This window comes from Streptomyces sp. NPDC007872, from assembly GCF_042868165.1.
GTDB lineage: Bacteria > Actinomycetota > Actinomycetes > Streptomycetales > Streptomycetaceae > Streptomyces.
Genome location: NZ_JBIAEA010000006.1, coordinates 1 through 56,679, shown reverse-complemented (window position 1 = coordinate 56,679; position 56,679 = coordinate 1). Strand labels below are relative to the sequence as shown.

At 75.2% G+C, this 56,679-nt stretch carries 47 protein-coding genes and 1 pseudogene (1 of these 48 only partly in view); 27 read left to right on the top strand and 21 right to left on the bottom strand.

Annotated features, from left to right (window positions below; all coding sequences use genetic code 11):
• On the top strand, positions 1-1,231 hold the 3' portion of the coding sequence (locus ACFYNX_RS22095; RefSeq protein ID WP_388663511.1) for a hemolysin family protein. 263 nt of this gene lie to the left of the window's left edge; 1,231 of the gene's 1,494 nt are visible here — the last part of the coding sequence; its start codon lies beyond the left edge, outside the window; the stop codon is at positions 1,229-1,231.
• Positions 1,228-2,376, top strand: a complete 1,149-nt coding sequence (locus ACFYNX_RS22090; protein WP_388663509.1) for a hemolysin family protein — start codon at positions 1,228-1,230, stop codon at positions 2,374-2,376. The genes ACFYNX_RS22095 and ACFYNX_RS22090 overlap by 4 nt, the downstream gene beginning before the upstream one ends.
• Positions 2,377-2,385: 9 nt before the next feature.
• Here ACFYNX_RS22090 and ACFYNX_RS22085 read toward each other — a convergent pair whose 3' ends face one another.
• Positions 2,386-4,296, bottom strand: a complete 1,911-nt coding sequence (locus ACFYNX_RS22085; RefSeq protein ID WP_388663921.1) for an AAA family ATPase — start codon at positions 4,294-4,296, stop codon at positions 2,386-2,388.
• Between the two features lie 320 nt (positions 4,297-4,616).
• The gene (locus ACFYNX_RS22080) at positions 4,617-5,246 is read right to left on the bottom strand and encodes a uridine kinase (protein ID WP_388663507.1); all 630 of its coding nucleotides are present in this window, start codon (positions 5,244-5,246) and stop codon (positions 4,617-4,619) included.
• A 322-nt stretch (positions 5,247-5,568) separates the two neighbouring features.
• Between ACFYNX_RS22080 and ACFYNX_RS22075 the strand changes: the two genes are divergently transcribed.
• From ACFYNX_RS22075 to ACFYNX_RS22065, 3 genes are all read left to right on the top strand, one after another.
• Positions 5,569-6,921: a peptidase C39 family protein gene (locus ACFYNX_RS22075; RefSeq protein ID WP_388663505.1), complete on the top strand. Its 1,353-nt coding sequence runs from the start codon at positions 5,569-5,571 to the stop codon at positions 6,919-6,921.
• A 471-nt stretch (positions 6,922-7,392) separates the two neighbouring features.
• Complete coding sequence (locus ACFYNX_RS22070; protein WP_260606733.1) at positions 7,393-7,542, top strand: SCO1431 family membrane protein; 150 nt, start codon at positions 7,393-7,395, stop codon at positions 7,540-7,542.
• A gap of 118 nt (positions 7,543-7,660) precedes the next feature.
• Positions 7,661-8,833 (top strand): acyl-CoA dehydrogenase family protein, encoded by a 1,173-nt coding sequence (locus ACFYNX_RS22065; protein ID WP_388663503.1) that lies wholly within the window; start codon positions 7,661-7,663, stop codon positions 8,831-8,833.
• Here the strand turns inward: ACFYNX_RS22065 and ACFYNX_RS22060 are convergent.
• Together ACFYNX_RS22060 and ACFYNX_RS22055 are read right to left on the bottom strand one after the other, a co-directional pair.
• On the bottom strand, positions 8,796-9,221 hold the full coding sequence (locus ACFYNX_RS22060; RefSeq protein WP_388663501.1) for a hypothetical protein: 426 nt from the start codon (positions 9,219-9,221) through the stop codon (positions 8,796-8,798). The two genes, ACFYNX_RS22065 and ACFYNX_RS22060, sit on opposite strands and share 38 nt — an antisense overlap.
• 284 nt (positions 9,222-9,505) lie before the next feature.
• Positions 9,506-9,874, bottom strand: coding sequence for a hypothetical protein (locus ACFYNX_RS22055; protein WP_365539850.1), 369 nt, complete (start codon positions 9,872-9,874; stop codon positions 9,506-9,508).
• 226 nt (positions 9,875-10,100) lie between these two features.
• Here ACFYNX_RS22055 and ACFYNX_RS22050 point away from each other — a divergent pair, with 226 nt between their 5' ends.
• The 4 genes from ACFYNX_RS22050 (at position 10,101) to fxsA (ending at position 14,192) form a co-directional block, all read left to right on the top strand.
• Complete coding sequence (locus ACFYNX_RS22050; RefSeq protein ID WP_015032222.1) at positions 10,101-10,541, top strand: Lrp/AsnC family transcriptional regulator; 441 nt, start codon at positions 10,101-10,103, stop codon at positions 10,539-10,541.
• Between the two features lie 111 nt (positions 10,542-10,652).
• A complete protein-coding gene (locus tag ACFYNX_RS22045) occupies positions 10,653-12,296 on the top strand; it encodes an amidohydrolase (RefSeq protein ID WP_388663498.1) in 1,644 nt (547 codons plus the stop codon).
• A 427-nt stretch (positions 12,297-12,723) separates the two neighbouring features.
• Positions 12,724-13,500 carry a polyprenol monophosphomannose synthase gene (locus ACFYNX_RS22040; RefSeq protein ID WP_365539848.1) on the top strand — a complete coding sequence of 259 codons (777 nt, stop codon included), beginning with the start codon at positions 12,724-12,726 and terminating at the stop codon, positions 13,498-13,500.
• 95 nt (positions 13,501-13,595) lie between these two features.
• Complete coding sequence (gene fxsA, locus ACFYNX_RS22035; RefSeq protein WP_388663496.1) at positions 13,596-14,192, top strand: FxsA family membrane protein; 597 nt, start codon at positions 13,596-13,598, stop codon at positions 14,190-14,192.
• Positions 14,193-14,307: 115 nt separating this feature from the next.
• Here fxsA and ACFYNX_RS22030 read toward each other — a convergent pair whose 3' ends face one another.
• The 4 genes and pseudogenes from ACFYNX_RS22030 to ACFYNX_RS22015 all read right to left on the bottom strand — a co-directional run.
• Positions 14,308-14,682: an RNA polymerase-binding protein RbpA gene (locus tag ACFYNX_RS22030; protein ID WP_026278069.1), complete on the bottom strand. Its 375-nt coding sequence runs from the start codon at positions 14,680-14,682 to the stop codon at positions 14,308-14,310.
• Positions 14,683-14,937: 255 nt separating this feature from the next.
• The gene (locus ACFYNX_RS22025) at positions 14,938-16,308 is read right to left on the bottom strand and encodes an MFS transporter (RefSeq protein WP_388663494.1); all 1,371 of its coding nucleotides are present in this window, start codon (positions 16,306-16,308) and stop codon (positions 14,938-14,940) included.
• A gap of 69 nt (positions 16,309-16,377) precedes the next feature.
• Entirely contained in the window at positions 16,378-17,142 is a 765-nt protein-coding gene (locus ACFYNX_RS22020) for a glycerophosphodiester phosphodiesterase (RefSeq protein WP_388663492.1), read from the bottom strand.
• A 143-nt stretch (positions 17,143-17,285) separates the two neighbouring features.
• Positions 17,286-17,996, bottom strand: a pseudogene (locus ACFYNX_RS22015) (YitT family protein); the annotation flags it as partial.
• Between the two features lie 103 nt (positions 17,997-18,099).
• Between ACFYNX_RS22015 and ACFYNX_RS22010 the strand changes: the two are divergent.
• The gene (locus ACFYNX_RS22010; protein WP_388663490.1) at positions 18,100-19,602 is read left to right on the top strand and encodes a PLP-dependent aminotransferase family protein; all 1,503 of its coding nucleotides are present in this window, start codon (positions 18,100-18,102) and stop codon (positions 19,600-19,602) included.
• Positions 19,603-19,692: 90 nt separating this feature from the next.
• Here ACFYNX_RS22010 and ACFYNX_RS22005 read toward each other — a convergent pair whose 3' ends face one another.
• Positions 19,693-21,321 (bottom strand): hypothetical protein, encoded by a 1,629-nt coding sequence (locus ACFYNX_RS22005; protein WP_388663488.1) that lies wholly within the window; start codon positions 21,319-21,321, stop codon positions 19,693-19,695.
• 37 nt (positions 21,322-21,358) lie between these two features.
• On the bottom strand, positions 21,359-21,553 hold the full coding sequence (locus tag ACFYNX_RS22000; protein ID WP_125667438.1) for a hypothetical protein: 195 nt from the start codon (positions 21,551-21,553) through the stop codon (positions 21,359-21,361).
• Positions 21,554-21,864: 311 nt separating this feature from the next.
• On the opposite strand from ACFYNX_RS22000, the gene ACFYNX_RS21995 reads away from it, so the two are divergent.
• The 4 genes from ACFYNX_RS21995 to ACFYNX_RS21980 all read left to right on the top strand — a co-directional run bounded on the left by ACFYNX_RS21995 (position 21,865) and on the right by ACFYNX_RS21980 (position 26,644).
• Positions 21,865-22,257 carry an ankyrin repeat domain-containing protein gene (locus tag ACFYNX_RS21995; RefSeq protein ID WP_125667437.1) on the top strand — a complete coding sequence of 131 codons (393 nt, stop codon included), beginning with the start codon at positions 21,865-21,867 and terminating at the stop codon, positions 22,255-22,257.
• 263 nt (positions 22,258-22,520) lie between these two features.
• Positions 22,521-23,936 (top strand): HEAT repeat domain-containing protein, encoded by a 1,416-nt coding sequence (locus ACFYNX_RS21990; RefSeq protein WP_388663485.1) that lies wholly within the window; start codon positions 22,521-22,523, stop codon positions 23,934-23,936.
• A gap of 282 nt (positions 23,937-24,218) precedes the next feature.
• On the top strand, positions 24,219-25,340 hold the full coding sequence (locus ACFYNX_RS21985) for a glycosyltransferase family 4 protein (protein WP_388663483.1): 1,122 nt from the start codon (positions 24,219-24,221) through the stop codon (positions 25,338-25,340).
• A 35-nt stretch (positions 25,341-25,375) separates the two neighbouring features.
• Entirely contained in the window at positions 25,376-26,644 is a 1,269-nt protein-coding gene (locus tag ACFYNX_RS21980) for a glycosyltransferase (protein ID WP_388663919.1), read from the top strand.
• Between the two features lie 234 nt (positions 26,645-26,878).
• Here ACFYNX_RS21980 and ACFYNX_RS21975 read toward each other — a convergent pair whose 3' ends face one another.
• The 3 genes from ACFYNX_RS21975 to ACFYNX_RS21965 are packed head-to-tail and all read right to left on the bottom strand — an operon-like array spanning position 26,879 to position 29,183.
• Complete coding sequence (locus tag ACFYNX_RS21975) at positions 26,879-27,742, bottom strand: biotin-dependent carboxyltransferase family protein (RefSeq protein WP_388663481.1); 864 nt, start codon at positions 27,740-27,742, stop codon at positions 26,879-26,881.
• Entirely contained in the window at positions 27,739-28,416 is a 678-nt protein-coding gene (gene pxpB, locus ACFYNX_RS21970) for a 5-oxoprolinase subunit PxpB (protein ID WP_365539838.1), read from the bottom strand. The genes ACFYNX_RS21975 and pxpB overlap by 4 nt, the downstream gene beginning before the upstream one ends.
• Positions 28,413-29,183: a LamB/YcsF family protein gene (locus ACFYNX_RS21965; RefSeq protein WP_388663479.1), complete on the bottom strand. Its 771-nt coding sequence runs from the start codon at positions 29,181-29,183 to the stop codon at positions 28,413-28,415. Before ACFYNX_RS21965 ends, pxpB begins: the two co-directional genes overlap by 4 nt.
• 213 nt (positions 29,184-29,396) lie before the next feature.
• Between ACFYNX_RS21965 and ACFYNX_RS21960 the strand changes: the two genes are divergently transcribed.
• From ACFYNX_RS21960 to ACFYNX_RS21940, 5 genes are all read left to right on the top strand, one after another.
• Positions 29,397-30,116 carry a GntR family transcriptional regulator gene (locus tag ACFYNX_RS21960; RefSeq protein WP_365539836.1) on the top strand — a complete coding sequence of 240 codons (720 nt, stop codon included), beginning with the start codon at positions 29,397-29,399 and terminating at the stop codon, positions 30,114-30,116.
• A 68-nt stretch (positions 30,117-30,184) separates the two neighbouring features.
• A complete protein-coding gene (locus ACFYNX_RS21955) occupies positions 30,185-31,729 on the top strand; it encodes a hypothetical protein (RefSeq protein WP_125668095.1) in 1,545 nt (514 codons plus the stop codon).
• Between the two features lie 422 nt (positions 31,730-32,151).
• Positions 32,152-32,292: a hypothetical protein gene (locus tag ACFYNX_RS21950; protein ID WP_388663476.1), complete on the top strand. Its 141-nt coding sequence runs from the start codon at positions 32,152-32,154 to the stop codon at positions 32,290-32,292.
• Positions 32,289-33,233 carry a hypothetical protein gene (locus tag ACFYNX_RS21945; protein ID WP_388663475.1) on the top strand — a complete coding sequence of 315 codons (945 nt, stop codon included), beginning with the start codon at positions 32,289-32,291 and terminating at the stop codon, positions 33,231-33,233. The genes ACFYNX_RS21950 and ACFYNX_RS21945 overlap by 4 nt, the downstream gene beginning before the upstream one ends.
• Before the next feature lie 63 nt (positions 33,234-33,296).
• Complete coding sequence (locus tag ACFYNX_RS21940) at positions 33,297-37,916, top strand: hypothetical protein (protein WP_388663473.1); 4,620 nt, start codon at positions 33,297-33,299, stop codon at positions 37,914-37,916.
• A 138-nt stretch (positions 37,917-38,054) separates the two neighbouring features.
• Here the strand turns inward: ACFYNX_RS21940 and ACFYNX_RS21935 are convergent, their stop codons facing one another.
• On the bottom strand, positions 38,055-38,441 hold the full coding sequence (locus ACFYNX_RS21935; protein ID WP_388663471.1) for a hypothetical protein: 387 nt from the start codon (positions 38,439-38,441) through the stop codon (positions 38,055-38,057).
• A gap of 437 nt (positions 38,442-38,878) precedes the next feature.
• Here ACFYNX_RS21935 and ACFYNX_RS21930 point away from each other — a divergent pair, with 437 nt between their 5' ends.
• The 4 genes from ACFYNX_RS21930 to ACFYNX_RS21915 are packed head-to-tail and all read left to right on the top strand — an operon-like array spanning position 38,879 to position 43,265.
• Positions 38,879-41,809: a nitrate- and nitrite sensing domain-containing protein gene (locus ACFYNX_RS21930; RefSeq protein ID WP_388663469.1), complete on the top strand. Its 2,931-nt coding sequence runs from the start codon at positions 38,879-38,881 to the stop codon at positions 41,807-41,809.
• Positions 41,806-42,243 (top strand): roadblock/LC7 domain-containing protein, encoded by a 438-nt coding sequence (locus ACFYNX_RS21925; protein ID WP_365539830.1) that lies wholly within the window; start codon positions 41,806-41,808, stop codon positions 42,241-42,243. The genes ACFYNX_RS21930 and ACFYNX_RS21925 overlap by 4 nt, the downstream gene beginning before the upstream one ends.
• Positions 42,244-42,253: 10 nt before the next feature.
• Positions 42,254-42,679: a DUF742 domain-containing protein gene (locus ACFYNX_RS21920; RefSeq protein ID WP_125668439.1), complete on the top strand. Its 426-nt coding sequence runs from the start codon at positions 42,254-42,256 to the stop codon at positions 42,677-42,679.
• The gene (locus tag ACFYNX_RS21915; protein ID WP_388663466.1) at positions 42,660-43,265 is read left to right on the top strand and encodes an ATP/GTP-binding protein; all 606 of its coding nucleotides are present in this window, start codon (positions 42,660-42,662) and stop codon (positions 43,263-43,265) included. Before ACFYNX_RS21920 ends, ACFYNX_RS21915 begins: the two co-directional genes overlap by 20 nt.
• 49 nt (positions 43,266-43,314) lie before the next feature.
• Here the strand turns inward: ACFYNX_RS21915 and ACFYNX_RS21910 are convergent, their stop codons facing one another.
• A complete protein-coding gene (locus ACFYNX_RS21910; RefSeq protein WP_365539828.1) occupies positions 43,315-44,118 on the bottom strand; it encodes a M15 family metallopeptidase in 804 nt (267 codons plus the stop codon).
• Between ACFYNX_RS21910 and ACFYNX_RS21905 the strand changes: the two genes are divergently transcribed.
• Entirely contained in the window at positions 44,117-44,737 is a 621-nt protein-coding gene (locus tag ACFYNX_RS21905; protein ID WP_388663464.1) for an NUDIX domain-containing protein, read from the top strand. The two genes, ACFYNX_RS21910 and ACFYNX_RS21905, sit on opposite strands and share 2 nt — an antisense overlap.
• Before the next feature lie 96 nt (positions 44,738-44,833).
• Here the strand turns inward: ACFYNX_RS21905 and ACFYNX_RS21900 are convergent, their stop codons facing one another.
• Complete coding sequence (locus ACFYNX_RS21900; RefSeq protein WP_388663462.1) at positions 44,834-46,951, bottom strand: glycoside hydrolase family 31 protein; 2,118 nt, start codon at positions 46,949-46,951, stop codon at positions 44,834-44,836.
• Between the two features lie 214 nt (positions 46,952-47,165).
• On the opposite strand from ACFYNX_RS21900, the gene ACFYNX_RS21895 reads away from it, so the two are divergent.
• The gene (locus ACFYNX_RS21895; protein ID WP_388663460.1) at positions 47,166-49,136 is read left to right on the top strand and encodes an acetoacetate--CoA ligase; all 1,971 of its coding nucleotides are present in this window, start codon (positions 47,166-47,168) and stop codon (positions 49,134-49,136) included.
• Between the two features lie 57 nt (positions 49,137-49,193).
• Here the strand turns inward: ACFYNX_RS21895 and ACFYNX_RS21890 are convergent, their stop codons facing one another.
• On the bottom strand, positions 49,194-50,279 hold the full coding sequence (locus tag ACFYNX_RS21890) for a CU044_5270 family protein (protein ID WP_388663458.1): 1,086 nt from the start codon (positions 50,277-50,279) through the stop codon (positions 49,194-49,196).
• On the bottom strand, positions 50,276-51,013 hold the full coding sequence (locus ACFYNX_RS21885) for an RNA polymerase sigma factor (RefSeq protein WP_388663456.1): 738 nt from the start codon (positions 51,011-51,013) through the stop codon (positions 50,276-50,278). The genes ACFYNX_RS21890 and ACFYNX_RS21885 overlap by 4 nt, the downstream gene beginning before the upstream one ends.
• A gap of 146 nt (positions 51,014-51,159) precedes the next feature.
• Here ACFYNX_RS21885 and ACFYNX_RS21880 point away from each other — a divergent pair, with 146 nt between their 5' ends.
• Positions 51,160-52,800, top strand: a complete 1,641-nt coding sequence (locus tag ACFYNX_RS21880) for a serine protease (protein WP_388663454.1) — start codon at positions 51,160-51,162, stop codon at positions 52,798-52,800.
• A 188-nt stretch (positions 52,801-52,988) separates the two neighbouring features.
• Complete coding sequence (locus tag ACFYNX_RS21875; RefSeq protein ID WP_388663452.1) at positions 52,989-53,891, top strand: hypothetical protein; 903 nt, start codon at positions 52,989-52,991, stop codon at positions 53,889-53,891.
• A 73-nt stretch (positions 53,892-53,964) separates the two neighbouring features.
• Here the strand turns inward: ACFYNX_RS21875 and ptsP are convergent, their stop codons facing one another.
• The 3 genes from ptsP to ACFYNX_RS21860 form a co-directional block, all read right to left on the bottom strand.
• A complete protein-coding gene (gene ptsP / locus ACFYNX_RS21870; RefSeq protein WP_365539820.1) occupies positions 53,965-55,635 on the bottom strand; it encodes a phosphoenolpyruvate--protein phosphotransferase in 1,671 nt (556 codons plus the stop codon).
• An 81-nt stretch (positions 55,636-55,716) separates the two neighbouring features.
• Complete coding sequence (locus ACFYNX_RS21865; protein WP_388663450.1) at positions 55,717-56,166, bottom strand: PTS glucose transporter subunit IIA; 450 nt, start codon at positions 56,164-56,166, stop codon at positions 55,717-55,719.
• Positions 56,167-56,418: 252 nt separating this feature from the next.
• Positions 56,419-56,679 (bottom strand): hypothetical protein (locus tag ACFYNX_RS21860; RefSeq protein WP_388663448.1); only part of this gene is annotated, 261 nt, incomplete at its 5' end.

Sequence of the window (56,679 nt, the reverse complement as noted above, 5' to 3'; positions counted from 1 at the left end):
CGGGCCGCTCACCGCGACCGGACTGCCCGAAGGGGCCGTCTCCGGGGTGTCGGTGGTGATCGGGATGCTGCTCGCCTCCGCCGTCCAGATGGTGGTCGGCGAGCTCGTGCCCAAGAACTGGGCGGTCTCCCGGCCGCTCCAGGTGGCCCGTTTCGTCGCCACCCCGCAGCGCCGCTTCTCCGCCCTCTTCCGGCCGGTGATCGCCCTGCTCAACCGGGTCGCCAACCGGCTCGTCCGGCTCCTGGGCGTCGAGCCCACCGAGGAGCTGGACTCGGTCCGCACCCCCGGCGAGCTGGTCTCCCTGGCCCGCCACTCGGCCCTGGCCGGTGCCCTCGAACAGGACACCGCCGACCTCTTCGTACGGACCCTGTCCCTCGGCGGCCTCACCGCCGAGCGGGTCATGACCCCGCGCGTGAAGGTCAGCGCCCTCCAGTGGGACGCCACCGCGGCCGACGTCCTCAACCTCACCCGGGCCACCGGCCTCTCGCGCTTCCCGGTCTACCGCGACCGGATCGACGAGGTCGTCGGCATGGTCCACCTCAAGGACGCGCTCGCCGTCGCCCCGCACGCCCGGCTGCGCACCCCCGTCGGCCGGATCGCGGTCCCGCCGCTCCTCGTCCCCGAGTCGCTGCCCGCCCAGGCCCTCCTGGAGCGGCTGCGCCGGGAGCAGCCGATCGCGGTGGTCGTCGACGAGTACGGCGGCACCGCCGGCGTCGTCACCCTGGAGGACATCGTCGAGGAGCTCGTCGGCGAGGTCCGCGACGAGCACGACACGGCGGCCGACGGACGGCCCGAGCTGGTCGCCGCCCCCGCCGAGGACGGCCGCCCCGCCTGGGACGCCGACGGCTCCTGCCGGGTCCACACCCTGCGCCGGATGGGCCTCGACGTGCCCGACGGACCGTACGAGACCGTCGCCGGGCTCGTCGCCGACCTCCTCGGACGCATCCCCACCGCCGGGGACCGGGTCGAGCTGCCCGGCTGGCACCTCTCGGTCCGCCGGGTCGACCGCTACCGCGCCGAGCACGTCCGGATCGTCCGGACGGATGCGGGTGCGGACGCGGTCCTGGTTCCGGTTCCGGACGCGGCTTCGGGTTCCGCTTCGAACCAGGCTCCGGACCGGGCTCCGGACCCGGCCTCGGTCCCGGCTTCGGGCTCGGGTTCCGGTGCGGACCCGGCTCCGGTCCCGGCGGCCTCCTCCGCCGGGCCGCTGGTCGCGGAGGGCGCCCGATGAGCACGCTCCAACTCCTCTTCGCCGTCCTCCTGGTCCTCGCCAACGGCTTCTTCGTCGGGGCCGAGTTCGCGCTCGTCTCCGTCCGGCGCAGCCAGATCGAGCCGCTCGGCGGCGCCCGGGCCAAGCAGGTCCTGTACGGCCTGGAGAACCTGCCGCGGATGATGGCGGCCGCGCAGTTCGGCATCACCATCTGCTCGCTGACGCTCGGCGCCGTCGCCGAGCCGACCGTGGCCCACCTCCTCGAACCCGTCTTCCACGCGGTCGGGGTCCCCGAGGGCCTGATCCACCCGCTCGGCTACGTCATCGCCCTGGCCGCCGTCGTCTTCCTCCACCTCGTCATCGGCGAGATGGTGCCGAAGAACCTGGCGATGGCCGCGCCCGAACGGACCGCGCTGTGGCTGGCCCCGGCCCTCGTCGGCTTCGCCCGGCTCTGCCGTCCCGTGACGACCGCCCTGGGCGCCTGCGCCCGGCTGGTCCTGCGGGCGTTCGGGGTCGAGCCGAAGGACGAGGTGGAGGCCGTCTTCACCAGCGCCCAACTGGGCCGCCTCGTCGAGGATGCCGGACAGGCCGGCCTGCTCGACCCGGCCGAGCAGGAGCGCCTGGAGGACGCGCTCGAACTGGGCTCCCGCCCGGTGACGGACGTCCTCATCCCCTCCGCCACCCTGGTCACGGTCCCGCCGTCCGCCACCCCGCGCGAGATCGAGGAGCTGACCGTACGGACCGGGTACTCCCGCTTCCCGGTCCGCGCCGAGACGGGCGCGGCCTTCACGGGCTTCGTGCACGTGAAGGACGTCCTGGACCTGGACGAGCGGGAGCGGGCGGTGCCGCAGCGGCTGTGGCGGCCGATGGCGACGCTCCGGGCGGAACTGCCGCTCGACGACGCCCTCACCGTCATGCGCCGCGCCGCGACCCATCTGGCCCAGGTCGCGGACGGCTCGGGACGGGTGCTCGGGCTCGTCGCCCTGGAGGACGTCCTGGAGACGCTGGTGGGCGAGGTCCGCGACCCCGCCCACCGGGTGCGCCCCCGGACCGCCACGGTCACGATCCCGGTCACGGCACCGGGCGCGGCCCCGACTCCGGCACCGGACGCGGCTCCGGCCCCGGTGCCGGGCGCGTCCTCGTCCCCGGCTCCCGCGCGGAGCTAGTACGGCCGGCTAGTACGAGGGCGGTTCCTGCTGCGGGCCGCGGTCGACCGGACCGCGGCCCGACAGGACCTCCCCGTACGCCTGCATGAGGTCCGCGAGCCGGAGGGTCGCGAGGTCCTCCCGGGTCGGGCTGCCCGGGTAGCCGGAGAGCCGCAGGTCCCGGTAGGCGCAGGACTTCTCGTACAGGGTGCGCAGGAAGCGCCCGTTGCCCAGCTCGTCGATCCAGCCCTGCTCGACGACGTGCCCGCTGATCGAGCGCAGCTCGTCGCGGGCCTCGTCGTCCCAGTTGTCCCCGTCGGCCGCCGCGAGGACCTCGCCGATGGCGGTGAGTTCGAGCGGCCGGTACGACGGGAAGTCCACCCGGGTGGTGAACCGGGAGGACAGGCCGGGGTTGGTGGAGAGCAGCCGGTCCATCCCCTCGGGATAGCCGGCCAGGATGACCACCAGGTGGTCGCGGTTGTCCTCGGCCCGCTTCAGGAGCACCTGGAGCGCCTCGTCGCCGTACGCGTCGCCCTTGCTGTAGCCGGTGTTCGAGAGCGCGTAGGCCTCGTCCACGAAGAGCACCCCGCCGACCGCCGAGTCGATCAGCTCGTTGGCCTTGACCGCCGTCTGGCCCAGGAACTCGCCGACCAGATCGGCCCGCTGGGCCTCCACGAGGTGGTCGCCGCCGAGCAGCCCGAGGGCGTAGAAGACCCGGCCCAGGATCCGGGCGACCGTGGTCTTCCCGGTGCCCGAGGGGCCGGAGAAGACGAAGTGCCGCTTCGGCGGCTGGACCGGCAGCCCCCGGTCGGCCCGGAGCCGCGCCATCTCCAGTTGCGCCGAGAGCGCCTTGACCTGGCGCTTCACCGGTTCGAGCCCGACCATGCCCTCCAGCTCGGCGAGCGCCTCCGCGAGCAGGGCCGGATCGGTGGGCCCGGCCGGGAAGCGCGGCGGCTCCGGCTGCCGGGGGACCCGGGCCTTGTGGCGTACGGCCTCCGGCGGTGCGGCCGGCGGCACCGGATCGGGCGCGAGCAGCAGCCCGTCGCCGAGCCCGCCGGCGTCGGGCTCGGCGCCCGGCACGGTGTCCGCCGCGTCCTGGCCGAGACCGCCGCCGACCGTGCCCAGGGCGACCGTCGCGAGCCCGGCCGGGTCCTCCAGGCCGTCGTACCCCTCGAAGCCGTCGTACGCGGTGATCGCCGCGAGCCGCGCCGCCGTGTCCATGAACGCCGGGTCGATCCGGTGCACGGCCCGGTAGAGCGGCAGGGCGGCGGCGCTGCGGCCGGTGCCCTCGTGGGCGCGGGCCAGCCAGTACCGCAGCTCCTTGCGCTGCGGCTGCTCGCTGCGGCACCGCATCAGGGAGGCCGAGAGCAGCGGCTCGGCCTGGCCGTACATCTCCAGGCGCACCCGGGCCATGCCGCCGAAGAGCCCGGCCTCGATGCCGAGCAGCGGATCGTCGACCAGGGGCTCGGTGAGCCGGACGAGCTGGTCCCAGTCCTTGACGAGATAGGCCCGGCAGGCGTGCAGGAAGCGCACCTGGGGGTCGGTGTCGACCGGGGGGAGCCCCGCGAGGGCCCGGTCCAGCTCGGGCACGTGGCGCCCGTCGAGCCAGTGGGAGGCGTGCGCGAGCAGCAGGTCGCGCGGGCTCTCCAGGACCGGCTGCACCCACCAGCCGAGCCAGTACCAGGAGTTCAGGGTGCGCCGGTAGCGGGTCCGCTGCTCGCCGAAGCGCTCGCGGTGGCGGTACATGTGCAGCAGCGCGGTCGTGGTGTCGACCCGGAGCGCGTGCAGCCCGAGCCAGGCGTCCGCCATCCCGGGATCGGTCCGCACCGCCGCCCGGAACTCCTCCTCCGCCTGCGGATAGGCGCCCATCGTGTAGGCGTCGACTCCGCGCAGCCAGGCGAGCTCGGCCGGGGGCTGCGAGCCCTGTGTGCCGATGTCCATCGGGTCCCCCACAACCGTCATCGCATGGACGGGATTTGACCGCACCTGCGGGCATCGTACCTGCGCAGGGGGCGGCCGCTTAAGGAGAAGCGCATGATCCGGAAGCGGTGACCCTGGGTGAGCGTCAGGGGACGCAGGGAACTCCGGAGAGGGTCCGAAAAGGGACTCCGGGGGCAGAACGAAGCCCCCGATCACGGGGGAACAACCGGGGGCTTCGTGTCCGCGGCGGCTCCTGAAAGCCGCACATTCAGAACGTAAGACCTGTACGCCCGCTGGGTCAAGCGGAGTTGGGGCACTTGCGCAAGCGGAGCCGGAGCCCCTCAGTTCACGGACGGAAAGCCGTCACGATGAGTGATGATCTGGTCCGCGCCCGCTGTCACACGGGGCCCGGAAAGCCACTCGTACCCCTCCTGGCACTCCCGTACCAGGGTGTCGGCGAAGGGCCGGGAGGGGTCCTCGGAGAAATGGCGAGTCTCCGCCACGGTCCAGCCGTCCCAGAACGCGGCCTGCTCCGGGCCGTCCCGCCGCCTGCCCCGTTCCCAGGACTCCCGCGCGCCGCGCTCCATCCACAGCAGGCGCGCCAGGAAGGGCCGCACCGCCCGCCGGCCCGCGCCGACGCCCTCGACGAGGACCACCGGCGCCGGGGGCAGCGCGCGCGGCTGCCCGAAGCGCCGCAGTCGCCAGTCGTACGGACGGTACGACGCGGCCGCGCCCCGCGCGAGGGGCTCCAGGACCTGCTCCCGCAGCCGGCCGGTCCACGCGAAGAGCTCCTCGTGGGTGGCGAGGTCGTCGAGGTGGAGGACGGGGGCGTCGCCGAGGGCGGCGGAGAGGCGGGCCGCGAGGGTGGACTTGCCGGAGCCCGCGTGGCCGTCGACCGCGACCAGCCGGACCGGCCCGCAGGAGGGCGGGAGCCGGAGCAGCGCGCGGGCGGTGCGGTCGAGGTCGTCCATGGGGCCCAGGGTAGGGGAGCGGAGACCGCCGCAGGTCAGGGAGGTACCGCCGTCAGTGGACGAGACCAATATTGGTACGGCGACGCGGGGCGAAGTGCTGGCGGAGGCCCGCCGGGAGCCGGGATAGTGGGCCCGCGCGACCCGTCCGCACGCCCGTGGTTCCGGGGCGGGCGCGGACGAGGTCCGGAGTTCCGCACGCCCGCACGTCCACGCCTCCGCACGCCCGCACGTCCACACCTCCTCCGTACGTCCACACCTCCTCCGTACGCCCGCACGTCGACCTCTCCGCACGCCCACCGTTCTCGACTGGGGGTCACCGCCCATGACCAGCTCCACCCCGCGCAGAACCGTCCTCGCCGCGGCGCTCGCGGCCGCCGCCGGGACGGCCGCCTCCGCCGTCCCCGCCGTCGCGGCCCCCGCCGGCCGGACTCCCGCGCCCGTTCTCGTCGACAACCGCTTCTGGTCCTCGTACGCGGACTGGCGGAGCGGCACCGGCGCCGGTACGAAGGCGGTCCCGGGCCACCGTCCGGGCCTGGTCCTCGCCCGGCCCGAGGGCCGTACCGACCACACCGACCCGCACACCGGACGGACCTCCTCCTGGGAGTACGCGAGCTGGACCTCGCCCGTCCACACCTCCACCGTGCCCGCCACCGAGGTCATCGCCTCCTGGAACGCCCGCACGCCCCCGGGCACGTGGATCCAGGTCGAACTCTCCGGCACGTACTCCGACTCCACCGCGACTCCCTGGTACGTCCTGGGCCGCTGGGCCTCGGGCGACGGCGAGGAGGACATCCGGCGCACCTCGGTCGACGACCAGACCGACGGCCGGAGCAGCGTCTGGACCGACACCTTCGCGATCGACGACCCGGCGGGCGGGCTGCGGCTGCGCGCGTACCGGCTGCGCCTGACCCTGTACCGGGCACCGGGCAGCGGCCTCACCCCGACGGTGTGGCGGATCGGCGCCATGGCCTCGGACGTCCCGGACCGCTTCACCGTCCCGGCCTCCGCGCCCGGCCCCGCCCGCGAGCTGGCCGTGCCCCGCTACTCGCAGAACACCCACGTCGGGCAGTATCCCGAGTACGACAACGGTGGCGAGGCCTGGTGCAGCCCGACCTCCTCCCAGATGGTCGTCGAGTACTGGGGACGCCGGCCCTCCGCGGAGGACCTGGCCTGGGTGGACCCGGCCTTCGCCGACCCCCAGGTCTGCCACGCGGCCCGCTTCACCTACGACAACCAGTACGAGGGCTGCGGCAACTGGCCCTTCAACGCCGCCTACGCCGCGACCTACCCCGACATGAACGCCGTGGTCACCCGACTGCGCTCGCTCACCGAACTGGAGGGCCTGGTCCGGGCCGGGATCCCGGTCATCACCTCCCAGTCCTTCCTCAAGGAGGAACTGACCGGCGCCGGGTACGGCACCGCGGGCCACCTGATGACCGTCGTCGGCTTCACCCCGGACGGCGACGTCGTCGCCAACGACCCGGCCTCACCGGACAACGAGGCCGTCCGCCGGGTCTACCGGCGCCGCGAGTGGGAGAACATCTGGCTGCGGACGAAGCGGTACGACGCGAACGGCAAGGTCAGGAGCGGTACGGGCGGCGTCTGCTACGTCTACTGGCCGACCGACCCGACACCGGCCCGGCGCCGCGCGCTGCGGTCGCTCGGCCTGCTGTGAGCGGACACGGCCCTGGGGGCAGGGGGAGCGGTGAGGGGCAAAGTTCCTACGGGCAGAGGGAGTCGCGGGAGCGCTGCGCCACGTCGAAGGCGTGACCGACGTCGCATCGCGCATCGACGGCCCGGAGCCGCCGGAGCCCGGCGTGGTGTCCTGCTCCGCGTGGCGACCGGAGGCGCCCGCCCCGGACGTCGCGGTGTACGCGGGCGTCGGACGCAAGCGAGGCGAGGAGGGCGGGGCGGCCGGAGCCGCGCGCTCCGCACGGACGGCACACCGAGAGGGCCGGTGCGGTGCGGGCGGCGACGTGGCGTCCGGCACAGCGGGGGTCCGCCGCCCCCGCCTCCCGACCGCCTCCCGGCCGCCCGCCGCAAGGGCCCCGGGGTCCTCGGCCCCCTCCCGCGCGGCGGCGCGGCCCCGGGGGACGTGACGGACATCTCTACCCCCGGGCCGCCTCCGTGGCGCATGGTGGTCGCCATGACCTCCACCACCCACGGCCTCGCCCTCTTCCGCGCCCGCACGGGCGGTCCCCGGGACGACGACGGCCCCAAGCTCCTGGAACACGTCCTCGGCTGGACCCTGGTCGTGCTGCTCGCCGTGCTCGTCACCCGGGCGGGCCTCATGTGACGGCGTCGGTGTGATCCCCCGGCGGCCGTGTGAACCGGGGCCGCCGGGCGGGCATACTCCCCGCGACCCCGGCATCCCGCGTGCGACCCGCCCGCGCCCGGCAGGGAGGAGCGCGACCGTGCCCGACACCCCCGCGGACGGCGTGGAGCGCCGGCTGCCCACCGACGAGGCCCGCGAGCTGCTCGCCCTGGTGCGCGACATCGCCCGGCGGGAGATCGCCCCGTCCGCCGCGGCCGAGGAGGCCGCCGGACGCTTCCCCCGCGAACTGTTCGCGCTGCTCTCCCGCTCCGGGCTCCTCGGACTGCCGTACGACCCCGCGTACGGCGGGGGAGGCCAGCCGTACGAGGTGTACCTCCAGGTCCTGGAGGAGCTCGCCGCGGCCCGGCTCACCGTCGGCCTCGGCGTCAGCGTCCACACCCTCTCCTGCCACGCGCTCGCCGGCTTCGGCACCGGGGAGCAGCGGGCCGCGCACCTGCCCGCGATGCTGGGCGGCGGCCTCCTCGGCGCGTACTGCCTCTCCGAACCCTCCGCCGGGTCGGACGCGGCGGCCCTGCGGACCCGGGCCGTCCGCGACGGCGACGCGTGGACGATCGACGGGACCAAGGCGTGGATCACGCACGGCGGGATCGCCGACTTCTGCACGGTCATGGCCCGCACCGGCGGCCCGGGCGCGCGCGGCATCACGGCCTTCCTGGTCCCGGGGGACGCGCCGGGCCTGAGCGCGGACCCGCCCGAGCGGAAGATGGGGACGAGCGGCTCGCCCACCGCGCAACTGCGCTTCGACGGCGTACGGGTCCCCGACGCGCGGCGGCTCGGCGAGGAGGGGCAGGGCTTCGCGATCGCGCTCGACGCCCTGGACTCGGGGCGGCTCGGCATCGCCGCCTGTGCCGTGGGCCTGGCCCGGGCGGCTCTGGACGCGGCCGTCGGACACGCCCGGGAGCGCCGCCAGTTCGGCCGTCCGATCGCCGACTTCCAGGGCCTCCGCTTCCTCCTCGCCGACATGGCGACCCAGGTGGAGGCGGGCCGGGCGCTGTACCTGGAGGCGGCGCGGCTGCGGGACGAGGGGCGGCCCTTCGGCCGGTGCGCGGCGATGGCCAAGCTCTTCTGCACGGACGCCGCCATGCGCGTCACGACGGACGCGGTGCAGGTGCTCGGCGGGTACGGCTACACGACCGACTTCCCGGTGGAACGCTTCCTGCGCGAGGCCAAGATGCTCCAGATCGTCGAGGGGACCAATCAGATCCAGCGGATGGTCATCGCCCGTCACCTGGTCGGACCAGAGTCCCGCTGACCCGGACGGTCCGGTCCGCCCAGACGGGTCCCGCGGCGAGCCGGGTCCACTCCTGGTCGCGGTGGCCGGGCAGGGCGCGGCCCTGACTCGCCCAGAGGGAGAGCACGTCCTGGTAGATGGGCGGATGCGCCGGTACGGGAGCGGGGGCGGGCAGGCCGACGGAGACCGGGACCGGGGCCTGGGCGGAGAGAGGGACCGGGGCGGCGACCGGGACGGGGGTGGTGATCGTGACCGGCGGGTTGACCGGGAGGGGAGGGCCGACCGGGGCCGGGGACCGCTCCGGGGGCCGCACCCGGGTCTGCGGCCGGGCTTCCGCCCCCGTCTCCGCCCGGGGCTGACCCTGCCCCTGAGCCGGGACGGGCAGGGGCAGGGGCAGGGGCGCGGACACGGCTGCGGGTACGGGCGTGGAGACGGGCGCCGACGACGGCGTCGCAGCCGGTTGAGGAACCGATTCTTCAATGCGCGGCTCGGCCTGCCGGTGCCGACCGTAACCGCTGGGAGTCGTGTGCAGCGTGGTCATGCCCGGACCAACGCGCTCCCGTGGCCAAGGGTCACCGCCGGACGGATTCGAGCGGCAGTTCGCCCGGTACCCGGGCGGCTCCGGCGCACCGCCGGGCCCTCCCGTACCGCACCACGGGCGCGGCACGGGGAGACGGCCGGCGGCGTGCGGTCTCAGGCAGCGCGGCGCATCTGCGGCACCCGGATCGGGCGCGAGCCCGGGCCGCCGACGTGCGAGAAGGGCTGCGTGCGCCAGTCGAGGCCCTGGGGGAGCGTCAGGAGCAGCGCGGTGTCCTGCTCCAGGACCTCCAGGGAGTCGTCGGCCGGACGCGCCGCGGAGGCCGCGAGGCCCGTGCCCGGGCACACCGTGAGGACGAAGGGGTTCCACGGCGTGGGGCAGAGCGCGTGCTCCGGCAGCACGTCCTCGTCCGCGAGCAGCGCGATGGGCTGCGCGCACTCCGGGCAGACCACCCGGAACATCTCAAAGGTGTCGTACGCGTCGAGCTCGTCGGACGTGTCGACCGAATCAACAGGCTCCTGCATGGAGAATCTCCCCCTCGGGTGGGTCGGCCGGATCTGTGCGGCCTTCGACCACAGCAACCACTTCCCATGCGGAACTCCGCATAACCGTGAGGCGGTGTCCCGAGCCCGGCGCAAACCTGTGGTGTTCGTCACATGCCCGTCGCAGGTGCCTCGTGACGGCGCATAGCACCCCATAGGGGCCGCCCCGGGCTGTCGCCCGGCCTCTCCGGAGCACTAGGGTCACCGCATGGAGGAGCTGGATCGTCAGATCGTGGAGTTGCTCGTCAAGGACGGGCGCATGAGCTACACCGACCTGGGCAAGGCCACCGGCCTGTCCACGTCGGCCGTGCATCAGCGCGTCCGCCGCCTGGAGCAGCGCGGTGTCATCCGCGGCTACGCCGCCGTCGTCGACCCGGAGGCCGTGGGCCTGCCGCTGACCGCCTTCATCTCGGTCAAACCCTTCGACCCCAGCGCCCCCGACGACACCCCCGACCGGCTCGCCGACATCCCCGAGATCGAGGCCTGCCACAGCGTCGCGGGCGACGAGAACTACATCCTCAAGGTCCGGGTCGCCACCCCGCTGGAGCTGGAGCACCTGCTCAGCCGCATCCGCTCCCAGGCCGGTGTGTCCAGCCGTACGACGGTCGTCCTGTCCACCCCGTACGAGGCCAGACCGCCGCGCGTCTGACCCGTCGAAACCCGCCCGAAGGGCCCGCCGGCATCCGCCCGGCGGGCCCTTCGCCGTCCGTCGGGGGACCTGCCGGACAAACCGGGTCCCCCCAGGTCCTAGCCTGGGGGCATGAGTGAGTCCACGCCTGCCGCGTCTCCCGGCGAACACCGCACCGTGCTGCTGCGCGGCGGAGAAGTCCACAGCCCCGCCGACCCCTTCGCCACCGCCATGGTGGTGGAGCGCGGGCACGTCGCCTGGGTGGGATCGGAGGGCGCGGCCGACGCCTTCGCGTCCGGCGTGGACGAGGTGGTCGACCTGGAGGGCGCGCTCGTCACCCCGGCGTTCGTCGACGCGCACGTGCACACCACCGCCACCGGCTTCGCCCTCACCGGGCTCGACCTCTCCTCCGCCGCCTCGCTCGCCGAGGCTGCGGAGCGGATCCGGGCCCACGCCGCCGCCCGCCCCGAGGACCGCGTGCTCGTCGGCCACGGCTGGGACGCCTCCCGCTGGCCCGAGCGCCGCCCGCCCACCCGCGAGGAGCTCGACGGGCTCACCGGCGGCCGCCCGCTCTACCTGACGCGGATCGACGTCCACTCGGCCGTCGTCACCACCGCCATGCTCGACCTCGTGCCCGGCGTCCGGGACCTGGACGGCTTCCACGACGGCCTGCGGCCGCTCACCGGCGACGCCCACCACGCCGTGCGCGCCGCCGCCTTCGGCGCCGTGTCGGCGCGCCAGCGCACCGAGGCCCAGCGCGCCGCCCGCGCCCGGGCCGCCTCCCTCGGCATCGGCACCCTGCACGAGTGCGGCGGTCCGCGGATCTCCTCCGAGGAGGACTTCACCGGACTGCTCGACCTCGCGCGCGAGGAGGCCGGGCCCCGGGTCGTCGGCTACTGGGCCGACCTCGACGTGGAGCGGGCGCGGGACCTCGGCGCGCTCGGCGCCGCCGGCGACCTGTTCGCCGACGGCTCCCTCGGCTCCCACACGGCCTGCCTCCACGAGCCGTACGCCGACCACACCGACACCGGCCACACCGGCGCCGCCCACCTGGACGCGGCCACCGTCGCCCTCCACGTCGTCGCCTGCACCGAGGCGGGGCTCCAGGCCGGTTTCCACGCCATCGGGGACGCCGCCGTCACCGCGGTCGTGGAAGGCTTCGGGGCCGCCGCCGAGAAGCTCGGCCTCGCCCGGATCCGGGCCGCCCGGCACCGCGTCGAGCACGTCGAGATGCTCACCCCCGAGACCATCGCCGCCTTCGCCGAACTGGGCCTCACCGCCTCCGTCCAGCCCGCCTTCGACGCGCTCTGGGGCGGCGAGGAGGGCATGTACGCCGACCGGCTCGGCGCCGAACGGGCCCGCACCCTCAACCCGTACGCGGCGCTGCTGCGCGCCGGCGTGCCGCTGGCCTTCGGCTCCGACAGCCCCGTCACCCCGCTCGACCCCTGGGGCACCGTCCGGGCCGCCGCCTTCCACCGCACCCCCGGGCACCGGATCTCCGCCCGCGCCGCCTTCACCGCCCACACCCGGGGCGGCTGGCGGGCCGTCGGCCGCGACGACGCCGGGACGCTGGTCCCCGGCGCCCCCGCCGACTACGCGGTCTGGCGCACCGAGGAACTCGTCGTCCAGGCGCCCGACGACCGGGTCGCCCGCTGGTCCACCGACCCGCGCTCCGGCACGCCCGGCCTGCCCGACCTGACACCCGGCGCCGACCTCCCCGCCTGCCTGCGCACGGTGGTGAACGGACGGACCGTGTTCGTGCGGCCGGACGTGTGACGCGGAGGCGTCCGCCCTTCCGGCCGCCGGCCCGCACCGCCGTCCCCGACCTGCGGATCCTCCCCCGGGACCGGCCCCGGGGAGACGGCCACGGGCCGGGCGGGTATTGACAGTCGCCCGCCGGGGGCGGGTAGGTTCTCCGCGTCCACCACAGGACGTCCGACCGGATCGCGCCCCGCGCGTCAGCCGAACGCCGCCCGCGCCTCGGCCGCGGGGGAAGGCCGCCGGCGGAAGGTGCGACCCGGGCGGGGCCCGGACGTTCAGTAGACAACGGCTCCGATCGACCCGCAGCCGGCGGATCCCGGGCCGGACCGAAGGACGGCGGGCCCCGCGCCGCACGTCACCCGTCCCACCCGACCCGCCGCGCCGGAGCACTGCGGAGACCTCGCTATGGTGGGGGCCTGTGTATGCATCCGAAGGGGCAGTAGTGAACGACGGTGGCCAGAGGCGTTACGGCCCGCTCGGCAAGGCCTTGGTGATCATTCCGACCTACAACGAGGCGGAGAACATCAAGCCGATCGTCGCGCGGGTGCGGGAAGCCGTACCCGACGCGCACGTGCTCGTCGCCGACGACAACAGCCCCGACGGCACGGGCAAGCTCGCGGACGAGCTCGCCTCCGACGACGACCACGTGCACGTCCTGCACCGCAAGGGCAAGGAGGGGCTCGGCGCCGCCTACCTCGCCGGCTTCCGGTGGGGCATCGAGCACGGCTACGACGTCCTCGTCGAGATGGACGCCGACGGCTCCCACCAGCCCGAGGAGCTGCCGCGGCTGCTCACCGCCCTCAAGGGCGCGGACCTGGTGCTCGGCTCCCGCTGGGTGCCGGGCGGCCGGATCGTCAACTGGCCGAAGTCCCGCGAGTTCATCTCCCGGGGCGGCAGCCTCTACTCGCGTGTGATGCTCGACGTGCCGATCCGCGACGTCACCGGCGGCTACCGGGCCTTCCGCAAGGAGACCCTGGAGGGCCTGGGCCTGGAGGACGTGGCCTCGGCCGGGTACTGCTTCCAGGTCGACCTGGCCCGCCGCGCGGTCGCCGCGGGCTACCACGTCGTCGAGGTCCCGATCACCTTCGTGGAGCGGGAGGTCGGCGACTCGAAGATGAGCCGCGACATCCTCGTCGAGGCGCTGTGGCGAGTCACCGGCTGGGGCCTGACGGCGCGCGCGGAGAAGGTCGGCAAGCGGCTCGGCCGCAAGCCCTCCTGATCCGGCACCCCCCGTACCGGTCACTCCGTACCGATCCTTCCGCACCGATCCTTCCTTTACGCCGTTCCGGCGGGGCTCCGGGCACACTGGGGACCATGACGACCGGCGCATCGCCCTCCCCCGCCCCCAAGAAGCGCTCCCGCGCGCGTACGTTCCTCCCGCTCGGCCTCGTCTCCTGGCTGGTCCTGGAGATCTGGCTGCTCACGGTGGTGGCGGACGCGGCGGGCGGGCTCACCGTCCTCGCGCTGCTCGTCGGCGGGGCCCTGCTGGGCACCGTCGTCGTCAAGCGGGCCGGCCGGCGTGCCTTCCGGAACCTCACCTCGACCTTCCAGCAGGCCCAGGAGGCCGCGCGGGCCGGCGGGGTGCCCACCGCGCCGGAGCGGACCGGCGCGGAGGACCGCAACGGCTTCCTGATGCTCGGCGGCCTGCTCCTGATGATCCCCGGCCTGATCTCCGACGCGGCCGGTCTGCTCCTGCTGATCCCCCCGGTCCGCTCCTTCCTCGGCCGGTCCGCGGAGAAGGCGGTCGAGCGCCGGATGCGCGCCGCGTCCCCCGGCAGCCTCCAGGACGCCTTCCAGCAGGCCCGCGTCCGCCGCCCGGACGGGAAGGTGGTCCAGGGCGAGGTCGTCCGCGAGGACGCCCCTCGGAGCCCGTACCGGGCCGACGACTCCCGCCCGCCCCTGACGCCCTGACTCCGGCGCCTCCTGAAGGAGCGCGTCCCTCGGGGGGCGCGTACGGAAAACGCCGCGGGGTCCGGTACACGTCTTCGTGTACCGGACCCCGCGGCGTTGATCGTCCGGCGGTCCGCTAGGCGGACTTGCGGCTGTCGCGCGGATGCACGGCGATGTTCATGGCGCCGGAGCGCAGGACGGCCAGCCTCTCGGCGAGGACCTCCTCCAGCTCCTCGCGGGTGCGCCGCTCCATGAGCATGTCCCAGTGCGTACGCGCAGGCTTGCCCTTCTTCTCCTCGGGACCGTCCCCGTCCACCAGGAGTGCCTGGCTTCCGCAGACCTTGCACTCCCACTCCGGCGGAATCTCCGCCTCTACCGAGAAGGGCATCTCAAAGCGATGTCCCTTCTCGCATGCGTACTCCACCGCCTGGCGCGGGGCCAGATCGATGCCGCGGTCGGTCTCGTAGCTCGTCACCACGAGGCGCGTGCCGCGAAGAGCTCGCTCACTCATGAATCGTGCCTCCCGGGCTTGTCGCCCACAGGACAGATGTCGCTGTCGTCGTTATCCGGTCAACGTCCGGTCGGCGGTAAAGATTCCCGTGCCGGGTCATGCGTCGCCCGTCGTGCCGCCCCTTGTTGTACCCACCAGTGCCCGTTTTGTCACATCTGACGGCAGGTGTGACGTGGTGTCTTCACCAAAGCAGCACGCAGTAACGGTCCGCCTGGCAGGCCAAACGCGTACACTACCGCCCTTTCACCGCCACGTCTAAATACGCTCCGGCACCGCGTTTCCCGCGGCCTCGGCCGCGCGTCGTACCGGCACTCTGGCGAGCAGGACGAAGCCTACGCCGAAGAAGATCAACAGGGAGATGATGGCATCCCGGTAGCTTCCGGTGAGCTGATACGCGAGACCGAACACGAGCGGACCCAGCCAACTGAGCCCCCGGTCGCTCATCTCGTACGCCGAGAAGTACTCCGCCTCCTTGCCGCGCGGCACCAGGTGCGAGAACAGCGAGCGCGACAGGGCCTGGCTGCCGCCCAGGACCAGGCCGATCGCGGCCGCCAGGGAGTAGAAGAAGACGGGCGCGTCGGCCGGCAGGACGTAGGCCGCCGCCAGGATCAGGGCCCAGACCGCGAGCGAGGCCAGGATCGTCCGCTTGGCGCCGTACGACCGGGCGAGCCGCCCCATGCCGAGGGCGCCGGCCACCGCGAGCACCTGCACGAGCAGGACCGCCGTGATGAGCGTCGTCTGGTCCAGGCCCAGCTCCTCCGAACCGTACAGGGAGGCCTGTGAGATCACCGTCTGCACGCCGTCGTTGTAGATCAGGTAGGCGAGGAGGAAGGAGAGCGTCAGCGGGTGCCGGCGCATGTCCTTCAGGGTCGCCCGCAACTGGCGCCAGCCGCTGCCGACCGAGCCTTCGCCCGCCCGCTCCCGCGTCCCCGGGGGGATCCGCCGGTCGCGCAGCCGCCGCAGCGGCACGAGGGTGAACGCGCCCCACCACACGCCGGCCGAGGCCAGGCAGATCCGGACCGCCTCCCCCTCGGTGAGCCCGAAGGAGTCGTGGCCCGAGTAGAGGACCAGGTTCAGGACGAGGACCAGCGCGCCGGACGTGTAGCCGAAGGCCCAGCCGCGCGAGGAGACCGCGTCCCGCTCCTCCGGCTCCGAGATCTGCGGCAGATAGGCGTTGTAGAGCGCCATCGAGACCGAGAGCGAGGCGTTCGCCACGATCAGCAGGAAGGCGCCCAGGAGGTAGCGGTCGCCGTCCAGGAAGAACATCCCGGCCGTGGCCGCCGCCCCCAGGTATGCGGACGCCGCGAGCAGCGGCTTCTTCCGGCCCGTGCGGTCGGCCGCCGCGCCCACCAGCGGCATCGCGACCACCGCGACCACGATCGAGGCGGACACGGCGTACGCGAAGAGCGAGCCCGCGCGCACGGGTATGCCCAGCGGGTGGACGAACCCCTCGGGGTTGGCCGCCGCCCGCGCCACCGAGGTCAGGTACGGGCCGAGGAAGACGGTGAGCACGCTCGTCGAGTACACCGAGCACGCGAAGTCGTAGAAGTACCAGCCCCGCTGCTCGCGCCGCCGCTCGGCGGGGCCGGTGGCGTACTCCTCCGGCTCGGTGGTCTCAGCGGTCACGGCCGCCCCCTCGTTCGTCCCCGTGGGCCCGTGCCCCCTGCGGTCGGTCCCCGGGCCGCCCGGGCGCGCTCAGGTCCACGCGCCCCGCTCGGTCAGCACCGAGCGCAGCGTCTCCAGGTGATCGGTCATGATGCCATCCACCCCCAGGTCGAGGAGAGAGTGCATGCGGGCCGGATCGTTCACGGTCCACACGTGGACCTGGATCCCGCGCGCGTGCGCCGCGCGGACGAACCGCCGGTCGACCACCGGGACCCCGCCCTGGCGCTCCGGCACCTGCGCCGCCACCGCGCCGGCCCGCAGCGCCGCCGGGACGCCGAGGGAGCGCAGCCGCAGCCCGAGCACCCCGCGCACCCCGTACGAGGTGGCGAGGCGCGGACCGGCCAGGCGCTGCGCCCGGGCCACCCGGGCCTCGGTGAAGGAGCCCACGCAGACCCGGTCCCAGGCGCCGGTCCTGCGGATCAGGTCGACCAGCGGGCCCAGGGCCGACTCCGTCTTCAGGTCCACGTTCCAGCGGGCCTCCGGGAACTCCTCCAGGAGGTCGGCGAAGAGCGGCAGCGGCTCCCGGCCCGCCACCCTGGCCTCGCGCACCGCCTCCCACGGCAGGTCGCGGATCCGCCCCGAGGCGTCCGTCACCCGGTCCAGGGTCGCGTCGTGGAAGGCCACGAGCACCCCGTCGGACGTCGTGTGGACGTCGGTCTCGAAGTAGCGGTAGCCCGCCGCGGCGGCCCGGCGGAAGGCGGCCGCGGTGTTCTCCAGGCCGTTCGCCGTGCCGCCGCGGTGGGCGAACGGGAGCGGGGAGGGGTGGTCGAGGTAGGGGTGGCGTACGCGAGTCACCGCCGCAGTATGGCCTGTTCCGGTGTCCCGGGGGCGACCGCCGGGGGACGGGGGGCCGTCGCGGGACCGGCGTCCTCCGCCGGGGCGGGGTCTCCGGCCGGATCGGCGCCCTCCGCCGGACCGGGTTCTCCGGCCGGGCCGGGACCCTCCGCCGGGCCGGACCCCTCCGCCGGGCCGGACCCCTCCGCCGGGCCGGACCCCTCCGTCGGGGCGGGGCCCGAGGAGGCCACCGCGATGCCGCCCTCCCGCTCCGGGACCGCGAACCGGCGCAGGAAGAACTGGGCCAGCGGGCCGATCGAGAGCGCGTAGAGGACCGTGCCGATCCCCACCGAGCCGCCGAGCAGGAAGCCGGTCGCCACCACGGCCACTTCGAGGAGCGTCCGCACCAGGCGGATGGAGCGGCCGGTGAGCCGGTGCAGACCGGTCATCAGGCCGTCGCGCGGGCCGGGACCGAACCGGGCCGCGATGTACAGGCCGGTCGCGAGCCCGTTGAGGACGATCCCGAGCGCCATCAGCGGCACCCGCACGGCCAGGGCGCCGGACTCCGGGACCAGGGCCAGGGTGCCGTCCATCGCCAGGCCGATCACGAAGACGTTGGAGACCGTGCCGAGGCCGGGCCGCTGCCGGATCGGGATCCACAGCAGCAGCACCACCGCCCCCACCACGATCGACACCACGCCGATCGTCAGCCCGGTCCTCTCGGCGAGCCCCTGGTGGAGGACGCCCCAGGGTTCCAGGCCGAGCGCGCCGCGCACCAGGAGCGCCGAGCTGACGCCGTACAGCGTCAGTCCCGCGTAGAGCTGGACGAGCCGACGGGTGAGGTGCCGGCCGCGGAGGCCGGAGGCGATGGACAAGGTGCTGCCCCCCAGGGTGGTGGTAGTGGACTGACTCGTGCCACTCTGTGGCAGGGGATCGAAGGCCAACCATGGCCAATTCGAGGAAGGTGGACTGATTTCCATGGCTCAGTGGACTTCGGCGGTGGGACCGGCACAGCTCGCCCGACAGCTCCAGGCGCAGCAGGCCCGGCCCGCCGGGCCCGGTGCCCGCAAGCCGCCCGCCTACCGCGCCCTCGCCGACGGCATCCGGCTCCTCGTCCTCGAGGGCCGCGTCCCCGTCGCCGCCCGCCTGCCCGCCGAGCGGGAGCTCGCCCTCGCGCTCGCCGTCAGCCGCACGACGGTGGCCGCGGCCTACGAGGCGCTGCGCACCGAGGGCTTCCTGGAGTCGCGGCGCGGCGCCGGCAGTTGGACCGCCGTCCCCGCCGGGAACCCGTTGCCCGCGCGCGGCCTCGAACCGCTGCCGCCCGAGGCCCTCGGCTCGATGATCGACCTCGGCTGCGCCGCCCTCCCCGCCCCCGAACCCTGGCTGTCCCGGGGCTTCCAGGGCGCCCTGGAGGAGCTGCCGCCCTACGCCCACACGCACGGGGACTACCCGGCGGGCCTCCCCGCGCTGCGGCAGATGCTCGCCGACCGGTACACCGCCCGCGGCATCCCCACCATGCCCGAGCAGATCATGGTCACGACCGGCGCCATGGGCGCCATGGACGCGATCTGCCACCTCTTCGCCGGGCGCGGCGAGCGCATCGCCGTCGAGTCCCCCTCGTACGCCAACATCCTCCAGCTCATGCGCGAGGCCGGGGCCCGGCTCGTGCCCGTCGCCATGTCCGAGGGCCTCGGCAGTTGGGACCTGGGCCGCTGGCGCCAGGTGCTGCGGGACGCGGCGCCCCGCCTCGCGTACGTCGTCGCCGACTTCCACAACCCGACCGGCGCGCTCGCGGACGAGGACCAGCGGCGGCAGTTGGTGGAGGCGGCCCGCTCGGCCGGCACGGTGCTCGTCGTCGACGAGACCATGGCCGAGCTGCACCTCGACGACGACCTGGAGATGCCCCGGCCGGTCTGCGCCTTCGACCCGGCCGGCTCCACCGTCCTGACCGTCGGCTCGGCCAGCAAGGCCTTCTGGGCGGGCATGCGCATCGGCTGGGTCCGGGCCGCGCCCGACGTCATCCGCTCCCTGGTGGCCGCCCGCGCGTACGCGGACCTCGGCACCCCCGTCCTGGAGCAGCTCGGCGTGAACTGGCTGATGCGGACCGGCGGCTGGGAGGAGGCCGTGGGCCTCCGGCGCGCCCAGGCCAGGGAGAACCGGGACGCGCTGGTGGCCGCGGTCCGCAGGGAGCTCCCGGACTGGGAGTTCGTGGTCCCGCGCGGCGGCCTGACCCTCTGGGTGCGCACCGGCGGCCTCTCCGGCTCCCGGCTCGCCGAGGTGGGCGAGCGGGTCGGCGTCCGGGTGCCGTCCGGCCCGCGCTTCGGCGTCGACGGCGCCTTCGAGGGCTTCGTCCGGCTGCCCTTCACGGTCGGCGGCCCGGTCGCGGACGAGGCGGCCGTGCGGCTGGCCGCCGCGGCCCGCCTGGTCGAGTCCGGGGCGGGCGGCGGCGGGGCGGAGCCGCCGCGCTCGTTCGTGGCGTAGTCCCGCCGGGGCGGATGCCTTCCGGAACGTACGGAGGGGCGGGTGCGGACCGTGGTGTCCGTACCCGCCCCTCCGCGTCGTTCCCGGTGCTCAGCCCTCCGCCGGGACCGGGGCGTGGAGCGGGGCCGGACCGGGCGCCGGAGCCGGCTCGGACGCGGTGACGGGGATCTTCTCGATCACCACCGTCGGCGCGGGAGCCGTCGTGGGCGCGGCCGGGGTCCGCTCCGGCAGGAGGTCCAGGACCGCCCGGCGGTGCGCGTCGCTCGTCGCGTCGTCGTACGGGTCGGGCGTCGCCGGCACCTGGAGCCGCAGGACCGGGCCGGTGCCCAGGCGCGCGTAGCCGCGGCCCGCGGGGACGTCGGGCGTCGGCGTGGTGTGCGGCCGGGCGCCGAGGACGGCCTCGATATGACCGGGCGCGGCCGGGCCCAGGACGATCCGGGCCCTGGTGTGGCTCCGTACCGCCTCGCTCAGCATGTCCACGTTGTCGGACTGCTCGGCCACCACCACCGTGACCTGCGCCGCCCGCCCGTACCGCAGCGGCACCTGGAGCAGCTCCTGCGGGTCGGGGCGGCCGTCGGCGGCGGCCAGGTGGCCGAGGACGCTCGGCCGGTCGAGCAGGATCCACAGCGGCCGCCGGGTGTCCTCCGGGACGGGCAGGCCGGCCTGCCGGGCCCGGTTCGCGGCGATCAGGCGCCGCTCGGTCTCGTGCGACGCCCACTCCAGGCTCGCCAGGGCGCCGGAGAGCCCGCACTCGACGGAGAGGACCCCGGCGCGGCCGGCCAGGCACGCGTACTCGCCGGTGCCACCGCCCTCGACGATCAGGACGTCGCCGTGGGGGAGCGCCTGGAGCGCGATCGAGCGCAGCAGGGAGGTGGTGCCGCTGCCCGGCCGGCCCACGGCCAGCAGGTGCGGCTCGGTGGAGCGGGGGCCGGTGCGCCAGACCACGGCCGGGGCGTCCTCCGTGCCGTCCGCCGCGACCACCGGCACGGTCCGCTGCACGGCGTCGGCGTCGGTGAAGCCGAGGACGGTCTCGCCCGGCACGGTGACGAAGCGCTGGGCGGCGACGGTGGTGGGCAGGGCGGGCAGCACGCTCAGGACGAGCCGGTTGCCCTCCTCGTCCCAGTCGAAGCGGTACTCGCGGCCGCGCCCCGACTTGGCGTGCAGCAACTGCTCGATCCGGGCGCGCGCGGCCGGATCGCCGTCGGTGAAGTACGGGGGGTACGCGATCCTCAGCCGGGTGAGACGCCCGTCCTCGTCGAAGGCGTACTCCCCGAAGGCCCCGCTCCAGTCGCCCCCGTGGGAGAAGAGCGGGGAGGGGTCCTCCGGAACGGAGAAGTAGGGTACGAGCGCCTCGTACAGGCCCTTGAGGCGGGCGGTCTCCGCCTCGTCGGGCCCGGTCTTGACGACCCGACGCTCGCGCCCCTTCCACGCGGCGGCGCCCATGACCGTGACGAGCGCGAGGAGCGGCCCGTACGGCAGGAGGGCGACGACCAGGACGCAGGCCGCGACCAGGAACAGCGTGGGACCACGCCGTTCCTTGGGGGTCGCGGCCCACCTGACGCGCGCGGACGCGGCCAGCTTCCGCAGACCCCGGGAGACCGTGATCAGCGGATGGAGCACGTCGGTGGCGCTGTCGGCGGCCGTGCGCGCGATCTCTCGACTGCGGGCGATCTGCGCGCTGCCGCTGCTCAGAATGCGGGGGAGTGGTCGCCGGGCCACGTCGTACTCCTGAAGTGGTGGAAGGGGCTGAGGGGCGTCAGAACTTGATCCCGCCCAGGAGGCCGGCGAGGCTCTGCCCGCCCGCCGTGATGCTCGGGGCGATGGCGGTGCCCGCGAGGTAGAAGCCGAACAGCGAGCTGACGATGGCGTGGGAGGGCTTCAGGCCGTCCTTCTTGAAGAACAGGAAGCAGATGATGCCGAGCAGGACCACGCCTGAGATGGACAGGATCATTGGGTGTTCTCCTGGTTGAGGGGACAGTCACCACGAGTTCTTCCAGGTTCACGGCAGGTATCTATGTGACTAAAGGTTCATTGGAGTGAAAAACGAGCGATTTCACTTGACCGGCGGACGGCGGACGCACGGTCGGGTGGCGAAACGCCCGGGGTGCGCTATAGGCGGATCGGGAGCGGACGGAACGCCGTGATCTTTGCCTCGGTCGCACACGGTCATGTCCCCGGACGGGCAGTACCCTGTCGATTCACCCGTACGGCCGCGCTCGCCGTGCACGGCCCGACACCGCAGGAGAGAGGCGGTCCCACCCGATGAGCGAGACTCCGGACCCCGAGGTCATCGAGCTGGCGTCCAAGGTCTTCGACCTCGCGCGCACGGGGGACGCCGAAGCCCTCGCCGCCTACGTCGACGCGGGCGTCCCCGCGAACCTCACCAACGACCGGGGCGACACCCTCGTCATGCTCGCCGCCTACCACGGCCACGCCGCCGCGGTCTCCGCCCTCCTGGAGCGGGGCGCCGACGCCGACCGCGCCAACGACCGCGGCCAGACCCCGCTCGCCGGCGCCGTCTTCAAGGGCGAGGGCGACGTGATCCGCGCCCTCCTCGCCGGCGGCGCGCATCCGGAGGCGGGGACTCCGTCCGCCGTCGACACCGCCCGGATGTTCGGCAAGGCCGAACTCCTGGAACTCTTCGGAACCCGGTGAACGGGCGCTGAACCCCAGGTGAGGCGGCGTCGTAAATGTGGTCGCGGTGGCGAAATGGGTGGGTCATCATGACGTCGGACCCGGCGAAACGGGCCACCGACGAGAGGCAGAGGAAGATGATCACTGGCAAGCGCAGGACGACGAGCGGCCCGACATGTCGCCGCACGGCCTAGGCGTACACCGATGTACCGCCTGACCCGGTTCATCCCGGTCATCCCGGCATCCCCCGGTCGTGTCGACAGCTTGATGTGAGGCGTCTCCCCATGTTCGATCCAGTCATAGCGCCGAGCGGCACCCTGCTCGGCCTGCTGCAGCGGGGCCGCGGCGACGGCACCCTGCACGCGCTCGCCGCGCCACGCGCCGAGGCCCTCGCGGCCCTGAACCACTGCGTTCTCGACGACCCCCGCCACGACTGGCAGGTCGAGAACCGCTCCCTCTACTACGCCCGTCTCTACCTGGACCTCCACGGAGGCCTCGACGAGATCGAGGCGCACCTCTTCGGCGCCGAGGACCCCCTCGACACCGAGGAGTCCCGCACCGGGCTCGCGCTCGCCGTCCTCGGCCACCTCGCCTCCTACGGGCGCCAGGACGCCCTGCTGCTGCTCCGGCGCTACGCCGCGACCGGCAGCAACTGGGCCTGGGCCCTGGACGAGCTGGCCCTCCGCGACGACGACGCCGGACTCCGCGCGCTCGCCCCGCCCGTACTGGCCCGCTTCGCGGCCGGCGCGGAGGGCGACGCCGAGCTGGCCCGCACCGTGCGCGACGCCTTCGAGCCCCGGCCCTGGCGGCTGTGGGCCGAGGACCGGCGCGACACCGTGGGCCCCCGCGTCCGGGCCGCCATGGAGCAGGGCTCCTTCGACCGCTGGCAGCGCCAGATGCGTCCCACCGGGCCCCGCCCCGGCTGGAGCGTGCGCGCCGTCCTCGACTGGGCGCAGGAGGGGTACGAGCGCGGCGCCGCCCTCCACGGCCCCGCCGCCCGCTGCCTGGCCGCCGTCGCCGGACCCGAGGACCGGCCCGAGCTCCTCGCCGCCGCCCGCGACGGCGCGGAAGGGGCCCGGGGCGCCGCCCTCCACCACCTCGCCGCGTCACGGGACCCCGCCGTCCTCGACCTCGTCGAACACGCCGCCGACGGCGGCTCCCGCGATACCGCCGAGGCCGCCGTCGCCGCCTACCGGCGCATGTGCGGCGAGGACGCGGTCGCCCGCGCCCGCGCGTGGATCCGGCGGACCGACGCGCTCGGGACCGCCGCCGCCGAAGTACTGGCCTGCCGCGGCACGGCCGAGGACTCCCCCTCAGTCCTCGGCGCGCTGCGCGAGACCGTACGCTCGCAGGGCCCCGACGCCCCCGCGCTCCCCTTCCTCGTCGACGGGGCCGGACGCCTCGGCATCGCCTGCGCGGCCCCCGTGCTGCGGCACGTCTACCGGGAGACGGCCTCCTCGCAGTTGCGCGGCCGCACGGCCCGCGCCCTCGCCGCCACCGACCCCACCTTCGCGACCGGCTTCGCCGTCGAGTGCCTCTGGGACTGCGAGGAGACCACCCGCGAGGTCGCGGCCCAGCACGCCGAGACCGGTGACATCCGCGTCGCCGAACGCCTGCGCCGCCTCGCCGCCGACCCGGCCGAGGAGGTCGAGGTCCAACTGGCGGTGCGCAACCGGATAGGGCCGGACCTCCAGGTCTGAGGACCCGAGCGCCTCATGGGGGCGGGCCGCGCCGGACGGTGCGGCCCGCCCCCGTAGGTTTTCTTGGGGGCCTGGCGGGTTCCTGAAGGGGGACACGGGTTTCTGAAGGGGGCTCGCGGGTTCCTGAGGGGCCCCACGGGTTCCTGAGGGGGCTCGCAGGTGTTCCCGAAGGGGCGCACGGACGTTCCCGGAGGCGCCCGCGCGGGAAACGCTCACGGGACGTTCCCTCCCCGTCCAGATCGACTTCGGCGGGACCACGCCGGGCGCGACGACAACACCCGTATGCGTGTCGTCATCGTCACCGAATCCTTCCCTCCCGACGTCAACGGTGTGGCGCACTGCGCCCTGCAGACCGCGCGCCACCTCGTCCGGCGGGGCCACGTCCCGCTCGTCATCGCCCCCGCCGTCGCCGACCCGGCCGCGGACGCCGAGGCCCCCTGCCCCGTCGTCCGGGTGCCGTCCCTGCCCCTGCCCGGCTATCCGCAGGTCCGGGTCGCCCTGCCCAGCCGCCGGGTCGCCGCGGCCATCGCGGCGCACCGCGCCGACCTCGTCCACCTCGCCGGACCGTTCGTCCTCGGCGTGCGCGGGATGACGGCCGCCGCCCGGCTCGGCGTCCCCGCCGTCGCCGTCTACCAGACCGACCTCGCCGGCTACGCGCGCACGTACGTGGGGACCGGCGAGGGGACCGCCTGGCGCCGCCTCCGCGCCGTGCACGGCGCCGCCGACCGCACCCTCGCCCCGTCCTCCGCCGCCCTGCGCGCCCTGGAGGCCCACGGCATCGGCCGCGTCCGGCTCTGGGGCCGCGGGGTCGACACCGCCCGCTTCCGCCCCGGACTGCGCGACCCCGCCCTGCGCCGCGAACTCGCCCCGGACGGCGAACTCCTCGTCGGCTACGTGGGCCGCCTCGCCCCCGAGAAGCGCGTGGACCTGCTCGCCGGGGTGTGCGGGCTCCCCGGCGTACGGGTCGTGGTCGTCGGGGACGGCCCGAGCGGGCCCGCCCTGTGCGCCGCCCTGCCGGGCGCCCGGTTCCTGGGCCGCCGCACCGGCGCCGACCTCGCCCGGATCTTCGCCTCGCTCGACGTCTTCGCCCACACCGGCCCGTACGAGACCTTCTGCCAGACCGTCCAGGAGGCCATGGCGAGCGGGGTGCCGGTGATCGCCCCGGCCGCCGGCGGGCCCCTGGACCTGGTCGACCACGGCCGCACCGGGCTCCTCGTGCCCCCGGGCGACCCGGACGCGCCGCGCGACGCCGTCGCCGCGCTCGCCGCCGCACCGCACCTGCGCGCCGCCTACGGCCGGGCCGGCCGCGCCGCCGTCGAGGGCCGCACCTGGGAGGCCCTCGGCGACGAACTGATCGGCCACTACCGGGAGGTCCTGCACGCGCGGACGGCGGTGGCGGCGTGAGCGGCGTCCGTACGACGACGGGGACGGGGACGGGGATGTATACGGCCGCGGGCGTGGACGCGAGTACGGGCACGGGCGCGCGTACGGGCGGAGCCGCCGGTCGCGGCGGGCTCCGGATCGTGCGGCTCGCCAACTTCGTGACCCCCACCTCGGGCGGCCTGCGCACCGCCCTCGACCGGCTCGGCCGCGGCTACCTGGCGGCCGGGCACGAGCCGGTCCTCGTCGTCCCCGGCGCCACCGCGAGCGACCGCCGCACCGAGCAGGGCCGGGTCGTCACCCTCCCCGGCCCCGTGCTGCCCGGCACCGGCGGCTACCGGGTCCTCGCCGACCGGCGCCGGGTCGCCCGGCTCCTCGACGAGCTGGCCCCCGACCGGATCGAGGTCTCGGACCGCACGACCCTGCGGTGGACGGGCGAGTGGGCGCGACGCGCCCGCGTGCCGTCGGTCATGGTCTCCCACGAGACCGCGGACGGGGTCCTGCGCACCTGGGGCGTGCCGCCCGCCCTCGCGGCCCGCGCGGCGGACCGGCTCAACCGCCGCACCGCCTGGGCGTTCGCGCGGGTCGTCTGCACGACGGAGTGGGCGGAGCGCGAGTTCGTACGGATCGGGGCCCGCAACGTCGTACGGGCCCCGCTCGGTGTGGACCTGGACCACTGCCGGCCCGGCCGCCGCGACGCCGCGACGCGGGCCCGGTACGCGGGCGGGGAGCGGGTGCTGCTCCTGCTGTGCTCGCGGCTCTCCGTCGAGAAGCGGCCCGGCACGGCCCTGGACGCCCTGGAGGAGCTGCGCGCCGCGGGGGTCGCGGCGGCGCTCGTGGTCGCGGGCGACGGGCCGCTGCGGGCCGCCCTGGAGCGGCGGGCGCGCGAGCGGCGCCTCCCGGTGCGGTTCGTCGGGCACCTCGCCGACCGGGAGGCCCTGGCGGACCTCCAGGCGGCGGCCGACGTCTGCCTGGCGCCGGGGCCCGCCGAGACGTTCGGGCTCTCCGCCCTCGAAGCCCTCGCCTGCGGGACCCCGGTCGTCGTCAGCGCCTCCTCGGCCCTCCCGGAGGTCGTCGGCACGGCCGGGGTCGCGGCCGCCGACACCCCGGCGGCCTTCGCCTCCGGCGTCCAGAGCCTCCTCGCCGTCCCGGAGGAGGTCCGCCGCCCGGCCGCACGCACGCGTGCGGAGGGCTTCGCCTGGGACCGCTCCGTCGCCGCCTTCCTCCGCGCCCACGAGGCGCTTCCCGTACCGGGGGCCCTTCCCGCACCGGAGGGGCTTCCGGCTCCGGAGCCGCTGGCTTCGGCTTCGGAGGAGGCCCGCCGATGACGGGGGACGCCACGCGCGGGGGGTGCTCCCGCCCAGGGTGCCTGCGCCCCGATCCCCGGAACCCCGATCCCCGGAGGCCAGGCCCCCGGAAGGCCCCCCTCCCGCCCCCGCCGGCCCTCTCCGTTTCGCCGTGCTCGGGGACTCGCTCAGCGAGGGCGCCGTGGACCGGGCGGATGGGGCCTGGAGGGGGGTGGGCGGCGCTGCTCGCAGCCGTGACCGGTGACCGGCCTCCGCTCACCGCACCGGCACGAACCGCACCGTCGTCCCCGGCACGGCCTGGGCCGCCGTGCCCAGGTCGGTCTCCCGGACGACCCCGACCACCGGATAGCCCCCGGTCGTCGGATGGTCCGCGAGGAAGACCACCGGGAGCCCGTCCGGCGGCACCTGGACCGCGCCGAGCACCATGCCCTCGCTCGCCAGCTCCCCGGGCACGGCCCGCTCCAGGGCCGGTCCTTCGAGCCGCAGCCCGATCCGGTTGCTCGCCGGGGACACCCGGTACGCACGCGTGGCGAGGGTGTGCAGGGCGCCGGGCGTGAACCAGTCGTCGCGGGGCCCGAGCCGGACCCGCAGGACGAGCGCGTCCGGCGGTCCGGGCCAGGGAGGGGCGTCGACCGGCACGCGTACCGCCGTGTCCGCGCCCAGCGGCAGGACCGTCCCCCGCGTCAGGGGCGCCGGGCCGAGGCCGGACAGCAGGTCGGTGGAGCGGCTGCCGAGCACCGGCTCGACCTCGATCCCGCCGCCGAACGCCACGTACGCCCGCAGCCCCCGCGCCGCCGTCCCGACCTCGACCACCGCTCCGGCCCCCACCCGGACCGCCGTGCCCCAGGCGGCCGGGCGCCCGTCCACCCGGACCGGGCAGGGCGCGCCGCCCACCGCCACGGTCACCGCGCACCGGACCCGCACCGCGCACCCGTCGACGGTGGTCTCCAGGACCGCCGCCTCCTCCGCGTTGCCCACGAGCCGGTTGGCGAGCCGCACGGCCGCCGGGTCGAGCGCGCCCGAGCGGACCACGCCCAGGTGCGCGTACCCCGGGCGCCCCAGGTCCTGCACGGTGGTCAGCGCCCCCGGCCGGACCACGTCGACGGCCCTGCCCGTCATCGCCCGCCCCCCGTGCCGGGGCGTTCCTCCGTGAACCGGACCCGGGTGCCGGGGGAGAGGAGCGCCGCCGGGTCCCGCCCGGTGTCCCAGAGGACCGCGTCCGTGGTGCCGATCACCTGCCAGCCGCCGGGGGAGGAGCGCGGGTACACGCCCGTGTACGGCCCGGCCAGGGCGACCGAGCCGGCCGGGACGGCGGTGCGCGGAGTGGCCCGCCGGGGGACCTCGTACCGCTCGCCGAGCCCCGTCAGATAGCCGAAGCCCGGCGCGAACCCGCAGAAGGCGACCCGGAAGTCGGCCGCCGTGTGGATCCGCACCGCCTCCCCGGTGGACACGCCCCAGTGCGCGGCGACCTCCGCCAGGTCGGGCCCGTCGTAACGGACCGGCACCTCCACGACCCGCTCCACGCGCGCGGAGAGCGGCCCCACCTCCCAGCCCGGCAGCTCGGCCGCGAGCCGGTCCGGGTCCTCCACCCCGTCGAGCAGCACGGTCCGCGCCGCCGGCACGACCTCCCGCACGGCGGGCAGGACGCCGGCGGCCCGCCGCCGCAGCACCTCGGCGTGGAAAGCCTCCGCCTCGGCGCCGCCGTCCAGCTCCACGAGCAGCGCCCGCTCGCCCACGCGCAGCACGCGCACGCGTACGTCCGTGGCAGGGGCTCCGGAAAGGTCCCCGCTCATACGAAGGCCTCCACCCGCACCCCGGAGGCTTCGAGGCCCTCCCGGACCCGCCGGGCCAGCTCCACCGCGCCCGGGGTGTCCCCGTGCAGGCAGAGCGAACGGGCCCGGACGGCCACGGAGGCCCCGTCGTGCGCGGTGACCGTCCCGAGCCGGGCCAGTGCCACCGACCGCTCCACGACCTCGGCGGGATCGGTGACGACCGCCCCCTCCCGCCCGCGCGGCAGCAGGGAGCCGTCCGCCCGGTAGGCCCGGTCGCCGAAGGACTCGGCGACGACCGGGAGCCCGGCCGCCGCGGCGGCCTCGTGCAGCCGGGACCCGGGCAGCCCCAGGACCGGCAGGGTCCGGTCCGCGAGCAGCACGCCCTCGACGACCGCCGCCGCCTGTTCGCCGTCCCGGACCACCCGGTTGTAGAGGGCGCCGTGCGGCTTCACGTACGCGACCCGGGAGCCCGCCGCCCGGGCGAAGACCTCCAGGGCGCCGATCTGGTAGGCCACCTCGGCGGCCAGCTCCGCCGCCGGGACGTCCATCGACCGCCGCCCGAAGCCGGCCAGGTCGCGATAGGAGACCTGGGCCCCGATCCGCACCCCGCGCGCGGCCGCGAGGTCGCACACGCGCCGCATGGTGGCCGCGTCCCCGGCGTGGAAGCCGCAGGCCACGTTGGCGCTGGTGACCACGGACAGGAGTTCCTCGTCGTCGGTCAGGGTCCAGCGGCCGAAGCCCTCGCCGAGATCGGCGTTGAGGTCGATCGACACCCGGTTCGTGCTCATCTGCGCCTCGCGGGGTGAGGGCGTGCCCGCGCGGGCACGGCGGGACCGTAGGGTGCTCTCAACGTAGAGGATCGTTGAACGATCCGACAAGAATGCGCAGGGAAGCCGCCGGGAAGCGTGTTGTCCCGTCCACCACCGTGCGGTTGACTTCCGTGCGGCCGGACCGGCGGCGGACGCCTCGGGAGCGCCGACGACGGAGAGGGAGGAAGCGCCGTGGCGGGACGGGCGGGCGACGGAGCCGGGGACCTGGCGGACGACCGCGCGCTGCTCGGGCGCACGAGCACGGCGGAGCGGGTCGCGGACGTCCTGCGCACCCGCATCGCCGAGGGCCGCTTCGCGCCCGGCGTCCGGCTCTCCGAGGACGGGATCGGCGGCGCCCTCGGCGTGTCCCGCAACACCCTGCGGGAGGCCTTCCGCCTCCTCACCCACGAGCGCCTCCTGGTCCACGAACTGAACCGGGGCGTCTTCGTCCGCGTCCTCACCGCCGACGACGTGGCCGACATCCACCGCGTCCGCAGGCTCGTCGAGTGCGCCGTCGTCCGGGGCCTGGGGCGGGGGCCGTTCGCCCTCGACGGGCTCGCCGCCGCCGTCGCGGAGGGCGAGGCCGCCGCCGGCGCCGACGACTGGGACGGCGTCTCCACGGCCAACATCCACTTCCACCGCGCACTCGTCGCCCTCGCGGGCAGCGCCCGTACCGACGAACTGATGCGCGGCGTCCTCGCCGAACTCCGCCTCGCCTTCCACCTCGTCGGCGACCCGCGCGCCCTCCACGAGCCGTTCCTCGCGCGGAACCGGGAGATCCTGGGAGCCCTGCGCGCCGGCGAACGCGGCACGGCGGAACGCCTCCTCGCCCGCTACCTCGACGACTCCCTCGCCCGGGTCGCGGACGCCTGCGCCCGGGCCGCCGGCACCCCGCCGGACGCCCGCCGCTGAACCCCGGGGGACCGGGCGCATCCGCACGGTTTCGACCGTTGTCAGGGTGAGGACCTAATCTGTGCACCGTGACTTCGCCTGCCTCGACGGACCTCGCTCCGCCCCAGCTCAGCGCGGGGCCGCGGCCCGCGCAGGGCCCGGCCGCCGACGAAGGGCTCGCGCGGCGGCTCCGCGCGCTCGCGTGCACCGCCCCGCTGCACGACCTGGACGCCCGCAAGGCGAACCTGGCCGGCGAGTACACGGTCTACGCGATGGCCGAGGTGGCCCTCGCCGCGATCGACCTGATCACCCTGAACATGGACTTCGACACCGGCGCCGACCACGAGCAGATGGTCGCCCGCCTGCTGCCCCGCGTCGCCGCCCAGGCCCCCGAGCGCCCCGCCGCCGAGCACGAGCGCGTGGCCCGCTGGGTCCTGGAGAACCTGATCAACGTCGGCAGCGTCGACCGCGGCTTCCGCGCCGTCTACGGCACCTTCGGCACCGACGGCGTCTACGTCCGCAGGGACTACGACTTCAAACTCGTCGAGGAGGTCCCGGGATACGGGGGCGGGGTCTACCTCCGCACCACCGACGAAGCGGTCAACGTCCTCGTCGGCGCCCTCGACACGGACGTCACCAGCGCCCAGATCGCCGCCGAGGTGAAGCTGGAGGTCCTCATCAACCGGGGCCGCCTCGCCGACGCCCAACTCGCCGCCGAGCAGGCCCGCTACCGGACCGTGCAGTACGCCGAGACCCTCCGCAGGACCCTGGAGGCCACCCGGCGCAACGTCCGCGCCGTCGACTGGCTCCGGACGGTCCCCGACATGATCGCCGAGGCGCTCGACCACGTGGCCGACCGCTACCGCCACGAGAACGCGATCCTCACCAACATCCGCAAGGCGCGCGACGAGGCCGAGGCCGCCACCGACGCGAAGACCGCGGAGCACAAGCGGCGCGCCGCCGAACTCGTCGACATCGTCAAGGACTGCATCCGGCGACACACCCAGCTCCAGTCCCGCCTCCTGGAGGCCGGGCCGCTCTTCCGCGCCGAGCAGGACCGCCAGGCCTTCGCCGTCCCCACCGCGTACACCGGACTCGACCTGTACGGGCAGTTGGTCGCCCCGCTGCTCACGCTCCCCGTCGAGCAGGCCACCCGCGCCACCGACGCCTTCTTCGCCCACGGCACCGGCCTGCGCACCCCCGCCTCCGTCCGCCTCGGCGACCTCGTCGACCTGCTGCTCACCCCGCCCGTCGAGCGCGAGCACCTCGGCGCGGAGATGCCCGAGCCGGACCTGATCGCCACTCCCGACGACTCCCGCTTCAGCGAGGAGCAGCTCGGGCACGCCATGCGCCTGCTCGACCTGGAGCACGACGCCCCGCGCCGCCTCTCCGGCCTGCTCGCCGAGGCCCGCGCGATCGACCCCGACCTCCCGTACCTCGTCGCCCTCCTCGCCGTCCACGCGGCGAGCCCCCCGGTCGGCACCGCCTACCGCCAGGGCGAGGAGCGGCTGCTCTTCGCCGTCGACGACGGCACCCCGCTCGACGACCCGGAGTTCGGCGGCGCCGACCTCGTCGTCGGTACGGCACTCCTCGACGCGGCGGGCATGGCCGCCGACCGCACGGAGGCGACGTGACCCTCGTACCCCCCGCCACCCCGCCCTCCTGTACGGAGGGGGCCGACCCCGCTCCGAACGACCGGCCGGGCCCGCATGACCTGCTGGGCCCGAATGACCTGTCGGGTCCGACCGACCCGGCGGACACCGTCGTACCCGCAGCCGCCGCCCTGCCCGGAGCCACGGCCCTTCCGGAGCCACGGCCGGAAACCACGGCACCGGAGCCGGTACGGGAACCCGTACAGGAGCCGGAACCCGTACCAGAACCGGCATCCGTATCGGAACCGGCACCCGAAACCGGGCCGGCACCCGAGGCGGGCGCCGAGCCGGACGCCGAAACCGCCCCGGCCCCCCGCCCCCGCCCCCGCCTCGGCACCGTCCCCCTGCCCGGGCCCTCCCGCGCCGGGGCCGCGCGGCGGGGCGACCTCCCCTCCGTACGCGCCGTGCGGCTCACGGACGAACCGCCCGCCCCCGCCGAGAGGGCCGCCGCCCCGGCCGCCGTCACCCCCGTCCCGCTGCCCGTACCCCGGCCCGCCGACCGCGCCGTACCGACCGAGAACCGTCCCGAGGAGCCCCAGCCGTGAGCGAGACCCACGCCGAGCACGCCGACGCGTGGAGCGAGCAGGAGCCCCCGCACGCCGACGCGTGGAACAGGCAGGAACCCCCGCAGACCCCGGCCGCCCCCGCCGCGTCCGGCGGCCCCGCGGTCACCCCCGCCGACGCCGCCGACGCGGCCCGGCTCGTCTCCTTCGGGCTCCAGCCCAAGCTGCTCCCGGCCCGCGACGCCGAGTACGCCGACCTCCTGCGCCGCTACCGCGAGGACCCCGCCTTCGCGCGCCTCGCCGACGCCGTCGCCACCGGCCTCGGCCTCGTCGTCCTGGAGGTCTCCCCCCGCGCGGGGATGGCCGTCACCGCCGGCGAGGACTCCGTCTTCGCCGTCCGCATGGGCGACTACGCCCGCCGCGCCTCCACGGACTCCGCCGACCGGTTCCTGCACGGCCTGGCCCACCTCGCCGTCGCCGCCATGGCCTTCCCCCGCCCCGAGGACCTCGCCGACGACGCGTACATCGGCCGGTTCACCGTCAACGGCGTCGACGCCTTCGTGCGCCAGGCCTGCCTGCGCCTCGAACAGCGCGCCGAGGAGGAGGGCGAGAACACCGACCCGGCCTCCGGCGCCCCCGGCCTGGAGGCCGCCTGGCGGACCTACGCCCGCCGCAGCGCCACCGGCGCCACCAAGGACGCCCGCAGACTCGCCGGATCCACCACCGGCATCGTCGGCAAGGCCGCCGCGTTCCTCACCGACTCCGGCTTCCTCCAGCGCACCGGCGACGAGGGCGGCGGCTCCTACCGCACCACCGCCCGCTACCAGCTCCAGGTCCGCGACATGGCCGGCTCCGCCGCCATGGCCGAGCTCCTCGACCTCGGCGTCGTCCCCGTCAGCGACGGCTCCGCGACCCTCCTGCCGCCGCCCGAGGGCGACGACCTGGAGCTCGCGGCCGACGCGGGCCTCCCCTTCCACTCGTAGCCCCGCCCACGTCCCGCGCGGTCCCGCCGCCCCACCGACCTTCCCAGCACGAGAGTCCCCGCCATGTACGAGCTGTCCCGGGTCCGCCTCTACTCCATCGGCCCCGCCGGCGCGCGCTACGCCGACACGGTCCTGGACCTGCGCGGAGTCGGCGCCCCGGTGCCCCACCCCGCCCCCACCCAGGCGGAGTTCTTCGAGGACGAGCCGGTCGGCCCGCCGCGCCGCCCGGCCCCCGCGGGCGTGCTCTTCCTGGAGAACGGCGGCGGCAAGTCCGTCCTCCTCAAGCTGATCTTCTCGGTCATGCTCCCCGGCCACCGCAACACCCTCGGCGGCGCCAGCTCCGGCGTGCTGCGCAAGTTCCTCCTCGCCGACGACTGCGGCCACGTCGCCCTGGAGTGGCAGCACACCCTCACCGGCGAACTCGTCGTCGTCGGCAAGGCCAGCGAGTGGCGCGGCCGCCAGGTCTCCAACGACCCGCGGAAGTTCGCCGAAGCCTGGTACTCCTTCCGGCCGGGGCCCGGCCTCAGCCTGGACAACCTCCCCGTCGCCGAGGCCACGTCGGTCCGCCCGCCCGTCGAGGGCGCCTCCGGCGCGCGGGGCCGCCGCCGCACCATGAAGGGCTTCCGCGACGCGCTCACCGAGGCCGGCAAGGCCTACCCGCACCTGGAGGTCGTCTGGGAGGAGATCCACGACCGCTGGAACGAGCACCTGGGCGAGCTCGGCCTCGACCCCGAACTCTTCCGCTACCAGCGCGAGATGAACGCCGACGAGGGCGAGGCCGCCGGCCTCTTCGCGGTCAAGAAGGACTCCGACTTCACCGACCTGCTGCTGCGCGCCGTCACCGACACCCGGGACACCGACGGCCTCGCCGACCTCGTCGGCGGCTTCGGCAACAAGCTCGGCCGCCGCGCCGAACTGACCGCCGAGCGCGACTTCACGGCCGGTTCCGTGGACCTCCTGAACCGGATCGTCGAGGCCGCCGGAGTCCGGACCCACGCGCGCGAGGTCCACACCGCCGCCGAGCGCCGCACCCGCACCCTCGCCCGCCGGCTCTCCGCCCGCGCCGCCGAGGAGCGCGGCCGGGGCGCCGAGCTCGCCCAGCAGGTCACCTCCGCCGCCCACGCCGTCGCCGAGGCCGAGGACGCCCGCGGCCGCAGCGCCCTCGTCGCCGCCGAACTCGCCTACCGGCACGCCTTCCTGGCCCTGGCCGCCGCCGAGAAGGGCGCGGCCTCCCAGCGCCGCGAACTCACCGACGCCCGCACCCTGCACTCCGCCTGGCAGGCCGCCGAGGCCGTGCTCCGCCACCGCGCCGCCGGCGACCGCTCCGCGCGCGTGGCCGCCGCCATCCGCGAGGCCGAGCGGGACGCCGCCCCCGCCCTCGCGGCCCGCGCCACGGCCGCCGCCGACCTCGTACGGGCCCTCGCCGCCGCCGCCGAGGAGGGCGAGCGGCACGCGGCCGAGGAGGAGGAACGCTCCACCGCCCTCCAGGAGGCGGGCGAGACCGCCCACCGCGACGCCACCGCCGCCGCGACCGAGGCCCAGCGCGCCCGCAGCGAGGCCGGCCACCTGCGCCAGCGGCTCGCCGAGGTCGAGCAGGAGACCGCCGAGGCCGTACGGGCCGGCTGGCTCGACGACACCGCGCCCGACGCCGACCCGGCCCGCGCCGCGCTCGCCGCCAGCGACGCCGAGAAGACCGCGGTCGCCGCCTGGGACACGGCCCGCGAGACCGCCGCCGCCGCCATCGAGCGCGCGCGGGGGGCCGCCGCCGCCGAGACCCGCGCCGAACTCGCCGCCGCCCGCGCCGCCGACGCGGCCGCCGCCGCCGGGAACGCCCACGACGCGGAGCGCCGCGCCGCCGAGTCCCTCGCCGCCGAGGAGCGCCTCGCCGAACTCCTGGGCCTGCCCTCGGGCGGACACCCCGCCGGGGACGACGGCACGGCCCACGGCGGCCCGCTCACCGTCACCGACCTCGACCGGTCCGCCGACGAGCTGCGCTCCCTGCTCGACGGGGCCGTCGCCTCCGCCGAGCGGCAGCTCTTCGAACTGCGCACCGCCGCCGCCGACGACTCCCGCATCCTCGGCGCCCTCGGCGACGGAGGCCTGCTGCCGCCGGGACCCGACGTCCTCGCCACCGTCGAGCACCTCGGCGAGCACGGCATCCCCGCGCTCCCCGGCTGGCGCTACCTCGCCCAGGCCGTGGACCCCGCCGACCACGCGCGCGTGCTCGCCGCCCGCCCCGAACTCGTCGACGGCGTCGTGATCACCGACCCCGTCTCGTACGGACGCGCCCGCGAGGTCCTCGCCGCCGCCGCCCTGCTGCCCCGCTCCGCCGTCGCCGTCGGCACCGCCGCCGCCCTGCTCGCCCCCGTACCGGCGCGCGCGGACGGCGAGGACTCCGGCGTCTTCCTCGTACCGCCGAACCCGGCCATGCACGACGAGCACGCGGCCGACGAGGAGCGGCACGCCCTGCGCGCGCGTGCCGCCGCCCGCGACGAGGAGATCCGCGCCCTCGCCGCCCGCCTCGCCGGCGACCGCTCCCTCGCCGCCCGGATCGGCGCCTGGCGCGCCGACTGCCCGCCCGGCATGCTCACCGAGCTCGCCGCCGCCGCCGAGGCCGCCCGCGAAGGCGCCGAAGCGGCCGCCGCGACCCTCGAAGAGGCCCGCACCGCCCGCGCGGAGGCCGACGAGACCGCCGCCGAGGCGACCCGCGTCCGCGACGAGCGCCAGGAAGCCGCCCAGCGCGCCCGCCGGGTCGCCGACGCCCTCGCGGGCCTGGCGTTCCGGCTGCGCGAGCGGTCCGCCTGGCAGGCCAGGCTCCGTGAACTCGCCGACGACGCCGCCGAGTCCGAGGCCCGCGCCCAGACCTGTCTGGAGCGCGCCCGCGCCGCCGACGAGGACCGCCGCGCCGCCCAGCGCGCCGCCGACGACGCCCACCGCACCGCCCGCGCCCTGCGCGCCGAGCGCGCCGAGATCGCGGGCGCCCCCGACCCCCTCCCCGAGGCGGACGCGGCCGCGCCCCGCACCGCCCTGCCCACCCTCCGCGAGGCCTACCGGGCCGCCTCCCAGTTGTACGAGAAGGTCGGCGTCGGCGCCGACCTGCGCGCCGAGCAGGCCCGCGCCGAGAGCGACGAGTCCGCCGCCCTCGCCGAGCTGAACCGCCTCACCAACAAGGTCCGCACCCGCGCCGAACAGCTCCTGGAGTCCACCGACGGCGCCGACGGCCCGTCCCGGCAGGCCGCCGCCGCCCGCGCCGAGTCCCTGGTCCAGATGCTGGAGACCCGCGCGTCGGAGGCGAGCGAGAAGCTCGGCCGGCTCCGCGGCGAGGCCGAACGCCTCGCCCCTGAGGACGGCGGGGCGCACACCGAGCTGCCCGAGGAGCTCGTCCCCGCCGACGCCGAGCGCGCCCAGGCCCTCCTGCGCACCGCCACCGCCGAACTCGCCGCCCGCAGCGCCGCCCTGGAGTCGGCCCGCGCCGCCCACGCCGGACTGCTCCGGGACCACCGGGCCGCCGAGGACGCGGTCGGCGGCTTCGACGAGACGGCGGCCCTGCTCCGGGACCAGCTCCGCGACCACGCGGACGAGGAGCAGGAGGAGACCGGGCCGTACCCCGGCACCCTGGAGGAGGCCCGTACGGCGGCGGCCGAGGCGCGCCGGGCCCTGCGCGGCCGGACCGGCGAGCTGTCCGCCGCGGACGCCGCCGTGCGCGAGGCGAGCGACGTCCTCGTCCGGCACGCCAACTCCACCCGTTACGAGCAGGTCCGCACCCCGGCCCGCCAGCAGATCCGCGAACTGCCGGCGTCCGCGCTCCCCGAGCACGCCGCCAAGTGGGCCGAGGCCTTCGCGCCCCGGCTGCGGGTCCTCACCGACGAACTGGAGCAGTTGGAGCGCAACCGGGACTCGATCGTGGACCGCCTCCGCGGCCTCGTCGAGTCCTCCCTGGCGACCCTCCGCTCGGCCCAGCGGCTCTCCCGGCTCCCCGAGGGCCTCGGCGAGTGGTCCGGCCAGGAGTTCCTGCGGATCCGCTTCGAGGAGCCCGACCAGGCCACCCTCGCGGAGCGGCTCGGCGAGGTCGTCGACGAGGCCACCCGCGCCGCCGTGAAGAAGAACTCCGACCTGCGCCGCGACGGCATGTCCCTGCTGCTCCGGGGCGTGCAGGCGGCCCTCGAACCCAAGGGCGTCTCCGTCGAGATCCTCAAGCCGGACGCGGTGCTGCGCGCCGAGCGGGTCCCCGTCGGACAGATGGGCGACGTCTTCTCCGGCGGCCAGCTCCTCACCGCGGCCATCGCCCTGTACTGCACGATGGCGGCGCTCCGCTCCAACGACCGCGGCCGCGACAAGCACCGGCACGCGGGCACGCTGTTCCTGGACAACCCGATCGGCCGCGCCAACGCCACGTACCTCCTGGAGCTCCAGCGGGCCGTGTCGGACGCGCTGGGCGTCCAGCTCCTGTACACGACCGGCCTGTTCGACACGACCGCGCTCGCCGAGTTCCCGCTGGTGATCCGGCTCCGCAACGACGCCGACCTGCGGGCGGGGCTGAAGTACATCAGCGTGGAGGAGCACCTGCGCCCGGGCCTTCCGCGGACCGAACCGGAGGGGGAGGCGATCCACGGCGAGATCACGGCGACGCGGATGTTCCGCCGCCACGCGTCCGACGACCCGGCCCCGACGGACGTCGCGTAACCGGGCGTCCGTGCAATCGGGCGACTCTTGACCGGGGGTTCGTGCGACCGGTCGTCCGCGCGACCGGTCGTCCGCGCGACGGAGAACGGCCCGGCCCCCTCGATCGGGGGCCGGGCCGTTCTCCGTGTCACTCCTTGCTCAGGCCGCCTCCGACAGCGGCGCCGCCTCGGACAGCGGTGCCGCCTCCATCCGGACCTCGTCGCGCCGCGCCCGCAGCGGCGGACGCGCCGTGCTGCTCGGCTCCGACACCACTCCGTTGCGCTGGCGCCACACCTGGCGGGTCACCCAGACGTCGAGGACGCTCCAGGTGGCCACGACCGTCGAGACCACCGCGGTGATGGTGATCGGAAAGGCCAGCCACGAACCCGCCAGGCTGCAGAAGAACGCCACCACCGCCTGGATGAGGGTCACCGACGTGAGCAGCACGGCACGCACCGCGGCGTCGCGCACCGGATCGGGCATCCGTCGTCGGCCCCGCTCGTCCTCCACCCACAACTGCCCCGCCGACCGCGCCTCGTGTTCCATTGTCCTGTCACTCCCCACCACTGAACGACTTCAGGGAACGGCTGCCCGTTGTGCGAGCCTTTACGCGGACAGAACACTCCCCGTGCCTAATGACGCACGACAGAGGGAAAAGGTTTCGCCCCCTCGGGGGTGAACGCGAGACCCCGTCCGCGCGGAACACACAGTTCCAGCCATCTCCGCAGGCTGGCGGAGCCGCACGTCATCAGGTGTCCTGCGCCACAGTGACCGATCCCAACTCCCTGAATAACAGGACATCTCGTGATCGACGCTCACTCGACAGGCTGAAAATAGCCCGGACACACCTTCGGGATGGCCGCGATGCAGTAGTAGGCTCGCGCCGCCGTTTGTTGAAACTCAAGGTTGACGCCGTGTGTTGACGCCCGACGTCACGAAGTGAAGGACCCTCGCGACGAACGGGGGCCGAGCTGGGGGAGGCCATGCGCTTTCGCGGGAAGTCCATCCGCAGGAAGATCGTGGCGTTGCTGCTCGTACCGCTCGTCTCCCTCACCGGCCTGTGGGGCTTCGCCACGGTCCTCACCGGCCGCGAGGCCGACCAGCTCCTCGACGTCGGCTACATCGTCGACAAGGTCGGCTACCCCCTGGAGGACACCGCCCGGGTCATCCAGCTCGAACGCCGCCAGTCGCTCATCTACCTCGCCGACCCCCGCGGTTCCGGGGCCCTCGGCTCGCTCCAGGAGACCCGCAGGGCCACCGACCGGCAGATCGCCCGCATCCGCGCCAACGCCGCCGAACCCGGCGTCCGCGAGGAGATGCGGCCCGTCACCGCCCAGCGGATCGACAGCCTCCTCGAAGCGCTCGACGGCCTCGAATCCCTCCGCCGCTCCGTGGAGAACCGCAGCATCGGCCGCATGCAGGCCCTCGACTTCTACAACCGGCTCGTCGACCCCTGCTACAGCTTCCTCATCACCCTCCACGCCCTGGAGAACGTGGAGATGGACAAGCAGGGCCGCGCCCTCGTCGGCATCACCCGCGCCCGCGAACTGCTCTCCCGCGAGGACGCCCTCGTGCTCTCCGCACTCATCGCGGACCGCGTCACCGCCCAGGAGATCCGCGCGGTGTCCGACCTGATCGCCAACCGGAAGCAGTTCTACGAGGTCAACCTCGAACTCCTGCCTGCCGCCGAACGCGACCGCTTCGAGAAGTTCTGGCGCGGCCCCGAGACCCTGGCGCTGCGCACCGCCGAGAACGCCGTCGTCGAACAGGGCCCCACCGACAGCCCGCGCGCCGTCACCGCCGCCCGCTGGCAGGACCAGACCGGCCCCGTCCTCGACGTCCTCGCCCGCGAGAACACCGCCGCGGGCGACCGCTACCAGGAGCGCGTCCAGCCCGCCGCGTACAGCGTCCTCCTCAAGGTCGGCGTCGCCGGCGTCCTCGGCTTCCTCGCCCTGCTCGCCTCGATCGTCATCTCCGTCCGCATCGGCCGCGACCTCGTCCGCGACCTGCGCCGCCTCCAGAAGGAGGCGCAGGAGGTCTCCGGGGTCCGCCTGCCCAGCGTCATGCGCAGGCTGGCCGCAGGCGAACAGGTCGACGTCACCACCGAAGTGCCCCACCTGCGCTACGGGGAGGACGAGGTCGGCCAGGTCGGCCAGGCCCTCAACACCCTCCAGCGCGCCGCCGTCGAGGCCGCCGTCAAGCAGGCGGAGCTGCGCCGCGGCGTCTCCGAGGTCTTCGTCAACCTCGCCCGCCGCAACCAGGTCCTGCTCCACCGCCAGCTCACCCTCCTCGACACCATGGAGCGGCGCACGGAGGACACCGACGAACTGGCCGACCTCTTCCGGCTCGACCACCTCACCACCCGCATGCGGCGGCACGCCGAGGGCCTCGTCATCCTGTCCGGCGCCGCCCCCTCCCGCCAGTGGCGCAAGCCCGTCCAGCTCATGGACGTCGTCCGCGCCGCCGTCGCCGAGGTCGAGGACTACGAGCGGATCGAGGTGCGCCGCCTGCCCCGCCTCGGCGTGGGCGGCCCCGCCGTCGCCGACCTCACCCACCTCATCGCCGAACTCCTCGAGAACGCCACCGTGTTCTCGCCCCCGCACACCGCCGTCCAGGTGCTCGGCGAGCGGGTCGCCAACGGCTTCACCCTGGAGATCCACGACCGCGGCCTCGGCATGAACCCCGACGCCCTGCTCGACGCCAACCTCCGGCTCGCCGAGACCCCCGAGTTCGAGCTCTCGGACACCGACCGCCTCGGCCTCTTCGTGGTCAGCCGGCTCGCCCAGCGCCAGAACGTCCGCGTCTCGCTCCAGACCTCCCCGTACGGGGGGACCACCGCGGTCGTCTTCATCCCGGCCGCGCTGCTCACCGACGCGCCCGAGACGGAGGGCGCCGGCTTCCGCCTGGACCGCAAGGCGTCCGACCGCGCCGACGGCGACTCCGCCGCGCTGCCCGTCCGCCGTCCGGCGCTCGCCCGGGTCCCCGACGTCACCGCCGCGCCCCTCGACGGCCCCGTCGAGCTGGAGGCCCCGCTCGACGACGACTTCGACGTGCTCCTCGACCGGTCCGCGGACCTCCTCGACACCGAGAGCGAGCGCGGCGGCCTCTTCAAGCCCCGGGACCGGCGCCGCGCCGGCCGCGCCCCCGCGGGCGAGCAGCACGAACAGGCCCCGGACCGCGCCGCCGCCGGCCGCGAGGAGGAGGGACCCGCCGACGGGACCGCCCGCCGCCCCGTGCCGCTGCCGCGCCGCCACACCCCGACGCTCGTCGTGGACCACGGCCGGCGCCTCGACGGCCCCGACCGCTCCCACCCCCTCCCCGGCCGCGCCCACCCCGTCCCGGGCCGCCCGGGCAACGGCCCCGGCCACGACGACCGCCAGGGCCCCACCCTCGTCCCGGTACGCCCGGAGGGGCCCGCGCGCCAGGGGAACCCCGTACGCCCGGAGGGCCTCGCGCGCCCGGAGGGACCCACGAGGCCCGAAGGCCCCGCACGCCCGGGAGGTCCCGCGCGTCCGGACGCCCCCGTACGCCCGGAGGCTCCCGCACGCCCGGACAGCCCCGTACGCCGGGGAAGCCCCGTACCGCCGCCGGAAGGCCCCGCGCGCCCCGCACCTCCCGCGACCGACCCGGCCCCGCCGGAGGCTCCGGCCCCGGCCCCCGCGCTCTTCGACGGCCTGCCCCGCCGCGTCCGTCAGGCCAGCCTCGCGCCCCAGTTGCGCGAGGCCGACCGCAAGGCCGGCACCGACAAGCAGACCGCCGCGCCCGCCGCGCCGGACTCCTTCGAGCGCGACGCCGAGGAGGTGCGCGCCCGCATGGCCGCCATGCAGCGCGGCTGGCAGCGCGGCCGACGGCACACCGCCGACCCTGACGACCCGACAGCACCAGGAACGACACCCGAGGGGGACGGTCGATGACCGCACCGAACGCCGCAGCACCCAGCACGACCTCCGGAAACGGCGAACTGAACTGGCTCCTCGACGAACTCGTCCAGCGCGTCGGCTCCATCCGGAAGGCCCTGGTGCTCTCCAGCGACGGACTCGCCACCGGCGCCTCCCAGGACCTGACCCGGGAGGACGGCGAGCACCTGGCCGCCGTCGCCTCCGGCTTCCACAGCCTCGCCAAGGGCGTCGGCCGCCACTTCGAGGCCGGCAAGGTGCGCCAGACGGTCGTCGAGCTGGAGGACGCCTTCCTCTTCGTCACGGCCGCCGGTGACGGAAGCTGCCTGGCGGTGCTCGCGGACGCCGACTCCGACGTCGGCCAGGTCGCCTACGAGATGACGCTGATGGTGAAGCGGGTCGGGGCCCACCTCGCGACGGCCCCCCGGACCGGACTGCCCTCGGGAGGGTGAGTGGGACGGCATGAGTGACGCAGCCGAGCGGAACCGGACGGCGGAGGAGCGGACCCCGCGCCCCCACCACTGGTTCGACGACGAGGCCGGACCGGTGGTCCGCCCGTACGCGATGACCCGTGGCCGGACGAGCGCCGCCACCCGCCACCGGCTCGACCTGATCGCATTGGTCGTCCCCGAACCCGCCGCCGAAGACCCCGGCCGGGACCAGACGCTCTCCCCGGAACACGTGGAGATCGTCGAACGCTGCTCCGAGCAGCCCCAGTCGATCGCCGAGCTCGCCGCCGGACTCGACCTCCCCGTCGGGGTGGTCCGGGTCCTCGTCGGCGATCTCGTCGAGGACGAACTCGTCCACGTGACCCGCCCCGTTCCGCCGGCCGAACTGCCGGACGTGAACATCCTCCGCGAGGTGATCAATGGCCTTCGGGCGCTCTAGCCGCACCAAGCCCTTCGTCGAACCGGTGACCCTGAAGATCCTCGTCGCCGGCGGGTTCGGGGTCGGCAAGACGACCCTGGTGGGCGCGGTCAGCGAGATCAGGCCCCTGCGGACCGAGGAGATGCTCAGCGAGGCGGGGCGGCCCGTCGACGACCTGCACGGCGTCGAGTCCAAGACGACCACCACGGTCGCCATGGACTTCGGCCGGATCACGCTGCGCGAGGACCTCGTCCTGTACCTGTTCGGCACGCCCGGCCAGGACCGCTTCTGGTTCCTCTGGGACGAGCTGGCCCAGGGAGCCCTGGGCGCGGTCGTCCTCGCGGACACCCGCCGCCTGGAGGACAGCTTCGCGGCCATCGACTACTTCGAGCGGCGCGGCATCCCGTTCACGGTGGCCGTCAACTGCTTCGAGGGCGCCCAGCGGTTCCCCGCCGAGAGCGTGCGCGGGGCCCTCGACCTCGACCCCGAGGTCGAACTGGTCATGTGCGACGCCCGGGACCGCGAGTCGGTGAAGAACGTCCTGGTGGCGGTCGTCGAGCACGCCCTCATCCTCGCCGACCGCACCCACGCGGCCGTCCCCTCCTGATCGATCCCCCTGGTGGAGGGCCCCGGCAGGAGGCCCTCCACGGGGAGACTCAGTGCCCCGCCACCGACCTCCGCGCCACCGGGAAGTCGAAGTACGTCTCCGGGAACGGCTCCGGCCCGAACGTGAAGTGCCACCACTCCTCCGGCAGGTTCACGAACCCCTGCTCGGCGAGCGCCCCCTTGAGCAGGTTCCGGTTGGCCCGCCGCACACCCGTGATCCGCGGGTCGTCCGTGTGCGAGCGCGTGTCGAAGCAGTCGTAACCCGTCCCCATGTCCACGGAGTTGTCGGGGAACCGTTCCTCCTTCGGCGCGTAGCACTCCACCAGCCGCTCGCCCGGCCGGTACGCGCGCGTGGGCGGTGCCGGCAGCCGCACGATCGTCAGGTCCACCGTCGAACCCCGGCTGTGCCCGGACTTCTCCGCGATGTAACCGTCCTCGAACAGCCTCGACTTGTCGACGAGCGGATAGAACTCCTTCTTCATCCGCTCGTCCTCCAGGTCCTCCGCCCACCGCACGAAGTGGTCGACGGCCCGCTGCGGCCGGTAGCAGTCGTACACCTTCAGCGTGTAGCCCCGGGCGAGGAGCCGCACCTGCGCCCGGTGCAGCGCCTCCGCCGCCGGGCGGGTCAGGACGCACAGCGGCTGCCGGTAGCCGTCCACCGGCACGCCCGTGAAGTTGTGCGCCGTCGTGTAGCGCATCTCCTGGAGGATCGTCCGGTCCACGGAGTCGAGGGCCACGAACTCCCGCGGCGCCCGGGGCTCCGGCGCGGCCGGGGCCGGGGGAGCGGCGACGAGGGCGACCAGCCCGGCGGCCGCGACGGAGAGGGTACGGAGAAGAGGGGCGAGACCTGTCATGGGCCCCGTCTACCAGTTCCGGCAGCGCCGGGAAAGGGCGATCGCATACGGTCGGGCCGTGAAGCACCCGACCGCGCAGCACCCGACCGTGAGGGACCCGGCCGTGACCGACTCGACCGCGCAGGACTCCCACTGCTCCTCCTGCGGCGCGGCCCACCCCGCCGGCGCGGGCTGGCCCCGCACCTGTCCGGGCTGCGGCCGCACCGCCCACCGCAACCCGCTGCCCGTCGCCGTCGCCCTCCTGCCCGTCACGGACGCCGACGGCACGGGGCTTGTCGTCATCACCCGCACCATCGAGCCCCGCCGGGGCGGGATCGCCCTCCCCGGCGGCTTCATCGACCACGGCGAGGACTGGCGGGCCGCCGTCGCCCGCGAACTGCGCGAGGAGACCGGCATCGAGGCCGCCGCCGAGGAGGTCCGCCTCGCCGACGCGATGAGCTCCCCGGCCGGCCACCTCCTCCTCTTCGGCCTCCTCCCGGCGCGCCCGGCCTCCGTCCTGCCCGCCTCGGCCCCGACGGACGAGACCAGCGGCCACCACCTCCTCCGGGCCCCCGAGGAACTGGCCTTCCCGCTCCACACGGAGGCGGTACGGAAGTGGTTCGCGGGGGAGTACGGCTGAGAGGGGGAGTTCGGCCTGGAGGGAAGCGGTCCGGAGGAGGAGCGGCCTGGAGGGGGAGTTCGGCCGGGAGGAGAAGAGGGCTCCGGTGGGCGCGCCTCAGACCCCTCGCACCCGCACCGGCAGCCCCGGCTCCGCCACCCCGTCGTCCGTCACCCGCTCCACCACCACCCGCCCGTCCACGAGGCGCGACTGGTACCGCTCGATCTCGGCCGGCTCCCAGCCGTCCCCCGTGTCCCGTACGACGAGCCCCCCGCCCGTCCGCCCGGCGGCGGGCGCCCACACCTCCAGGACCGGGTCGCCACCCTCGTCCCGCACCGGGAGCACCGCGCCCGCCCGGGCCAGGACCGGCACCCGCGACAGCGGCGCGTCGAGCAGCACCTGCCCGGGCCCCTCGTACGCCCGGCCCGTCGCCGTGTCGTACCAGCGTCCGCGCGGCAGCCGCACCGCCCGCCGGTCGGCGCCGTGCGTCAGGACCGGCGCCACGAGCAGCGAGTCGCCGAGCAGGAACGCGTCCTCGCAGTCCCGCAGCGCCCGGTCCTCCGGCGTCCCCCACCACACGGGACGGACGTACGGCGCGCCCGTCATCCGGGCGAGCCGCGCCAGGGTCGTGAAGTACGGCCGCAGCCGCTCCCGTTCGGCCACCGCCACGCGCGCGTGCTCCAGGATCTCGGGCCCGTACTCCCACGGTTCGTGCGGCCCGGGGCCGGTCCCCGCGCGCGTGCGGAACAGCGGGAGCCACGCCGCCAGTTGGTACCGGCGCAGGAACAGCTCCGGCGACGGACCGCCGTCGGCTCCGGAGCCGTCCACGTCCGGCCCCGCGTACGGCACCCCGCACAGGCCGAGCCCCAGGACCAGCGAGAGCGAGGCCCGCAGCCCCGGCCACCCCGTCGTCACCCCGCCCGCCCAGGTGCCCCCGTACCGCTGCGTCCCCGCCCAGCCGGAGCGCGAGAGGAGGAAGGGCCGTTCGTCGGGACGCAGCCGGCGCAGCTCCTCGTACCCGGCCCGGGCCGCCGCCAGGCCGCACACGCCGCTCGCCCCCCGGCGGTCGCCGTCGTGCACCCGGTCCCCGGACTCCGCCCGCACCGCCGGGTCCACAGCGGCCACCAGCCGCACGTCCTCCTCCCGCAGCTCCTCCGCGAGCCCGGACAGACCGTCCGAGGGCCCGGCACCCGGATGCCCTGCGTCCAGGTGCCCGGCGTCCAGATGTACGGCGGACAGCGGGAGCCCGTGCTTCCGGTACGCGTCCACCGTGCCCCGCACCTCCGCCGCGTCCCCGGAGCCCTCGCGCGCGTGCTGCGGGCCCAGCGCCCAGGACGGCGGGAGCGCGGGCGCGCCGGTGAGCGCCGCCCAGCCGTGCAGCACGCGCGCGGGGGTGCCGACCACCACCCAGCAGCGCAGCGGACCGCCCTCCATCCGGACCTCGCAGGTCCCGGGCCGGTCGTGCCCGGACCCGGCCCCCTCCTCGCCCTCGGAGAGGACGACCCGGCCGTCCCAGGAGTTGTCGTGGAACACCAGGTGCGTACCGGCGTCCGAGACGATGAACCGCACGGGCATGGCGAGGTGCGACGGATGGTCCTCCCGGCCGGAACGCCCCCGGGACGCCGTGCTCCGCAGCCCGTACGAGCCGTCCCGCAGCCGCAGTCCCCCCGACCGCCCGCCGAGCCCGAAGAACCGCGCGTCGGCCGGTACCTCGCTCCGCTGCATCCAGCGCGCGGTCCCGGAGGGTCCCGCGCCTCCGGACGGCCCCGCGTCCACCGGCTCCCACCAACGCGGCGGCAGGTCCCGCCGGAGCAGCAGCCCGCCCGGCGTCCGGACCTCCACCGCCCCGTGCCGGGAGACCGCCACCGTCACCCGCTCCGAAACGATCCGCCACCCGCCGTCCGTGTCCGGCTCCAGGGCCGCCCGGGGATCCGGCTCGGGCGCCCCGTCGGCCAGCGCGTACGAGGGCAGCGGACCGGCCCCGTCCCACCCCCAGAACACCGTGCCGCCCGCCGACACGCACAGCCGCAGCGAGGACCGCGCGAACCGGATCGTCCCCCCGCCCGGCGCCGGCTCCGCCGACTCCGCGAGTCCCGGCACCCGGGCCCGCTCCGCCCCCCTCGGAGGCGTCCCCCACGTGCCCGTGCGGCGCCGCCGCCACGCCGACCGCACCGTCCGCAAGCCCTCCACGGAACCGAACACCTTCATCGAACGCAGCAGTTCACGACCGTCCATGCGGCTCACCCTGCCACCCGGAAAAGGCGGAACGAGCCGCGTTCAACCGCCGTTCACCCGTGGTGGGAGCACATATTCAACTACCGGACCATGGGCGGACAGCCCTGGTGCGAAAGACGATCACATGGCATCGTCCTGTCAGCCGCGTCGCGCGCACACCCCAGCACGTGCGCGGGACACACGCAGACCCCGCGTACAGCCAGGGAGCCGCCCCATGACATCAGCGCAGACCGAGCCGCTCTGGCAGCCGGACGAGGAACGCATCGCCACGGCCGCCGTCACCCGTTTCCAGGCCTGGGCGGCCGAACACCACGGCGCCCCGGCCCAGGGCGGGTACCCGGCGCTCCACCGCTGGTCGGTCGAGGAGCTCGAAGCGTTCTGGCGGGCGGTCGTCGAGTGGTTCGACATCCGCTTCTCCACCCCGTACGAGCGCGTCCTCGGCGACCGCTCGATGCCCGGCGCCGACTGGTTCCCCGGGGCCACCCTCAACTACGCCGAGCACGCCCTGCGCGCCGCCGACGAGCGCCCCCACGACACGGCCCTGCTCCATGTGGACGAGACACATGAGCCCACCCCGGTGACCTGGGCGGAGCTCCGCCGCCAGGTCGGCTCCCTCGCCACCGAGCTGCGCGCCCTCGGCGTACGCCCCGGCGACCGCGTCAGCGGCTACCTGCCCAACGTCCCGCAGTCCGTCGTGGCCCTCCTCGCCACCGCCGCCGTCGGCGGCGTGTGGACCTCCTGCGCCCCCGACTTCGGCGCCCGCAGCGTCCTCGACCGCTTCCAGCAGGTCGAACCGGTCGTCCTCTTCACCGTCGACGGCTACCGCTACGGCGGCAAGGAGCACGACCGCCGCGACACCGTGGCCGAGCTGCGCGCCGAGCTCCCGACCCTCCGCGCCGTCGTCCACATCCCGCTCCTCGGCACCCCGGCCCCCGAGGGAACCCTCGCCTGGGACGACCTGATCGCCGCCGACACCGAGCCGGTCTACGAGCAGGTCCCCTTCGCCCACCCGCTGTGGGTCCTGTACTCCTCCGGCACCACCGGCCTGCCGAAGGCGATCGTCCAGTCCCAGGGCGGCATCCTCGTCGAGCACGTCAAGCAGTTGGGCCTCCACTGCGACCTCGGCCCCGAGGACGTGTTCTTCTGGTACACCTCCACCGGCTGGATGATGTGGAACTTCCTCGTCTCCGGCCTGCTCACCGGCACGACGATCGTCCTGTACGACGGAAGCCCGGGCTATCCCGACACCGCCACCCAGTGGCGCGTCGCCGAACGCACCGGCGCCACCCTGTACGGCACCTCCGCCGCGTACGTGATGGCCTGCGCCAAGGCGGACGTGCACCCCGGCCGCGACTTCGACCTCTCGGCCGTCCGGTGCGTCGCCACCACCGGCTCCCCGCTGCCCCCCGACGGCTTCCGCTGGCTCCACGACGAGGTCCGCGAGAACCTCTGGATCGCCTCCGTCAGCGGCGGCACGGACGTCTGCTCCTGCTTCGCGGGTGCCGTCCCCACCCTCCCCGTCCACATCGGCGAGCTCCAGGCCGCCGGCCTCGGCACCGACCTCCAGGCCTGGGACCCCTCCGGCAAGCCCGTCGTCGGCGAGGTCGGCGAACTCGTCGTCACCAACCCCATGCCGTCCATGCCGATCCACTTCTGGAACGACCCCGACGGCAGCCGCTACCGCGACAGCTACTTCGAGATGTTCCCGGGCGCGTGGCGCCACGGCGACTGGATCACGATCACCGACCACGGCTCGGTCGTCATCCACGGCCGCTCCGACTCCACCCTCAACCGGCAGGGCGTCCGCATGGGGAGCGCCGATATCTACGAGGCCGTCGAACGCCTCCCGGAGATCCGCGAATCCCTCGTCATCGGCCTGGAGGAACCGGACGGCGGCTACTGGATGCCGCTCTTCGTCCACCTCGTGGAGGGCGCCGTCCTCGACGAGGAGCTGATCACCCGCATCAAGCGGACCATCCGCTCCGAACTCTCCCCGCGCCACGTCCCCGACGAGATCATCGAGGTCCCGGGCGTCCCGCACACTCTCACCGGCAAGCGCATCGAGGTCCCGGTCAAACGCCTCCTCCAGGGCACCCCGCTGGCCAAGGCCGTCAACGCCGGCTCGGTCGACGACCTCGGCCTCCTCCACTTCTACGAGACCCTGGCCGCCAACCGCCGCGCCTAGACGCACGAACGCCCGGGGCCCCGATCCACCGTGATCGGGGCCCCGGGCGTCTCCCCTCTACGCCTCCGGCACCTCACCCGGCGCGGCGGCGGCCCCCTTCACGAGCACCGCCGACACCCCGAGGACGGTGCCCGCCCGCCCGGCCGGCGTGCTCCCGGCGAGGACGGTGCGCTCCCCGAGGAACGCCGACGTCGTACGGTCGAAGATCCACTGCGTCTGCTCCCCGCGGGCGGTACGGGCCACGGCGACGCCCTCGCGCCCGGCCGCGTCGGTCGCCGACGGCAGCACGGTCACGCCGGGGATCAGGGCCGCGGCCCGGTACAGCGCGGCGGTGACCTCCGGGGGAGCCCAGGTCTCGGCCAGCAGGGTCCCGATCGCGTCGAAGGCCCGCTGGTCGGCGTCGGCCCCCGAGCCCCCGGCGCCCCGGGTCTGCTCGCGGACCAGCCGCAGCAGCGCCTCCGGACCCGTGGGGAGCGTCGCCACGTACGCGTGCGTAGGGCGGGTGACGGACGGCGGCTCCGCCCCGAGCGTGCTCTTCCGCGGCTCGGCCCCGGGGCGATCCAGCTCGTACACGGGCCCCGGGGAGCCGAGCGGGGTGTCGGCGGCCCCCGCCTCGCGCAGCAGACCGGGGCGGCTGCCGTCGGCGGAGAGCCACACCTCGCGCACGCGTGCGGGCGGCAATACGGCGGGACCCCCGGCCGCGTCGCGCCCCGCGTGGGCGACGAGGCTCTTCACGTAGACGTACTCCCCGGGCCGCACCTCCGGCGCGGGGGCGACGGCCGCGGCGAGCGCCGCCTGGGACAACAGCCGTACGGCCTCGGACGGGGCCGGCCGCCCGGCCGTGACCCGGCCCGGCGACCCGGTCGGCGTCTCCCCGGGGGCGAGCACGACGAGACCGGCGACGACCGCGCAGGCCGCCACCGGCACGGCGAGCAGCCGGAGCGGGACCTTCCGGCGCGGGCGGGCGGCCGGGCCGCCGTCCCCGGCGGCGAGGGCGGACCGCAGGACGGCGTGCCGCAGGTCGAGGTTCCGCTCCGGCGTCAGCTCGGGCACCGGCGGCGGGGGCAGCAGTTCGGCGAGCTCGGCCCGCAGGAGCGCGTCCGCGCCGGCGCCGCGCGGCGGTCGGGGGGTGAAGGCGTTCATGCCTGCTTCTCCGGATTCGATCGGGACGGGAGGGGGCCTGCCGCCGGTAGGGGCGGGGGCGCGGACCGACGCGCGGGTACGGACCGGCGTTCACGTACGGGCCGACTTTCACGTGCGGGGGCGGGATCGCGCCCGCCGGCCGCGTGGGCGGGGCCGCCCGCCCGGACGGCGACGGCGGCGGACCGCTCCCGCCGCCGCGCCGCCCGCAGCTCGGCCTCCGCGAGCCTCCGCAGCCGTTCGCGGGCCCGGGACAGCCGGGAGCGGACGGTCCCGACCGGGATGCCGAGCGCCTCACCGGCCGCCGCGTAGTCCAGACCGGCCCACACCACGAGCGTGAAGACCTCGCGCTCGCGCCGCCGGAGCCCGCCGAGCGCGACGCGGGCGGCCCGTACCTGCTCCCCGTCCGTCATCCGGGCGAGGACGTCGTCGGCGAAGTCCGGCAGGACACCGCGCTCGGGGAGCCGGGCGAGGGCCGCGTCCCGCCGCCGGGCCTCGCGGGCGGCGCCGCGCATGATGTTGGTCGCGATGCCGAGCAGCCACGGACGCAGGCTCCCGCCGTCGGCGTGCACCTTCCCGCGACAGCGCCAGGCCTCCAGGAAGGCGGCGGAGACGACGTCCTCCGCCGCCGCCCGGTCCCCGCACACCCGGAACGCGTAGTGGTACAGCACGCGTGCGTGCTCGTCGTACGCCTCGCCGAGCGCCGAGGGGTCCCCGGCACGGAAACGATCTCTCATAGGTGATTCCACAACTGGCACTGGACGGCGGTTCGTCCGGGTTCCCGTGACCTGGACCACACGCCTTACGGGACCCGGGCCACACGCCTTCCGGGGCTGTGGCCCAGGTCACGGGAACGCCCCCGCCGCCATGAGCAGTGCTGGACATGAACGACGCAACGACCTCCGGCCGCACCGCCCCGGGCACGCCCCACCCCGCCCCCCACCTCGCACCCCGCCCCGCGACCCGCCGCACGGCCCTCCGCACCCTCGCCCTCGCCGGGGTCCTCTCCGGCATGACGCTCTCCGCCCTGCCCCCGGCCGCCGTGGCGACGGCCCGCGCCCCCGAGACGTACACCCTGACGATCCGCCACCTCGACCGCCAGGGGACCGCCACCGACGCGTACCTCACCCACGTCACCGGCGTCTCGGGCCCCGGCGCGTCCGAGGAGGTCTCGCCCCACGACGCCTCCGGCACGGTCACCGTCCGCCTCCCCGAGGGCCGTTACCTGCTCGACTCCACCCTGTCCGGGCCCGAGGAGGGCTCCGGGACCGACTGGATCGTCCAGCCCCGCCTGGACCTGGACCGCGACACCACGGTCACCGTCGACGCCCGCACGACCGCCCCGGTGGACGTCCGCCCGCAGGACCCGGACGCCCGCTTCCTCAGCCGCCTCGGAGTCGTCGAGGTCACCCACGGCGGCACGACCCGCTCCGCGAACGTCATGGCCGGCCCCGACCTGCGCGTCGCCCACCTCGGCCCCGACGCCGAACCGGCCTCGGTGAAGGAGTGGTTCGACACGTACTGGGAGGGCGGGACCGACGACTACGCCCTCGGCTACTCCTTCACCTCCGCGCGCGCCCTGACCGGCCTCGTCCGCCACCCGTCCACCGCCTCCCTCGCCACCGTCGAGATCCGCCGCGCGGCCCCGGAGGGCGGGACAGGGAACGCGTTCGTCTCCGTCCAGCCCAGCGCCGGCCCCACCGTCGGCCTCGTCCAGCCCCTCCGGCCGCTCGGCACCGCGACCGTGCTCGTCACCCCCGAGCGGGGCCGGTGGAACGTCGAGTACGAGGGCCCCGCCGCTCCCGGGGCGGCGCCCGACCGGTACGCCGAGAACGGGTTCGCGGTGCGAGCGGGCGCCACCACCACCCACACCTTCGACAACGCGGTCTTCGGACCCGCCCTCGCCACCGCGCCCGGCGCCCGTCCGGCGGGCGTCCGCGACGGCGCCGCCCTCTCCCTCGACGTCCCGCTGCTCGCCGACGGCGAGGGCCACGCGCCGAGCGCACCGCGCTTCCGCTCCGCCACCACCACGCTCCACCGCGACGGGGTCCTCGTCGGCACCCGCCGGGGCACGCCCGGCCGGGCCACGTTCACCACCACCCCGGGGGCGGCCCCGTACCGGCTGACCGCCACCGCGACCCGCGGCGACGGCACGGCCCCGGGCGGACGCGTCACCGCCGCCTGGACCTTCACCTCGGCCGCGACCACCCGCCCGACCGCGCTTCCCCTCAGCACCGTCCGCTTCGCCCCGGCCCTCGGCCTCGACGGCACCGGCCCGGCGGACGACCGGGTCCACGTGCCGATGACCGTCCAGGGCGCGGCGGCCGGGTCCGGCGTCCGCTCCCTGACGGTGTCGGTGTCGACCGACGGCGGCGCCACCTGGACCCGCGTCCCCGTCACCGACGGCCGGGCCGCCTTCCGCAACCCCGCCGCCGGACGGTCCGTCTCGCTCCGCGCCGAACTCACCGACACGGAGGGCAACACGCTCACCCAGACCCTGACGGACGCCTACCGCACCCGCTGACCACCGATCACACGATCCGGAACGCTCCGGGGAGGCCCACCCTCCCCGGAGCGTCTCCACATGACCCCTCGCACGCCGTCAACCCCCGCACGCGGCCTGCCCGTCGTCCATCCCCTCCCCGAACCGTCACTGTCAGTGGCGAAGGTTACGGTGAGTGAGCACCGATCGGACCGTCACCAGGGGGAGACATGACACGGACCGGAACCACCCCGACGAACCTCCGCCGCGCCCTGCGCCGCGAGGTTCCCAGCACCGTCGGGCTCCTCGCCGACGAACAGGACTTCGCGGCCATGCGCCGCTACCGCACGTTCCTCTTCGACGACCACACCGCCTACCTGCACCAGGTCGAGGCCCTCCTCAAGACCCTCGCCCGCCAGGGCACCCACACCACCGTCGCCCTCTTCGACCCCGAGGAGTACGCGGCCTGGTGCGCCGAGACCGCCACCGACCCCGACCGGCCCGCGAGCCGCAGCCGCTTCACCGCCCACCTCGCCGCCACCGGAGCCCGCGTCACCTACACCGGGCAGCCCCTCGCCGCCCTCCTCCCCGAACTCGTCGACACCGCCGTCCGCCAGGCCACCTGGGAGTACGCCACCACCGTCCTCGCCACCGCCGGCGACTGCGCGACCTGCGGCAAGGACATCGGCAAAGCCGCCTACGAGCGGGCCGCCCGCCTGCTCGTCCGCCTCCTCGAAGCCGCCGGACCGGGCACCCACCACCTCGTCTGCAGCGTCCCCGCCGCCGACGACCAACTCCTCGCCGTCCTCCACACCGACGGCACCCCACCGCCCGAGGACACCACCGGCACCGGATTCGCCACCGAGTTCACCGCCGTCCTCGCCGCCGGCATCGCCCTCGGCGCCCCCGGCGGCCTCGTCCTGCGCACCACCGCCCCCGACACCCGCGACCGTCTCCACGGCTGGCGCCTCACCGACGGCACCCTGACCCCGCTCACCGAGGCCGAGGTCTTCTCCGCCTACTGCACCGACGCCCGCACGGGAGAACCCCTCTCCCCGGAACCCGGCGTCGAGTACCGCGCCGGCTTCCCCCTCGCCCCCGGCCCCGACGACGACTGGACCACCCACCACTGACCCCGCGCACGACGAAGGGGCTCCCCGCCACCTCGTGACGGAAAGCCCCTTCGTCGTCGCTCACCTCAGGGGATCACTCCCCGGACAGCACCGCCTGCGCGGCCAGCCGCGCCTCGTGCGCGGTGTCCGCGGCCCGCGCCGCGGCCGCGGCACGCTCGCACTGCGCCAGCGTGTACTTGGCCAGCGTCGCCCGCACGTACGGAATCGACGCCGCACCCATGGAGAGGGAGGTGACGCCCAGACCCGTCAGCACGCACGCGAGCAGCGGATCCGAAGCGGCCTCGCCACAGACACCACAGCTCTTGCCCTCGGCCTTGGCCGCCTCGGCGGACAGCGCCACCAGGTCGAGCAGCGCCGGCTGCCACGGGTCCTGGAGCCGGGACACCGCACCGACCTGACGGTCGGCCGCGAAGGTGTACTGCGCCAGGTCGTTGGTGCCCAGCGAGAGGAACTCGACCTCCTGCAGGATCGAGCGCGCCCGCAGCGCGGCCGAGGGGATCTCGACCATCGCACCGAACTTCGCCCGCAGCCCCGCCTCACGGCAGGCGTCGGCGAACGCCTTCGCGTCCGTACGGTCGGCCACCATCGGCGCCATGACCTCGAGGTACACCGGCAGCCCCTCGGCCGCCTTCGCGAGGGCGGAGAGCTGCGTCCGCAGCACCTCCGGGTGGTCGAGCAGCGACCGCAGCCCCCGCACGCCGAGCGCCGGGTTCGGCTCGTCGGCCGGGGTGAGGAAGTCCAGCGGCTTGTCGGCGCCCGCGTCCAGGACGCGCACGACCACACGCCCCTCGGGGAACGCCTCCAGGACCTGACGGTAGGCCTCGACCTGCTTCTCCTCGGACGGCGCCTTCTTGCTGTCGTCCAGGAAGAGGAACTCCGTACGGAACAGACCGACGCCCTCCGCACCGGCCTCCACCGCCGCCGGCACGTCCGCCGGACCGCCGACGTTGGCCAGCAGCGGCACCTTGTGCCCGTCCGAGGTCGCGCCCGGACCGGTGGACGTCGTCAGCGCGGCCCTGCGCTCGGCGGCCGCCTTCGTCAGCGCCGCCTTCTTCTCCTCGCTCGGGTCCACGAAGAGCTCACCGGTGGAACCGTCGACCGCGATGAGCGTGCCCTCGGCCAGCTCACCCGCGCCCGGCAGCGCCACGATGGCCGGCACGCCCAGCGCCCGCGCGAGGATCGCGCTGTGGCTGGTCGGCCCGCCCTCCTCGGTCACGAACCCGAGCACGAGCGCCGGGTCGAGCAGCGCCGTGTCGGCCGGCGCCAGGTCCCGCGCGATCAGCACGTACGGCTCGTCGCTGTCCGGCACGCCCGGCATCGGCACGCCGAGCAGCCGCGCGACGATCCGGTTCCGCACGTCGTCCAGGTCGGCGACCCGGCCCGCCATGTACTCGCCGGCCCCGGCGAGCAGCTCGCGGTAGTGCGAGAAGGCGTCGTAGATGCCGCGCTCGGCCGTGCTGCCGACCGCGATCCGGCGGTCGACGTCGGCGATGAGCTCCGGGTCCTGGGCGATCATCGCCTGGGCCTCCAGCACCGCCTGGGCCTCGCCACCGGCCAGGTTGCCCCGGGCGATCAGATCCGCGGCCACGGCCTCCACGGCCTGACGGGCGCGCCCCTGTTCGCGCTCCGCCTCCTCGGCCGGAATCGACTTGGCCGGCGGCTCCAGAACCGCAGTGCCCATGTGCCGGACCTCGCCGATCGCCACTCCGTGGCTGACGCCGACGCCTCGCAGCGTTGTCTCCATCTCACCCGTCTCCGATTGAGCGGCGGCCCCTGCCGCCGCGTTGAATGTCGAACTCGCGGTCGTCACAGCGGACGGACCGGCTCAGTTCCAGCCGAAGAGGTTGTCGCCGGTGGCCACCTCGCCGGTCTCGGCGACGTCGGAGAGCGAGTCCGCGGTGGCCTCCAGGGCCACGACGGGGCAGATGGGGGACTTGCCGGCGGCCTCGACCGCGGCCGGGTCCCAGCGCACGACGGCCTGTCCGCGCGTCACGGTGTCGCCCTTGCTGACGAGCAGCTCGAAGCCCTCGCCGTTGAGCTGGACCGTGTCGATGCCGAGGTGCGTCAGCACACCGTGGCCCTCGGCGTCGACGACGACGAAGGCGTGCGGGTGCATGGAGACGATGACCCCGTCGACGGGGGAGACGGCCTCGGAGGGCTCACGTACGGGATCGATGGCGGTACCGGGACCGACCATCGCACCGGAGAAGACCGGATCGGGAACTGCAGCGAGACCGATGGCACGGCCGGCGAGCGGCGAGGTCACGACTGTCATGGGAAGCCTCCCAGGGGCGGAGATTGTGTGGCGCCGTCACTACCTGTCCTGGACGGCGAACTGTTCCGAAGCGTATGTCATAGGAAGTCCCGGTTCCGCACGAGACGTACCAGTTGGGCGGAGCTAGGGACTACCGGCGACGGTTTGCGTCTACTGACGGTGGGATGTACTGTCGTACTTCTGCCTGACCCCAGCGCGGCCTTGAGTCGCGGGTCGGCAGCACCTATCAAGCCAGATCCTAACCCCAGTGGTCTACACCTCTGCGTGCTCGCAGTGGGACGTGGTCAGGGGGACCGAGAAAGCCTGGTAATGTTTGACCCCGCCGGGAACGGAAAGCGCGAAAGCGAATTCCAGCCCCAGCAGCCCGCTTCGGGGGGTGGCAGAAACGGAAAACGGATCTGCTAAGCTCGAAACACGAAAGACCGAAGGGAAAAGCCCGGAGGAAAGCCCGAGAGGGTGAGTACGAAGGAAGCGTCCGTTCCTTGAGAACTCAACAGCGTGCCAAAAATCAAC

Excerpts from the sequence above, each read along its gene's own strand:
- ACFYNX_RS21975 (WP_388663481.1), bottom strand. The coding sequence starts at position 27,742 with ATGACGGGCAGGGCCGTCGACGTGGTCCGGCCGGGGGCGCTGACCACC.
- ACFYNX_RS21895 (WP_388663460.1), top strand. The coding sequence starts at position 47,166 with ATGACATCAGCGCAGACCGAGCCGCTCTGGCAGCCGGACGAGGAACGC.
- ACFYNX_RS22045 (WP_388663498.1), top strand. The coding sequence starts at position 10,653 with ATGAGTGAGTCCACGCCTGCCGCGTCTCCCGGCGAACACCGCACCGTG.
- ACFYNX_RS21890 (WP_388663458.1), bottom strand. The coding sequence starts at position 50,279 with ATGAACGCCTTCACCCCCCGACCGCCGCGCGGCGCCGGCGCGGACGCG.
- ACFYNX_RS21935 (WP_388663471.1), bottom strand. The coding sequence starts at position 38,441 with ATGGAACACGAGGCGCGGTCGGCGGGGCAGTTGTGGGTGGAGGACGAG.
- ACFYNX_RS22075 (WP_388663505.1), top strand. The coding sequence starts at position 5,569 with ATGACCAGCTCCACCCCGCGCAGAACCGTCCTCGCCGCGGCGCTCGCG.
- ACFYNX_RS22030 (WP_026278069.1), bottom strand. The coding sequence starts at position 14,682 with ATGAGTGAGCGAGCTCTTCGCGGCACGCGCCTCGTGGTGACGAGCTAC.
- ACFYNX_RS22090 (WP_388663509.1), top strand. The coding sequence starts at position 1,228 with ATGAGCACGCTCCAACTCCTCTTCGCCGTCCTCCTGGTCCTCGCCAAC.
- ACFYNX_RS22000 (WP_125667438.1), bottom strand. The coding sequence starts at position 21,553 with ATGATCCTGTCCATCTCAGGCGTGGTCCTGCTCGGCATCATCTGCTTC.
- ACFYNX_RS21910 (WP_365539828.1), bottom strand. The coding sequence starts at position 44,118 with ATGACAGGTCTCGCCCCTCTTCTCCGTACCCTCTCCGTCGCGGCCGCC.
- ACFYNX_RS21965 (WP_388663479.1), bottom strand. The coding sequence starts at position 29,183 with ATGAGCACGAACCGGGTGTCGATCGACCTCAACGCCGATCTCGGCGAG.
- ACFYNX_RS21880 (WP_388663454.1), top strand. The coding sequence starts at position 51,160 with ATGAACGACGCAACGACCTCCGGCCGCACCGCCCCGGGCACGCCCCAC.
- fxsA (WP_388663496.1), top strand. The coding sequence starts at position 13,596 with ATGACGACCGGCGCATCGCCCTCCCCCGCCCCCAAGAAGCGCTCCCGC.
- ACFYNX_RS21885 (WP_388663456.1), bottom strand. The coding sequence starts at position 51,013 with ATGAGAGATCGTTTCCGTGCCGGGGACCCCTCGGCGCTCGGCGAGGCG.
- ACFYNX_RS22070 (WP_260606733.1), top strand. The coding sequence starts at position 7,393 with ATGACCTCCACCACCCACGGCCTCGCCCTCTTCCGCGCCCGCACGGGC.
- ACFYNX_RS21900 (WP_388663462.1), bottom strand. The coding sequence starts at position 46,951 with ATGGACGGTCGTGAACTGCTGCGTTCGATGAAGGTGTTCGGTTCCGTG.
- ACFYNX_RS21995 (WP_125667437.1), top strand. The coding sequence starts at position 21,865 with ATGAGCGAGACTCCGGACCCCGAGGTCATCGAGCTGGCGTCCAAGGTC.
- ACFYNX_RS21985 (WP_388663483.1), top strand. The coding sequence starts at position 24,219 with ATGCGTGTCGTCATCGTCACCGAATCCTTCCCTCCCGACGTCAACGGT.
- ACFYNX_RS21930 (WP_388663469.1), top strand. The coding sequence starts at position 38,879 with ATGCGCTTTCGCGGGAAGTCCATCCGCAGGAAGATCGTGGCGTTGCTG.
- ACFYNX_RS21875 (WP_388663452.1), top strand. The coding sequence starts at position 52,989 with ATGACACGGACCGGAACCACCCCGACGAACCTCCGCCGCGCCCTGCGC.
- ptsP (WP_365539820.1), bottom strand. The coding sequence starts at position 55,635 with ATGGAGACAACGCTGCGAGGCGTCGGCGTCAGCCACGGAGTGGCGATC.
- ACFYNX_RS21980 (WP_388663919.1), top strand. The coding sequence starts at position 25,376 with ATGTATACGGCCGCGGGCGTGGACGCGAGTACGGGCACGGGCGCGCGT.
- ACFYNX_RS22010 (WP_388663490.1), top strand. The coding sequence starts at position 18,100 with ATGGCTCAGTGGACTTCGGCGGTGGGACCGGCACAGCTCGCCCGACAG.
- ACFYNX_RS22080 (WP_388663507.1), bottom strand. The coding sequence starts at position 5,246 with ATGGACGACCTCGACCGCACCGCCCGCGCGCTGCTCCGGCTCCCGCCC.
- ACFYNX_RS21865 (WP_388663450.1), bottom strand. The coding sequence starts at position 56,166 with ATGACAGTCGTGACCTCGCCGCTCGCCGGCCGTGCCATCGGTCTCGCT.
- ACFYNX_RS22085 (WP_388663921.1), bottom strand. The coding sequence starts at position 4,296 with ATGGACATCGGCACACAGGGCTCGCAGCCCCCGGCCGAGCTCGCCTGG.
- ACFYNX_RS22055 (WP_365539850.1), bottom strand. The coding sequence starts at position 9,874 with ATGCAGGAGCCTGTTGATTCGGTCGACACGTCCGACGAGCTCGACGCG.
- pxpB (WP_365539838.1), bottom strand. The coding sequence starts at position 28,416 with ATGAGCGGGGACCTTTCCGGAGCCCCTGCCACGGACGTACGCGTGCGC.
- ACFYNX_RS21990 (WP_388663485.1), top strand. The coding sequence starts at position 22,521 with ATGTTCGATCCAGTCATAGCGCCGAGCGGCACCCTGCTCGGCCTGCTG.
- ACFYNX_RS21905 (WP_388663464.1), top strand. The coding sequence starts at position 44,117 with ATGGGCCCCGTCTACCAGTTCCGGCAGCGCCGGGAAAGGGCGATCGCA.
- ACFYNX_RS21920 (WP_125668439.1), top strand. The coding sequence starts at position 42,254 with ATGAGTGACGCAGCCGAGCGGAACCGGACGGCGGAGGAGCGGACCCCG.
- ACFYNX_RS21925 (WP_365539830.1), top strand. The coding sequence starts at position 41,806 with ATGACCGCACCGAACGCCGCAGCACCCAGCACGACCTCCGGAAACGGC.
- ACFYNX_RS22050 (WP_015032222.1), top strand. The coding sequence starts at position 10,101 with ATGGAGGAGCTGGATCGTCAGATCGTGGAGTTGCTCGTCAAGGACGGG.
- ACFYNX_RS21940 (WP_388663473.1), top strand. The coding sequence starts at position 33,297 with ATGTACGAGCTGTCCCGGGTCCGCCTCTACTCCATCGGCCCCGCCGGC.
- ACFYNX_RS21915 (WP_388663466.1), top strand. The coding sequence starts at position 42,660 with ATGGCCTTCGGGCGCTCTAGCCGCACCAAGCCCTTCGTCGAACCGGTG.